This window comes from Brevibacterium sp. UCMA 11752, from assembly GCF_021532235.1.
Lineage (GTDB): Bacteria > Actinomycetota > Actinomycetes > Actinomycetales > Brevibacteriaceae > Brevibacterium > Brevibacterium antiquum.
The window spans coordinates 112,278-169,948 of sequence record NZ_JACBOS010000003.1; the positions used below are offsets into that span (position 1 = coordinate 112,278).

A 57,671-nucleotide genomic window follows, 5' to 3' on the forward strand; every position below is an offset into this window, starting at 1 on the left:
GTGTCCGAGATCAACCTGAGAGCTTCGGGGCCCTTAATGTAGAGGTTATCCATGTGATGTGACTGGTCGAAGAGCACTGCGGTGTCACGCCATGCTTGGACTTCGTTGCGCCAGTTGGTGAACTCGGCGGCGACCACCGGGTAGACGTAGGCTCCGACCTCGACATTGCGCAGGTGTTCGACAATGTCACCTGACGAATCGAGCACGTCTTGCAGAGATTTCTCGCTCATTTTCTTGTTCCTCTCATACCAGTGAAATCGATGAGCCCATTAGGTCTCTTCGTAGAGATGTGGTGCGGTTGATTGTGCGATTTGGTTGTTGGGGTGGATCGTTGTTTCGGAGGCACTGGGGTTCACCCCGGTCCGTGGCGTCGTCGGTGGGATTCGACGGTCTGACCAAGGAGACAAGCGATGGTCATCGGACCGACGCCGCCCGGCACCGGTGTGATCCAGGAAGCCCGTTCTGCGGCTGCATCGAATTCGACGTCACCGGAGTTATCGGCATAGCCGGCGTCTACCACGACTGCATCTTGTTTGATCCAGTCCCCGGCGATGAGTCCGGGCCGTCCAGCAGCCGCGACCACAACGTCTGCACGAGACACCTGCTGTTTGAGATCTGTGGTCTTCGAATGGCAGTAGGTGACGGTGGCGTTCTCCGCCAACAGCAGAAGCCCCATGGGGATTCCGAGAATTCGGCTGCGACCGACGACTACCGCGCGCCGCCCTGCGAGTTCAATCCCATATTCTTCGAGCAGACGCATGATCCCGCCAGGTGTCGCGGACCGGAATCCCTGCTCCTTGAAAGCCATGGCCGCCAGCGAGCCGGAAGTCACTCCGTCCACATCCTTGCCGGGATCGATCGCTTCGAACACCTGCTTCTCATCGACCTGGACGGGTGCAGGATGCTGCACGAGGATTCCGTCGACGGAGTCGTCTTCGGAGAGTTTGCGCACTTCGCGCGTGACCTGCTCGGTGCTCGACTCCGCAGGCAAGGTGATCTGACGCGGCTCGATGCCAACCTTCTTGCACCGGGCGACCTTCATTCGCACGTAGGTGTGCGAAGCCGAGTCATCGCCGACGATGACTGTTGCCAGCACCGGTCGCTTCCCTGTCCGCTCGGACAGCCGACTCACCTCAGCAATGAGATCGTTGGCGATGGTTTTCGCGGTGGCACCTCCATCGAGGATCTGTGCACTCATGTGACACTTTTCCTTTCAATACTTGATAACTGAGTTCTGCATTGCGGCGACCTGACGGAATGTCAGAAGACAATGGTGGCGTTGCCGTCGCGCAACACGCGATCCTGGCAGTGGGCTTCAACCGCGAATGAAAGTACCCGGCGCTCGACATCGGCGCCCCGACGCTGCAGATCGGATGCGGATTCCTTGTGTGTCACAGGGACGACATCCTGTGCGATGATCGGCCCCTCATCGAGATCCTTCGTCACATAGTGCGCGGTCGCGCCGATCAGCTTGACGCCTCGCTCCTTCGCTTTGCGATAGGGAGCTGCACCAATGAAGGCTGGAAGGAAGGAATGGTGGATATTGATGATCGGGACTCCGACGTCAGCAATGAAATCCTCGGTCAGTATCTGCATATAACGGGCAAGCACTACCAGATCGACGTTGTCGCGCAGCAGTCCAAGGTGCCGTTGTGTTGCTTCGTCGCGTTTCTCCTTATCCACCGGGACATAGAAGTAGGGGATGCCGAATGCTCGGACATCTTCGCTGAGATCAGGATGGTTCGAAATCACCATCGAAATGGTCACTGGGAGTTCGCCCCGGCGCTGCCTCCACAGAAGATCGAGCAGGCAGTGGTCAGACTTCGATGCGAAGACAGCCACTCGCTTGAGCTTCTTCGCCTCGATGAGCTTCCATTGCAGGCCGGTTCCTTCCAAGGCCCCACTGAGTGTTGTTCGAAGTCGCTCGACCTCGACGCTCAGGTTCTCGAGGGAGAACACCGTGCGCTGGAAGTAGCGACCTCCGGCGGGATCTGAGGTGTACTGGTCGAACGCGATGATATTCGCACCGAAGTCCGAAAGGACACTGGTGACCTCTGAGACGATGCCCGGACGGTCAGTGCCATGGACGATGAGGCGGGCAATGTTCGCCTCATCGGGAACTTCCGCCAGCGACTTCCTCGGTATCGAGGCGGTTGCCTTCTCAGCTGTAGCTGTGTTTGTTACCACCGCTGGCGCTCCTCACACTAGAGTCGGATGGTGCTGACGGCCTCGTCAGCGGTAATTCGGCCTGCGCGATGAGATCGCGTCGCCAAGCTTCGGCCCGCGCGAGATCATTGAACGTGAAGATGTGCAGCCCGGTGATCGTGGTGTCGTATTTCGCCAGATCCTGAACCAAGCCGCGGACCAGTCTTGTCGGGGTGTAGCCAGACGGACTGAAGAAGCGCCAGAGCAAGTTCTGCTGCTTCTTGAGGAAGTTCGCCGACTGCCCCAGTCCCAGCCCTGCGGAGATTCGCATGAGCTTCTGTCGACGGACTGGACCGGGCATTCCGACAAAGATGGGAAGTCCGACACCTTCAGCTTTCAGTCGCGAGCCCCATGTGAGGAGTGTGTCCGAGCTGAAGCAGATCTGAGTGAGGATCCGGTCAGCGAACGGCGCCTTGTCGTGAACGGCCTTATTGATCTTCTCGACGGGAAGCAGGGCGTGCCCTTCGGGATACCCGCCGATCCCGATGTTCGAGAACAAATGCCCGCGCGCTTTAAGGGCTTTGAGGAGGTCGAATGCATCGTTGAAGACGCCAGCTGGCTGTTCAGCATCACCGGCGACGACGAAGATTCGGCTTACGCCAGCTGTTTCGAGACGTGTGGCGATCTGGTCGAGCTCTTCTGGGCCCGCAACAAGACGAGCCGGAATGTGCGGGGCGACTATATAGCCCTTCTCCGTGAGCTCGATCGTTGCATTCAGCGTGGGGTCGAGTCCTTTCCCGCCTGTCGCTGTGATCGTCAGAGGTACCTCGGTAGGGACGTTCGCGATGACCTTGGACACCGCGCCCTTAAAAGGCATCACTTCATAGCCGATATTGTCCAGAAGCCGGGCCAGCGCCCGCTTCTCCTGTGGGGTTTTGGCGATCAGTTTAGCCATAGCGGTTCGTCTCTCTTTGCTCTTGAATCGTCAGATCCGATTTGTTTTCGCGTCGTGGAGCGGTGTCCAACCAGCGAGGACGAGTAGTCTGCATCGACTGCGGGACCGTTCCGACTGGCGTTCCGCAACGATTGCGAGACCGCGACAACAAGTGTCACGTGATTCGGTTCACAATCCACTCTAGGAAGGATCAGAATTCAGGAAGTATGGAAATCGGCGCAATCGGACCGAGACGTTTGACGTATCTTTTTGTGATGGATCTTGGACAGAGCAAAGGCTCGATCGAACAGGGATGGCATGCCGGGTCAGTTTGCGGGAGCGATGAGCCCGGCATTGACGGCTAGCAGCGCGGCCTGTGTGCGCGAGGTGAGGTTGAGCTTGCCCAGCATGTTCGACACGTGGGTACGGGCAGTGCGCTCGGAGATGAAGAGTTCGGCAGCGATTTCGCGGTTAGACCTGCCTTCTCCGACCAGCATCAGCACAGTTCTCTCACGCTCGGTCAACGATGAGATTCCTTCGGCTGGCGAGCTCATCATCTGTGTGAGCTTCTTCGCCATGGCCGTATCGATGAAGACCTCGTCTCTGGCGGCAGCTCGAATGGCCGTCGACACCTCGACAGGTCCGGCGTCCTTGAGAAGGTACCCGACCGCACCCAACTGCATGGCAGTGTTCAGCCGCTCGGTTTCGTCGTAGCTGGTGAGAACGACGACCTTGATCTCTGGATGAAGCCGGCGAATCTCCTTCAACGCGCTCAGCCCGTCGAGTCGCGGCATGAGCAGATCCATGATGACGACTTCGGGCATACCGCCGAAGACTTTGAGTTCGGCAAGTTGGTCGAGAGCGTCTTGCCCGTCGACGGCCTCCCCCACGGACTCGATATCGTCGAGCACGTTGATATAGGCCGAAATCCCCATCCGAGCGACGGCATGGTCATCGACGATGAGAACTTTAAGCACGTCATGTTTCGCCGCCGATCCCCGTGACGGGCCCAGTTCGCCAGAAGAACCTTCGCCTCTGTATCTCTTGTGAACATTCATGAGGTGTCCTTACACTTATCGGCGATCATTCGTTGTCGAGTTCCTATCCCCGGTGCGGGATTCGGGCGCGAATTGTTGTTCCACCTGAGTTTCCACCGGTGGAAACCTCGAACTCCCCATCCCAGCGCTCCACGCGCTGCCGCATGAAGGTCAATCCGTTGCCGCCGATAAGCTGGTGGTCGTCACTCGAGGGAGTCGATGTCAGGTCTCCATTGTCGTTGATGTGCAAGTCGATCATGCCCTCCTCGTCGAGTTTGATCCCGAGAGCAATGAGATCTGCTGATGAGTGTTTGACGGCGTTATGGACCGCCTCGGCGAAGACGTAGTAGACATCCTCCGCGAGCTCACTGACGATGTCGTCGACCGCCTCGGCGATATCGGTCTCGAATTTCACTCCGGTCTGCCGGTGTGTGGCCGACTCCAGCTTTGACAGAGCTTCGCGCAGTCCGATCCCGGAGACGGCTGAGGGGCGAAGCTGGGTGACAAGGCCGCGCAGGTCCGCCAGCGCAGAACCAGTGATGTCCACGAGGTCGGTCGTGATCTCCTGGATGCGATCTGAGCTCTCGGTCCGGTCATTAGTGGCGAGGACCTTCAGCGTTTGCGCGAGCATACCCATGGAGAAGACCTGTTGGACAACGGAATCGTGCAGGTCGCGAGCCAGCTGCTGACGTTCCTCACGTTGGACGGCATTGCGCTCCTGCTCGAGCAGGGATGCGTAGTCGATGGCCAGTCCGGCTTGTTCGGCCATCGATACGAGGAAGTCGAATCCTTCGCTGTCGATCTCCTTGCCGGGGGAGACGAAAACATTGAGAATACCGATCGTCGTCTGGCGCGCGGTGATCGGCACCGAAGCGAAAGCATCCCATTCCGGTTCGCGGTGATAGTCGTGCAGCGGTTCCCAAGCTGGACTATTCATCACGACCGCATATCGGTGAGGAAGAATGATCGACTTTCCCGTCCTGAAGACATCCAACATGCGCAAATCAGCTCCGCGCCGCCGGCATTCCATCAGCAGAGCGAAGAACGAGTTGTTCCTTGACGCCGGAAACCCTGCGGTGCCGAGCATGTGCAGTTTGTCGCCGGAGTGTTCGTTGGTCAGCACCTGAACTCCTGCTAGACCATCGGCCTGCACAATTTCCTCCGCCAGAGCGTGCAGCGTCGCAGGCAGCGAACGCTTCGACGCCACCTGTGCTGCGGTTCGTGCCACTGCTGCCGCGTGCCGACCCCGCCTACGCAGAGCTTCGATCTCTGCAGGCGCCAGAGGCTCGGTCGTGGTGGCCATCAGCATCGTCCACTTCTGTGCAGCGGTCCGTGCGCAGGCTGAGGGCGAGTTGTGCGCACTGGACCGTGGTGCCGATGACGGCGCATGCTAGTCGTGGTCGACATACTCAACGCCCAACTCTTCCAGCTTGGGTCGCAAATCGTAGATGTCGACCCCGAGGGCACCTTCGCCGAACTGACCGCGCTTCCGTTCTTCGTTGTCTTCTCTGGCCTCGGCCTTCTGCGCAACCACAGCAGCCTCGGCACGAGGAACCACGACGACTCCGTCATCGTCGGCAACAATGGCATCGCCTGGGTTCACTGCGACTCCCGGCAACTGGATGGGCACATTGATCGAACCGGGATTGAGTTTGTTTGTTCCCTGCGCATGAACAGCCCTGGACCAGACGGGAAATCCCATGTCGGTGAGGTCGGCCACGTCACGCACCCCGGCGTTGATGATCAGACCTGCTGTTCCACGTGCTTGCAGCGCCGTGGCGAAAAGATCCCCGAACATTCCATCAATCGACGGTGAGGTTGTTGTGACGACAAGGACGTCTCCGGGGCCGCACTGCTCGACTGCCGCGTGAATCATCAGGTTGTCCCCGGGGTGGCTGAGCACGGTGATCGCCCGGCCAGCAATGCGAGCCCCGGCGAAGATAGGACGCAGCACAGGTTCGACGAGCCCCCGTTTTCCCATCGCCTCATGGACGGTGGACACTCCCAAATGAGAAAAGGCCTCAAGCGCCGAGGCGGGGGGACCTGAGATGGATCGAGAGCGAACGATTCGGTGGGCGCTCATACGAGATCACCTCCGACGACTGGGAACAGGCGGGCATGTGCCTCGGCGTGGGTGATTGAGCTGTTCCCGCTGTTGCGGACGGCCTGGACACCCCGGCGTACGGCCAACTCCGTATAGTACTCGATGAGGTGGCTCTGTGCGCCCATGCACTGCATGGCTTTAAGCTTAACGTCGAAGACCTCGGTGATGTCGAGGAGGAGATCGACAGAGAAGTTGCACATCTCCGGCTGATGGGGTTCGAACATGAGCACCTGCGGAGCACCAAGAGGCTGGTCCTCGGTCTTATGACCCATGGCTTGAGCGACCATTCGGGACCGCAACAGAACTTCATGAGCCATATTGTGGTCGCGGTTGTAGGGATCGTTGGCGACATGGGTGAGAATCGTGTCGGGCCTGTAAAGGCGGAGAAGGTCGACGACATGGTTGACTGCTTCATCATCGACTTTGAGCGGATAGTCGCCGAGGTCGAGGAAGTCGGTGCCTGCGCCGAGGATCTCTGCGGCAGCGGTGGCTTCAGCCCGTCGCTTTTCTCGCACGGTTTCGATGGTCATGCCATCCTGCTTCCACAGCCCTTGGGATTCGCCCCGTTCCCCGAAGCTCAGGCAGATGACGTGGACGTCGTCACCGCGGGCCGTTGATGCGGCGATTGCTCCGCCTGCTCGCCAGACGAAGTCCCCGGAGTGAGCGCTGAAGACTACGATTGATTTCTTGTCTGTCGTCATAACTGGAATACCACTTTCGTTGGATCTGGCTGATTCATCTGCATTGAGGACCTCATCTCATCAGCCCGCCTCCATCGCAGATCATGGACTGCCCGGTGATGAGGGCACCGTCGGGCGAGGACAGAAAGGCCACGAGACCCGCGAAGTGTGAGGGAGCGACAAACTCTTCGATTGCCTGCTTGTGCATGGTCGAGCTGAACGCTTTTTCACCGGAATGCTCTCTGGTTCCCGGCGTTGCCACCTGAGCGGGCATGACAGCATTGACTGTGACCCTGTCCGGTCCGAATTCTTTGGCCAGAACCCGAGTCATCCCCGTGAGAGCACCTTTGGAGGCGATATATGCCAGTTGGCCAGGATTGCCCATGAAGAAGGTGCGAGATGCCACGTTAATCACGCGACCGCGCCACCGACTGGCTTTTAGCTGCGGGTAGCACGACTGCACCATATGCATCGGTCCGACAGCGTTGACGTCGAAGTACCGATGCATTTTCTCAGAGCTGGTGCGTAGTGAGCTCTCCCGTCCGGACAGGATCCCGGCGCTGTTGACCAGGATGTCGATCCCACCGAACTGTTCGGCAATGTCGTCGACTACCGACTCCACCGCGGCCGCATCGGTGATATCGCACTTGAAGAAGTGATCTCGTTTGTACGTTCCGTTGGGGTCTGTGTGTTCTTTGACATCCAGGCATGCCACAGTGCTGCCCTCTGCGATCAGACGATCAGCGATGGCGCTCCCCAATCCGCCGGAGGCTCCGGTGACGATGGACACCGTTCCCTCAAGCCGATTCGGCGGAGAGGGAAGGACCGTCTGCTCTTCGAGTTGAAACATCGTCACTTCTCCTGAGGATGGGTGGCAAGAGGTTCGACGCTGGCATCCATCCACGCGAATTGCGGAAGGGAAGCCAGAGCATCATGCAGTTCGGTTGCATCGGTTGCAGCCCAGAGCCCAACGGTCGCTTTGCGCCCGGGGACGCGCCAGAGCTTCTTCAGGATGCCGGACTGCCGCAGCTCTTGAGCTCGCTCGCGTTCGGCGGACTTGAGTCCGGCGACTTCGTCTGCGCTCATGGTGCCGGGAAGATTGGTCTCGAAGCGAACCAGGAATTCCATAAAGTGTCCTCAGCAGTAGTGATGGGAAGGGGTCTGGAGCTGTGGCTCGTGCGGATCGGGTCTCAGGCAGCGATTTTGTCGAACAGAGCGGCCAATTCTGATGGGGCGGTAATCATCGCTTCGTGCCCGGTTGCAATCTCGTGGACCGTCCACCCCAGCTCTTCGGCTCTCTCGCGGGATTGTTGGAATACCCGCATCCAGTCGACACATTCGATGAACACTCCCTTCACTCGCTTGTGTGCGCCGGTGAGTGGAAGTGCATCGGTATAGGTCTTCCACGGATGAGGAGTCAGTCGAGGCGCTAGCCAGTCGAGGTCCTCTTGGTTGCTGACACCCAGCTTTTCGAGCGGACGGGTGGGAATCAGCCAGCCGAACCCGGGGCCCTCGACGGATTCGCGGTAGTGATGGGCCACCTCAGCGGGCTGCATGTCGACGGCAGCGCGACCATCGCCGATGAAGGCGTCGAGATGCACTCGGACGGAGATGCGATCAGGCACGGCATCCGCGACTCCGGTGATGACCTGACCGGCATAGCTGTGGCCGACCAGAATGACGTCGTTGAGATCGTAGGTTTCGAGATAACTCACGATATCGGCGATATGCGTGTCGAGACCGACGGCGGGACTGATCAGGTGGGCTCGATCGGAGACTCCGGTCAAGGTGGGCGTGTGGACCTCGTGTTCCGTCTGTTGGAGAAGAGGTACGACCCTCTGCCAGCACCAACCGCCGTGCCAGGCTCCCGAAACCAGTACGAATGTGCTCATAGGACTCTGCTTCCGTGTCGTTGTGTGTTTGCTGTCGTTGTGGGGTGAGCGCCGGGTTCCGACGAAACGGCCCGCCGGTTCAGATCGTGTCGGCCGACGCTCGGTGCAGCCCTACCTTGAGCGCAGCCATCGCTATGAAGCTGATCAGCCCCATCGCCAGGAGGTAGAGGGCGATCGGCGTCGAGCTGTGGAATGCGGCGTAGAGGCTGGTGCCGATGAGCGGCATGAACCCGCCTCCGAGGATCGATCCGATCTGATAGGCCACAGACGCTCCGGAATAGCGGACTTCGGCGGGGAAGAGTTCGGCGATAAGGGTGGCCTGAGGCCCGGCCATCAAGGATTGGACTAACAGCAGTACTGCGAAGGCGACGGCAATGGAGAGCCAGTTGCCGGTGTCGATCAGCCAGAAGAAGGGGAAGGCCCAAACCACCAGCAGGCCTGCACCCCAGAGGAACACCGACTTCTGCGTGAACTTGTCCGCGAGAACTGCTCCGAGCGCCACCATGACGAGGTGACAGACCGCACCCCAGAGGATCAGCGCCAACATGACATTCTGGGAGACGCCGTCCGCGCCGAGGTTTTCACGATGGGAGAGCATCCACACCGAATACATGTAGCCAAGGGCCGGGCAAGCGATCGAGATGGCTCCGGCCAACAGTACGGTCCCCGTGTGCTTGCGAAACAGGTCGATCATGGGTGCCTTGGAAACGGTCTTCTTCTGCTTGACATCCTTGAACGCTGGAGAGTCCTCGACCTGAACACGAATCCACATTGCGATGATCACCAACAGCGCGCTGATGAGGAACGGCACCCGCCACCCCCAGCTCTGGAAGGCCTCGGGCGACATGATGTTCGAAACCACGATGAAGACGAGGTTGGCTCCGATGATGCCCAGTGGCAGACCCATCTGCGGGAATGCTCCGTAGAGGGCCCGACGATTGCTCGGCGAGTACTCAACCGCCATGAGCACCGCGCCGCCCCATTCGCCTCCGACGCCGATGCCCTGGAGGAGACGGAGGACGACGAGCAGGATGGGAGCCCAGATTCCGATTGACTCATAGTTCGGCAGCAGGCCGATGAGCACGGTCGCAGATCCCATCAGCAGCATCGACACCAAGAGCATGGCCTTGCGGCCGATTCGGTCGCCGTAGTGGCCCATGATGAGTCCGCCCAGAGGGCGGGCGAGGAAGCCGACTGCGAAAGTTCCGAATGCTGCGAGGGTGCCGAGGATCGGATTGTCGCCAGCAGGGAAGAACTGCGGCCCGAAGATGATCGCGGCTGCTGAACCGTAGATGAAAAAGTCATACCATTCGATGGCGGTTCCCACGAGAGAGGCACCCAGCACCTTGCGCCGTTCCTGCACTGTGGGTACCTGCCCGGTTATCGGTGTCGCGGTCGAGGTGTGCTGAGTCGCCGCATTGACGCTGTCATCATTGACAGCCTCGGAAGCTTGGTGCTCATTCATGTCTTAGTCCTTAGTCACTATGCACAGCCGCAGTGGGCACCGGCACACTCCCCTTAAGGAACCGTTACGTGGTGCCCGCTGCTCTGTTGCCATGGTTGACGGATCGATCACTGCGCAGTTGCAGCGGCCGTATTCTCTTCGGCCGATGTCTCGGCGGCGAACAGCGCCAATGCTGCCGCGGTGTTAGAAGCCGGCACATGGTATGTGTCGTGGACTCGGCGAATGTTATCGCCCAGTGCACCCCTCATGATCAGCCACATGATCATCTCGATGCCTTCCGAACCTGCCTGCTCGACATATTCGGCGCGAGTGATCTGGGAGAGCGATTCGGGGTCGGTTTCGATCTTCTCGAGGAAGTTGCGGTCGAACTCCTGGTTGATCAGCCCCGCCCGCTCGCCGGAGAGCTGGTGGGACATTCCGCCTGTGCCGAAGACGGCAACCTTGATGTCCTGTGGGAACGAGAGAATCGCACGTCCGAGGGCCTCGCCCAGGGCCAAGCAGCGTTCTGCCGTCGGCTGTGGGTACTGCAGGACGTTGACCAGCATCGGCACCACTCTGCAGGGCCAGGCATCTCCGGGATTCGGGGTATAGACCGAGAGGGGAACCGTCAGCCCATGATCGACGTCGAGTTCTTGCAGCACGGTCATGTCGAACCCTTCGTCCACCAGGTTGACCAGGATGTGTTCGGAGAGTTCAGCATCACCAACGATATTCGGTACCTGACGCGGCCCGTAGCCTTCGTCTGCCACATCGTAGTGCTCAGCTGTTCCGATCGAGAACGTCGGAATCATCTCCAAACCGAGAGCGTTGGCGTGGTCGTTGTAGACCACGATCGCCACATCCGGCTTGTGCTCGGCCATCCATTCGCGGGCCGGCTGGTAGCCGTCGAAGAGCGGCTTCCACAGCTCGTCCTCCGTCTTCTCGTTGTCCATCGCGGCACCGATCGAGGGTACGTGGGATGTTGCGAGTCCCCATGTGATCTCAGCCAAAGTTCCGTCCTCCTGCTTTCAGCTCAGCCTTGAACTGTTCTGTGCTCATCCCGGTGAAGACTCCACCGAGGTCCTGCATCGACTTCTTATCGATGGCGGCGAGCTTGATGACGTAGAAGATCGACCCGCCGATTTCGGTCATCTTCTTCCAATCGCGGTCGAGGACCGCCGTTTTCTGTTCGGCACTGAGTTCGTGCTTGTCACAGTAGGCGGCCTCATCGACGCTGAAGAGCTCGCGGTTCTTCGGCTCTTTCAGCGAATACAGCATTTTGTTGAGGGCACGTCCCTGACGACTCATCTGAGTGTCGTAGACGTGGGTCCCTTCAACCTTTGGGGTGTAGGACGACACGATGTCTCCCTTGTCAGTGTTGGCATGTACTGTCATGTCGGTGATACAGCTCACTTCTTGAGCCTAGGGAGCGAGCCCGCGGTGGGCATCGGCTCATCGACCCGCCCGATCCGCGACATTTGTCTCGATTACCTCAGCTACGTCGCTGCACCTCCTGCTGCCCGGGCACCGAGATGGATTCGTCGCTTCGCCAATCTGGCTCCTCGATGTTTCAGAGAAGTTCCTTCGCACGTGCAGCATTGAGCTAGCCGGAAGGAGTTTGGTCCAGGGGCTCCCGGATTCTGATGGATCGAGGCTTCTTATAAACGGCGAATTCAGCACCTATCCAGGCCGGCAAGTCATGCGACGTGACGTTTGAGTCGGCCTGCACCGCCACGATCGTTGAGACCTTCTCTCCGCCGGTGTTGATCGATGCCGAACCCCGTCCGAGAGTCCTCAGTGATATCAGCAATGAGGAGCAGTCGATGGCAACGCCGCACCTGCTTCGCTAGGACATTCAGCAGTTCAATTCCTCAAGCCCTTGATCCCCACAGGCCCGTAGATTTCGCTGCTGGCAGTATCCCCTGCAGAACCCTCTCGTCCGACCCCGGCGCCCTGCTACGCCAAACCGGCATGAGGCGATAGAGCCGACCGAGGGGAAAATCAGTGCTCGGCGATCAGTCCTTGCGGTAGTTTTCGCGGGCGAATGCCGAATACGGAGCAGATTCCACGGTAGCGCGGATGTTCACCTGGCGATGCGCTTCCACCGCCGGTTTCGCGGAGACCGGGTCCTCTCCCCACACAACCGTGACTTTGGTGCCGAGTTCCGCGAATTCGTTGTCGATGCTCGCCAACGAGACGAAAGCCTGTTCATTTGTGATGTACCCAGGGTCATGTGAGATTCCAACTTCCTTGCCGTCAACGAGGACTCGATCTACCTGGTATTGACCGTAGCGAGATTTAGGGAAATCGATGTACTTCGCGGGAACCCCCGGCTCGAATTGAGTCTGGATAGCAGCCGCAACATCGGATGGCTCCCACAGCAGGGTGACCTTCTGTCGTGGCGGCTCCTCGGCAAGGCGCTGAAGTGCGGCCTTGCCGATAAACTCGTGGTCGAATTTCACGCTTCGCCCATATCCCAGGTCGAATGGCGTGAGATAGAAGTCCTCAACCCTGTCCGAGTCAAAACTTCCGGCGAGAGATCCTGCGCGATCGGCGGGCAGCCACTCACGGTATCCCTCGGTTCCTTCGCCGCTGAAGATCGCAGGGAACGGTGAGGGAACCCATGCCGACTCGAGGTTCGAGGACGAGTAAGCTTTCGAACCGACGAGGACCAGGTCGAGACCTTCGCCAGCCTTGACCAGTGCCGATCGAATGCGCTCGCCCTCGCTCCAGGGCCCAAAGAGTTCGAAACCGGGCTGTCCAGCCATGCCATGACGCAGCGAACGGACCCGCAGTCCGTCGATGACGAAGTCGGTCATTCCGAAGAAACGGGTCTGCGGCACCTCACAGCCGGTGGCGCTTTCCATGAGTTCGAGTGCACGCGGTCCTTGCACCTCGTAGCGGTACTGTATTGGGTCGCCCGTGCGTACTGCAGAACTGGCGTCACGCTCGAAGGTGACATCGTAACCGCCGATTTCTCCGTGGTATTGCAGCCAGTCCAGAACCATGTGCCAGCCGACTAAGTCGAACGACTGCTCCTCGAGGTAGAAGAGAATGGCATCGCCGATGAGGTACCCCTCGTGGTTGACCGCGATGAACTGCTTTGCCTTGTTGGGTGTGAACTTTTCAAAACTGTTCACCGCGACGTCGGAGAGCAGCTTCAGGGCATCGGGGCCCTTGATGAATAGGTCGGACATATGATGCGACTGATCGAGTAGTGCAACGGAGTTGCGCCACGACTTCTGCTCAGATCGCCAGTTGGTGAACTCTGGCTGCACCGGGAAGATGGTGGGCTTCGCCTGCGCATTGCGCAACAGTGAAATTGCTCCGCCTGCGCGCTGTATGGCTTCTGCCAGTGATTCCGTCATGGGCACTCCTTTGTGGGCCTTGATTCTTACCGTTATAGACGATACCTATGGTCAGTGATTAGAATTATTAGATTTCCTTATGTGTAGTATTCGATTACGTTCATCGATGGGCATCTGAAATAAAGGCAGGCAATGCTGTGGATCTGAATCTGTTGCGCATCTTCATCGCGGTATATGAAACTCGGAGCCTCACCGAGGCGGCGAATCGATTGTTCATCACTCAACCGGCAGTCAGTCAGGCACTTGGCCGGCTCAGACGCAGTCTGGATGATTCGCTGTTTGAGAGAAGCGGTAGGGGCATGGCTCCGACCCCTCTGGCGCACAGCATCTACCCTGATTTTCACGGTTCCTTGTTAGCCATCGATCGAACCTTGGACACCGTGCATGGATTCGATCCCGCGTCATCGGACCACCACTTCCGCATCGCGATGTCTGAGTTGGGTGAGGTTGGATACTTTCCCGCCCTCTACTCCGCAGTCAGCGACGCCGCTCCGAAGGTCACGGTGGAGGTCGTTCCCATAGATGTGTCACAGCTGTCGGCTTGGCTCTCACGCGGCACCATCGATCTGGCCATTTCTCCGATGCTGCCGAACGGCAGCCTCGATCAAAGACTTCTCAAGATCGAAGACTACGTCGCGCTGCTGAACCAGAACAACGAACTGGCGACCGGTGAACTGACGGTGCAGCAACTCCTAGACTCCGAGCGCGCAGTCGTTACTGGAGACTCGGGGAGCCTGAACCTCCAAACAGGACTCAATCGAATGGGCAGTGGCAGCGGAAAGGTGGTGACCGTCCATCGCTTCTCCTCGATTCCTCCTCTGCTCAGCGCCTGCGAGAAAGTGCTGGCAATAGTGCCCGAATCGATTGCCGAGGGTTGGGCTGCCACTTGGCCACTGACATGGCGACCACTGCCTTTTGATCTTCCACCTACCGAGATCTCTCTGCTTAGGCGCATGACTCTGCAGCATACTTCGGCATTGGATTGGCTCCATCAAAAGGTGCTGCGGACCTTGAGCGGAAAGCAGGGCGAGTTCTCCTCAATTGGTGCATCACCTCCGCCCAAAACTTGATCTGGTTGACCACTGACCGTACGGACCACCGGCCGGTGTCAAGCACCGAGTTCGAGCCACCAAGAACGATTTCCCTCACACCCACCGGTACTCATACTCGGGCCGGCCCGGCGTCCCGTGTCGTGGCTGTTTGACCGCCTGCTTCGTCTTCACCAGATGCTCCAGGTACCGGCGCACCGTCACCCGAGAGAGCTCCAAGGTCGTTGCCACCTCCGTGGCCGACACAGCAGAGTCAGCATCCCGCACGACACCAGAGATCGCTGTCAGAGTCTCCTCGATCAACCCCTTGGGCAAGCGACCTGACGAGACCGAACGCAGGGCGCTGAGCGCATTGTCGACGGAGGCCTGCGTGGCCAAGGAACCGGCGCCGGCACCGTCAAGGTTGAGGCGGAAGTCCCGCTGGTTCTCCAGCTTCTCGCGGAAGATGGTGAAGGTGAACGGTTTGATCAGATACTGCGTCACCCCGCTCGAGATCGCGGACCGGATGACCTGCAGGTGGCGTACCGCAGTGATCGCGATGATGTCGGCACCGTAGCCCTTGGCGTTCATGCGTTTGGCCACGTCGAGCCCGTGCGAATCGGTGAGATTCATGTCCAGCAGCACGATGTCGACCGGCTCCCCACTCACTCCGAAAGCCTCAAACTTCTCGAGCGCATCGTGGCCGGACAGGCAGGTGCCGGCGACGACGAATCCGGGCACCCGGCGCACGAAGTCCGCGTGAGCCTCGGCAGTCATCGGGTCGTCTTCGACGATGAGCACCCGCAGGTCGCGTTCATCGGCCATCATCGCCTCCTCCCCGTTGGTTCCCGGCATCGTTGCTACCCTCGCCGAGGCTATCGGCAGTCAGCGGCAATGTCACCGTGAAGATCGCTCCCCCGTCGGATTCGACCTCGAGATCTCCGCCGAGTCTCGTCACAGCCTGGCGCACCAGCACCAATCCGAACCCGCGCCCACCGGATCCAGCCGAAGCAGCCTTCGCAGAGGTGCCGAGATGGAAGATCGCGTCGATCTCCTCCGTGTCGATGCCCGGCCCCGAGTCCGCAACCGTAATGATGAGCTCACCGTCGGCGGCGACGAAGTCCGCCCACACATGTCGCTCTTCAGAGTCCGCTGCAGCATCGAAGGCGTTGTCGAGGAGGTTGCCGGCCACGGTGACCAGGTCGCGAGCGTCCAGGCTGCTCGGCGGAAGCTCACCGACAGCGGTGACGGTCAGCTCGATCCCGCGCTCGTGAGCCTGGGCGGCCTTGCCGATCATGAGTGCCGTAATGAAGGGCTCGTCAAGGGAATCGACGAACGAATCGGTCAGCCGCTGCGACTCCTGCTGATCCCGAACTGCGAAGTCCAGGGCCTCCCGCGAACGCCCCAGTTCAATCAACGTCGCCACGGTATGCAGACGGTTCGAATGTTCATGAGTCTGGGCCCGCAGCGCCTCGGACAGGGTCCGCATCGTCTCGAGTTCACCGGTGAGTTCCTGAATGTCCGTACGATCGCGCAGAGTTGCCACTGTTCCTCCAGAACTGGAGCTGGAACCGAGCGCACCACGATCGGGCTGGCTCGCCTGCTTCTGGTTGACCACGAGCACCCGGTCACGGGTCAGGTGGATCTCATCGACGGCATCCCGACCCGACGACAACAACGATGACACGGACTGAGGCAGGGCCACCTCGGCGAGGGGGATGGGGGTGCGCTCGTCCGGCTCGGGCAGACCCAGCAGCTCAGCGGCCTCATCGTTGTAGAGGACCAGCTGCCCATCATCGTCGACGAGGATGAGGCCCTCGCGCAGCGAATGCAGCGCGGAGTCGTAGAACGCGAACAGGGACTTGAGCTGCTCGGGCCCGTAGCCGAGGGTGACTCGGCGCAGATAGCGGCTAAGTATCCAGGAGCCCAACCCACCGAGACCGATCGCGGCGAGGCCGACGATGATGATCTGCGGCAGTGCGGCAGCCCGGGCCACCGACAGGGTCTTCAGCGTCACCCCGACCGCGACCATGGCCGTGACCTCGCCGGATGAGTCCGTGACGGGCACGATCGCGCGTACGGACTCCCCCAGCGTGCCCTCATACTCCTCGACCTGGCTCTCACCGGACAGCGCTTGATCGATGCTGCCGATATAGTCCTTGCCCAGCTGCCGGGGGTCCGGGTGCGTGTAGCGGGTGCGGTCGCGGTCCATGATCGTCACGAAGTCGACCTCGGCGGTGTCGATGACGGTCAACGCATAGGGCTGGAGCTGCGCCGAGGCATCGGCATCCTCCACCGAGGAGATGACGAAGGGGTCATGGGCCAGGGTCTCGGCGATGGAGAGCACCCGCTCCGAGGTCGCCTGCCGGGCAGAGCCCAGCGTCGAGACGTAGCTGGTGATGGACAGTGCGACGCAGACGACGGCGATGAGCGCCAGCTGCATGAAGAAGAGCCTGCGCGCCAACGTGCCGCTGCGCCGCCGGTGCCGGGTACGGCCGAGCGTCCCCGATGCCTTCACTGCCCAATTGCCCCTTCGTCGATGACGATGCCGCCCTCGACTATTTCTTGAGCTTCTTCTTTTTCTTGTCTCCGGTGGTGAACATCAGAGCCAGCCCGATTGCGGCCAGCCAGGTGTCCTTGGCCACGGCGGTGCCGGACTCGGAGGGGCGGATGCCGTCGTCTTGGGTCATGGAGTCAATTGCGAAGTAGTTCGCAACGAGCCCGGCGGAGAACGTCGTCAGAGCGGCTCCGGCGATGCGGGTGGGTACGAAGGGCAGCAGCAGTGCGGCACCCACGGCGATCTCACCGTAGGACAAGAACTTCCCGAACTGGGCGGGAGTCATCTCTTCAACGAACGGGACACCATTGGCAGCCATCTGCTGCAGGCCGGCGGCGGATTCCTCATCGAGGCCGAGTTTGCCGATGCCGGAGTTGAGGATGAACGCACCGGGAACGGCGCGCAGAAGTGCTGTATCGAGTCTCATGAGTATTCCCTTCGTTTCGTCATGTCGTACAGCCCCACAATAGTCGACGATGTGATCGCGGCCATGAACACTATGAACGCAACCGAGACAGCCGTCACAGTCTCTGGAATGCTCATGGAGAAATTCTTCGCGGCCCGATGTCGCGAGCACCACCACTCAAGGAGGAGACATGGCAACGTTGCCATCAGACAACACCGTCGCCGAGGCGGATCCCACCCCACCGCAGCGCAAGAAGGACCGTACGCACTGGCTCTACATCATGGTCATCATCGCCGTGTTCGCCGGTGCCGCCATCGGACTCATCGCCCCCGAAGCCGGTAAGGCGCTCGAACCGCTGGGCAAGGCCTTCATCGCACTCATCAAGATGATCATCGCCCCGATCATCTTCTGCACCATCGTCCTCGGCGTCGGCTCCGTGGCCAAGGCGGCCACCGTGGGCAAAGTCGGCGGCATCGCTTTGATCTACTTCCTCATCATGGCCACCTTCGCCCTGGTCATCGGCCTCGTCGTCGGCAACCTCATCCACCCGGGTGAGGGTCTCAAGCTCGAACCCTACGAGGCAGCCGCCGGCGGGGAATCCAACGGGACCGTTGACTTCCTCATGAGCCTCATCCCCGGTGACATCGCGGTCCTGCCGACCTTGGTCCTCGCCCTCCTCGTCGGATTCGCCCTGCAGTCGATGGGCAAGGCCGGCGAACCGGTCCTCAAGGGCATCGGTCACATCCAGGCCGTCGTCTTCAAGCTCATGATGATGATCATGTGGGCCGCTCCCGTCGGTGCCTTCGGTGCCATCGCCGCAGTCGTCGGCAAGACCGGTTGGGCCGCGATCGGTGCGATGGCAACCCTCATGGGTGCCTTCTACCTCACCTGTGCCCTGTTCATCGTCATCGTCCTGGGCTCCATCCTCAAGGTCGTCACCGGCCTCAACATCTTCCTGCTGCTCAAATACCTGGCTCGTGAGTTCCTGCTCATCTTCTCCACCTCCTCGTCCGAGTCGGCTCTGCCGCGTCTGATCGCGAAGATGGAACACGCTGGAGTCTCGAAGCCCGTCGTCGGAATCACCGTGCCCACCGGGTATTCGTTCAACCTCGACGGCACCGCCATCTACCTGACCATGGCCTCGCTGTTCGTCTCCAGCGCCATGGGCATGCCGATGAGCCTGGGCGAGCAGATCTCGCTGCTGGTGTTCATGATCATCGCCTCGAAGGGTGCCGCCGGCGTCTCCGGTGCGGGACTGGCAACTCTGGCCGCGGGCCTGCAGTCACACCGCCCCGAACTCCTCGACGGCATGGGAGTCATCGTCGGTATTGATAAGTTCATGTCCGAGTGCCGTGCCCTGACGAACTTCACCGGCAACGCCGTGGCCACCCTGCTCATCGGCAAGTGGACCCACGAGATCGACATCGACCAGGCTCGTGCGGCTCTCAATGGCTCCAGCCCGTTCGACGAGCAGTCGCTTGAGCCTGATGTTCACGGTTCGGCTCCAGAGGCCACCCCATCGGCCGCGGTTGCCGACGAGCCGGATGAGAAGGGCCGGGTCACCGTCAACGCCTGATCGCCGAAGCAGCAGTCACCACCGATGCGGGTGCCGACACTCCCCAACAGGGAGTATCGGCACCCGCGTTGTTTCGGCACCACCCGAACCGAATCGGTGACATGCTGAAGCCAGGCGACAAGACATCTTCGAACAAAGGAGGGTATGGCTGTGGGTGCCAACTCCCCGGGCATGATCAACAGCACCGCCATCCGCGGCACCCTGGGACTGGCACTGGCCATGGGAATGGGCAGGTTCTTCTACACACCCGTCCTCCCGCTCATGGTCGCCGCCCTGCACTGGAGCTCGGCTCCCGGTGCCTGGATCGCCACACTCAACTACGTGGGATATTTCATCGGTTCCTTGGTCATCGCCCGCGGCTGGGTTGAACCCACCCGCGGCGTCTACCGCTTAAGCCTCATCGTCTCCACCCTGTGCCTGGCCGCCATCCCCCTGACGTCGAATCTGATCTGGCAGGGGTCGGTTCGCACACTGGCCGGAATCGCCTCGGGCCTGATCTTCGTCTGCGTCACCCAACGCATTCCGTTGGTGGCCCGCAGACCGGTCGATTCCGGCCTCGTCTATGCGGGAATCGGCACCGGCATCCTCATCTCCGGAGCCATCGTCCTGACCGCTGGTTCTCTTGTCGATTGGAGAGAGCTCTGGCTCATCTGCGCACTCCTCAGCGCCGTATTCACCGCCATCGCCTGGACCTGGCCGATGCCTGCGCGCGGCGACAACGCGCAGGCCTCCCACCCCGCCGAGGTGGTCGGCGCGAGCGAGCATCCCACCGTCATCCCGACGGCCCCGCACGTCCGCCGGGCCATGACGGTGCTGACCGCGGGCTACTTCTTCCAGGGTTTCGGTTACATCATCATCGGCACCTATCTGGTCGTGCTGGCCAAACCCGTCTTCGGTGAGACAGCTGCCGCATCAACCTGGGTCGTCGCCGGCATCGCAACCGCGGCCTCACCGTTGATCTGGTCGAACGTCGCCGCCCGCATCGGCACCCGCCGCGGACTCGTCGTCTGCTACTGCCTGCAGGTCGGTGGAGCCGTTCTCGCGGTCTTCGGCACCAATCCGGTCCTGCTCCTCATCTCCGCGGCACTCTTCGGTGGGACGTTCGTCGGGGCGGTCATGATGACCATCGGCGAAGGCTCTCAGATGGGCATCACCGCAGCTGCGGCCAAACTCACGACCTGGTACAGCCTCGGTCAGATTGCCGGCCCCGCACTGGTCGCCCTTGCCCTGAGTGGGACCATCATCGGCAGCTTCATCGCCGCCGCGGTTGCCCTGCTTCTGGCCATGACTTTGACTCTGATGGGCTCGCTGGCTGGCAACGGCAAGCGATGACCATCGAGGTGACCGGGCCGTCCCGTACCCACCCAACGACACCTGTTGCATCGTCCCCGCTATGATTGAAACTGCAGACTAAGTACTGATCACACCGAGGGAGACGCACTGCGATGGCGAAGCTGAAGAAGATGGTCTCGGCAGTAGGTTCCGTCAAGGACCTCAGCAGCGCCCGAGCCGAGTTTGACGATGCCTCCCGCATCCTGCCCGACGAGGCGATCTTCCCACCCGATGACATTCGCCCTGCGCAAACTGATGCCCGTACTCTTCTGCTGCGGATCACGCATGCCGCCGAGTCAAAGAAGGTCAATAGCCAGGGTGACACCTTCGCGGCCATCCATATCCCTGCCGCGAATGACTTCGCGGTCGTGATGACACTCAACCCTTCGGCGCAGATCGAATCAGGGTCGACCTTCGCCACGATTGCCGATGAGGGTGGTTGGCCGGTCATCGTCGCCATGGTCGAAGACATCTTGGGTGTGCGCATCGATCACGTGGCCGAACTCGAAGCCTCTGCCCTGGGCGCTGTCATCAATGAGCTAGGCGGCCTGCCGGTCTACAGCCGAACCGCGTTCTCAGCTGGCGATGTGGAGTTCATCGAGGGCACCAACAACCTCAACGCCACGTCAGTCGGCGCATTCGCCACCGCCGACCCGGTCGACGACGCCGGCCAGACACGCACCCGCAATCAGCGCGCCGCACTGCGCGCCCTTATCCAGGCGCTCAAGACAGGCGGACTGGCTAAGGACCCCCATAAGGGGGCGACTGTGCTCGGTCATTTCGCCAGCGGCATCCATCATGATCAGGCCCTGACGACGCTGGAGCTGGCCAAGATCGCCAACAGCCTCCGCCAGCTCGAATCAGATGACATCGCCGTCGTCACTATCCCCACTACTTCGCGCCGAGAGGACGACGGCGATGTCATCATCGACTTCGACGCCGAGGCTATGCCGGCGCTCAAAGACGCGCTGGCTGGCAAGGACCTGCCGGACTTCTTCCGGTACCTGGTGTCGCTGGGGTACTGAGCGGCCTATTCTTTACGCATAATAAATACAGTCACCGAGCTGCCTGCGATGTCGATGTTGAGTTCGTTATCGTCAGCACCAGGACTCGCTGACACGCTCGCGCTTCCAGTCTTTTTCGGCCCGCTATAAGGGATCGTGTCCGGCAACGGATTGGATGGAATCACCTTCGTCGCGCTCTTCGCACCGTTGGACGGCCCGTACACCTGGGACGCCTTATCCACTGAGAACCCCTTCGGCATATTCATCGACACTGGATTGCCTCCAATTTCGGCAGCATCGTTGGCGTTGATAATCGTCGTCACGAGCGTCTTGCCGTTGTCCTTCGACACGGTATAGGCGTTCATGTCCCCACCACCCTTCACCGAGGTCTTGGTAAATGTTCCCCCGATGCTCGGGACGACGAGCCTGAGCCCCAGCATGTTGGGCCGGGGAACGAAGGTATCGGATCGCTGCCCATGATCGGCCGGGTCGCAGACGAGTGACATCGGCGCTCCCCCATTGCAAGCACCGAGCATCGAGTGCATCGCCATCCGTTCCACCCCGAGCTGCGCCGCGTAGAGGGTGTAGTCAGCAGCCCACAGTGCCGAAGCATTGGTCAACGAGGTGTCGTTCGTGCCTGGGCAGCTCGTCGGTCCAGTTTCTTCCAGCCAGAGAGGAAGATCAGCTGCGTCGGCTTTCTCCTTGCCGATCCCCAAGTTCCTCTGCGCCGATCTCTTCGCCAAGGGATCGATGAGATTTTCTGCTTGAGGTCCACGTCCTGGCACCTCCCCAGAATCGCATTCAGGGAGCTGATACCAGTGCTGAGAGATCGCGGTCTTGTGCTTGACGCCAGAATCGGCAAATGCCTCCATCCACGGACCATCGTAGACATCCGGACCGATGATTGGAGCGTCGGGCCGTTTGGCATGGATCGCCTTCGCATATGCCTCGAGCTGCCTGACGTACTTCTCTTTGTTCCACCCTTCGCCTCGGACGTTGCCGTTGGGAACGTCTTTGACGGTGTATCCGTTCGGTTCGTTGCCGATGCCGAGCCCCACAAGGGAGTCGCCAAGGATGTCGATCGCGTGCACCGCCATGTCCGTCCCACGTCCCGGATCGTAGGTGCCCAGGGGAATGCCGATGGTGACCGTAGAACCGGTGGCATCGATAAGCTTTTTCAGCCTCGAGAGGTCATCGGGGGTGACGGTGACCTCTTCGTCGTGCTTCGGCTTCTCCCCTATCGACGTCCAGAAAGTCCTCCGGTCGAGGGCATTGCCGCCGAACCGCAGCGCCGGTGCCCCGAGCGACTTCAGCTGCTCGTCGAGGTTGGAATTCGCCGGATCAAGTCGGGGGTCGGCGAGGTCGGTGGCTTCGAAGGAGACACCGATGTTGTCTGCGGTAAAACCGGGGCTAAGTCGGTCGGCGGTCGCAGTCACAGCGGCGGCCTCGCCGGAGACTGCGTCGGCAAACGACTGCTCGAATTCGGTCGGAGTCGGTCTCGGTTCGGAACTCTGGTCCCCGGAAGACGATGAACCGTCCGAATCGGTCGGCGAGCATCCCGCCAAAACGAGGGCGAGCGCCACGACGCAGCCTTGGATACTCCGCCTGATGTCCATGGCAATTACTCTGCCCTCTTCCCTCGGAATCAACAACTCCCACAGTCGCAATCAAGATGCCGTCTGCCCTACAGGCACGGCCCCTGTCCATATCTCCTCCGCCGAGGCAACCCCGCGATGTCGTGACATCGTAGGGGTGGAGATATCGCCACCTGAAGAGAGGAGTCACCGCACCCGAGAGTTTCGGCAGTTTCTCTCTCCCCCGTTCGGGCGAAACGGCACACAAGCGATCGTGCTTGTGGGACTACGTAGGCGATTGCTATTTCAACGATCACACCAATCGGAGCCAGCCCACCGAACACCACAGCCTCCCCAGCAGAGTGCGGAGGAATCGAAGCAGCTCCGCCATGTCGGCAGCACCCAGGATCACAGGTCATTGGGACATCGCCCCGGACACCCACCTGCGTTCGGCAGATTCCTTCGACGTGGAGACCTACTCTGAGATCCGCTTCGCTTCCTCGGCCATCGACGAGGTGGACGAAAACTCCTAAATCGTCACCGGTGAGCTGACGATCAGTGACATGACGAAGACTGTGCCGGTTCCGCTCGAGCCCATCGGCATCGAGTCCGACCCCGTCGGCAACCTCCGCGCCGGCCTCGAGGGCACCCGCCGCATCGACCGCAAGGACTGGGGCGTGACCTGGAATACGAAGCTCAAATCCGGTGGCGTGCTCGTCAGCGACAAGACTTGGAGCTTGAGCTCTCGCTCATCAAGAATGTCGCCGAGGCGGCCCCCACCGAATCCGCGGAGTCCACCGAAGAAGAGTCCCCACCGAGGAACCCATCCCCGAGGCAGGTCCCGCCCGCGAGGAGTTCCCGCCTGCTCCGTCTGTGAAGCCTTCTGCTGAACAGCGCCCGGAGTCCCAGCAGTCCGAGGCACCGGGGTCAGACCGATCCAGCCAAAGCGACACCTTCGCCGTCACCCACGTGCCGAACGCGGGTCATTGCGCCGCAGTTCTGGTTTTCAACCCGTCGACGCAGATCAAAGCAGGTCAGTCGTTTGGCGACATCGCCGAGGAGGGCGGTTGGCCGAAAATCCTCGCTATGGCCGAGGAATTCCTGGGCATCCGCATTGATCGCATCGCGCAGCTGGAAGCCGATGCACTCGGTCCCGTGATCGACGAGCTCGGGAGCCTCCAGGGCTACAGCCGCGCCGGTTGCAGGGCGGATGGCACTGACTTCGTTGAAGGGACGAACACGCTCAATGGAACAACTTCGGCAATCTTCACCGCTGCCGACCCTGTCGATGATGCGGGCCAGACACGAACCCGCAAGCAGCATGCAGTAATCCGGACATTATTCCAGTCCCTGAAGCACGGCGGACGGGTAGAGGACCCGAACAAGGGCGCAGCCGTGCTCGCACATTTCGGTCCGGGTATTCAACACAATGCGGAGCTGACCACGGTCGAACTCGACAAGATCACCAACGACCTCCGCACCCTGCAGACGGACGACATCGCCGTCGTCACAGTGCTCACGAACTCCCGCCGCCTAGAGGATGGCAAAGTCGTCATCGACTTCGGCCCCGAAGCAATGCCGGACCTCAAGAAGGTCCTTTCCGGTAGCGGGCTTGCAGACTTCTTCCGCCACCTGGTCTCCTTAGGGTACTAGGAGCTCAAGTCGAGCTATCCGCACAATGACAACCCGGAAATAGCTGCGGTGCTGGTCGTCGCGTATCTCAGCCCGAAAGCCCCTCACCCCTCCCAATCGTCAGTGGCAGGACACAAGACAGCAGTGAAGAAACGATAAGCACTAGACCACAATTCGATAGTCACCGTGCGAAGAGAACGAACCCCCAAATAGATTCGATCACCTGGCAGAGGTCCGTACACGGCTCAATAGTTCGTGTCCGAGTCGAGCCCAATATTATGAGCCACAAAAGTCAATCCTTTCACCTCGACCTCATAGCGAATATGACGAGCCCCCAAGCATTGACGGAATTGCTGCGCAGACAGAAGGTGAGGAGGGTGGACATCTCGTCCGACGCTGTCACTACTCTTTAGGCGAATGCGCCAACCGACATACATCGTGAAGAAGCCAACCGGCCCGTAGACGAGGCTACCGCTACTCACAGAACCAAAGAGAAGAGCACCCAAATAATCCGGACCTTAGTAGATTCCGCCCAAGTCATCAGCTCGGCTCCTGGGTCCCTTGTGATCGTGGGCACATCAACGGCTAAGCAAGATAGCCACAATAGGACCAGCGACCTATCCTTGTGGAAGGCCCCACCAGCAGATAAAGGCCCCAATGCAGTGAGAGCTCAAACTCGAACTACAACTCCGTGAAGCGCCAAGACCACTGCCAATGCGCGCCACCTCGTGAACACGCAATTTTCCAGATATATTCGAATCGGGGCGGACATACTGAACGAAATCCAAAGAGGTCAACACATGCAATCGACACTTCCGAGCGTAACCGTAGTGGTCGAATTTGCACGCAGGTTCGTCGATGCAGGGCCAAGTACCACATCGCCCGCTCAGGACAGAGTTGAACAAGAGCTCAACCGGCACAAGTCAGCTGCAGTGCTCCGCGTCAACAAGAAACTAACAAAAAAGCGCATATGGACGCTGCTTGCAACGGTCAAAACCAAGTACATACTCTTCATTCGAGAGGGTCACGACTGGTCGAAAGAACTACTAACGAACCTCATAGACGAGGCCAATCACACCCAACAGGCGCTCATCGAACCCTATACGTTCACAACGTCCCTCCCCAACAATCCCGAATGGGCAGCGCAACAGCTTGCGTACAACTATTCGCGCGACGTTAGCGTGTATGGAAAACTCTTCGAAGTATCAAAACTCCTAGACCTCCCAGCACAGCTTCAGAGCGTTGACAAATCCACAATCTATCTAATCTATCGGCTCTATTGGCGCATAGATCACACCACACCGATCAACGAAGCGTATACAACCAGAAATCCGACACTGAACTCCAATGGCCTCAAACTGCGGAGCACAAACAAAACTCCACTACCGCTGATAGATACCGAATCAATAGATTTGCGCAGCGGAATTCTTCGTCTACTGATTCTCGGACTACGGAGACTTCGCCAGACATCCCAGGCATCGGTAAACATACGCGGACTAGGAGTCGTCGCAAGACACTATCGCCTTCAAAATTTGCTCGGACACGCACAACAACATCATCCAGTCGAAGCTCAATTGCTCTCGTGGCTATCCAGCCCCGAGCATGAGGAATATCTGACAAAGCAACTCACCGAATACGACCTGTACACGCGCTTCTCTGAGTCCCCTCTGAGCCTCGAACACCCATCGGCGCGAATCAATACGATCCGTGCTCATGACACCACTGTCTACGTCTACCGGGAGTATCGGCCAAAATCCTTAAGAACTCGAAGCCCGTCTCCTGAAATCTACGATTTCTATAGTCGGCGAATACGACCCGATTCGACAATCCTGATATTCGATCGCCCAACAGCAGCCGACGATAACGCAGAACACCTATACCGCTACATTAAAAGCGAAATGCCCGAATACCAGAATGTGTTTTTTGCCCTAGACAGCTCCTCCAAAGATTGGAACCGCCTAAAGGCGGAAGACTTTAGGCTTACAAGTTTCTACTCATCCGAGTTCTTCGATATCTTCCTGCAGTCCGATGTAGTTATATCATCACAAATGTACAACCTGAGTCGACGCGGAAAAGATTTCACAAACTCGCGGTTCGTCTATCTTCAACATGGTATACAACTCAATGACATGCACTCATGGCTTACCTCAAATCATTATGATTTAATAATATCAACCGGGAACGAAGAAACAGAGTATCTCAAAGAAGTCTCTCCGGTCGAGACACTAAACAGCGGCATGCCTCGCTTACAGCAAATTACCAGAAATGCTGAACGAACCAACACTATTGTGTATATGCCTACCTGGAATTTCGACAATCACTCATTGTCTCAAGATGACTTTTCTCGAACTCAATCAGTGCAGCGTGTGAACGATGTCCTCGCTGAACCAAGACTTCTTTCTTATTTGGACGAACAGGACGTGGTCCTAAAGGTTAAATTGCACCCTAACCTCGAGAATAGATCCGAGGCGTTCTGCTTCAGCGAAAGAGTGCTAATGTCCAGCGAAAGCTATCAGGACCTAATCGGATTTAGCGATTTCGTCTTCACTGACTACAGTTCAGCAGCCTTGGACGCAGCGTTCGCGAGAGTCCCGATTGCTTTTTATCAACCAAGCTCGAAAGATTTCTACAGAGGCCAGATATATCATCAACGACTAAACTATAGAGAAATCAAATTGGGTCCAGTCTTTCAAAAGCTCCAGTCACTGGTCTCGTATATCGTCAACGAAGCATACCGGTTTGACAGAGATTTCTTTGAGGAAAACACCAAACAATTCTTTGCATCGGTCGATCGCGAATCAATATGCTCGTCGATAATGAAGAAGGTATTGGCCCTGTGAGATTCAAATTGACCAAAGACTCTCGATACCTCATAAGATTCATCCTCGATTTCGGCCCAGCACGAGTGTTCATACAGTCATTTTTGAATACGCGATTAGCAGATCAACTCCGACGAGTAATGGAGAATCGTGGGTATTATGGATTGTTGGCTGTACTTTCCACTGAAAGATCTCCTCGCGGATTCGTTTATGTATCGAGCGACTCTATGATTGACCAATATTGGCACCGAGTTCGGCCCTCAGCTGTTTCAGACGACCAAAGCGCCATTAGAACCGACCGACAACAATTCGATGGAGCGAGCTCTCCGGCCTACCTGAACCAACTAATGTCCACCTCGCTTCACCAAGAACTTCATCACACGCGCGGACTGCAACCGCCTCATGCGTCAAGGTTTCAGTATTCTTCAAGGGCACAGCGCTCCTACGATAATTTGCACAGAGTGCGGTACCGTCGTGGCATCTTCTTCGCTCTGCGTGGAAATGTTGAGTCCCCCGAGAAGATAGTTTTCACTTTTGCCGAGCCTCAGGACGCTACGGCCACGGTACGTTACCCTATTCTACATCTCAGTAATATTGCTGACATTGAGTTGGCCGAAACCTTGATAGTCGCTGTTCAGCCTCGTCTCTCCGAGGCTCGTAAAGAAGGCGATTCAACAGTTTTCGACGACTCGGCCCCTTTGGTCTCATTTGTTAGTGGGGTCCTTGCACGAGCCAAATCTGATGATTCTAGTTTGATTTTTATTTCTGAGACCAGATCAACTACCGACATCGGAATGTTGATTTCCGAGTTTCCGAGGGCAAATACAATCGCTCTCTGTGACAGTGTTGGTGGAATCTTGAGGGAAACTGAAGATCTTTGCTTCGATGTAGCTCCAATTGGTACCTGTCGGAGCAGTTCTTCAGGGCAATCTTCCCAATTGACGAAACCGAGAGACTATATCTTACACGCCGGCATGCTTGGTAAAGCGGACCTTATTTCGTTGGCATCGAGCTACAAAGCCTCGAGAGACACCTCGTTCTTCAGATTCTCCGTCGATCCAGACAGGTTGCGCACATCGGCTGATCCGACGTTACTCGCAATTGTCCGTTACATGTTGGGTCTGCATTGGACCACTGCGGGCGCACCTATATCTGAACTTCGTGTGTACAGCACACATACCGGTTCCGGTGTCCAAATACGTACCAACGTCGAGCAATCTTTTGATTCGGAACGTCAATGGTTTCTGGAGTTCCGGAATTGTGATCACGTCATATTCTCCGAAATATCAAATCATCGTCTGCCCTTTGTCAAATACACGAAAGACACCCAGTACGTGCCCACCACTATATTCGAGCACTTTCGTTTGGTAGGTGCGCTAAGTCTCGGGGGCGAGTCAGGGCCAATACATCATAGGATGCAGCTTCGTTCGCCCTTGCGTTTATTGCAGGGAGGAGATATTTGGGGCTCATCGTAGTTGAGAGCGTAGTTTGGGATAGTTCGAAGCAGGGCCCGTCACTACCCGGATAGACGTCGAGGACTTCCGACCCGAGTTGCACAGTCGGGCGCGATTTTCCGGGTTTGGTTCGCGATTTTGCTGGTGAACGGACTGTCGACTTCCGATTCGGGAAACTAGACGGGTTCGTAGAATGGGTGTATCAGCCTGCGAGTGAGGAAAGTCCCGACCAAGTTCCGGGGCAACCTCGGTCCAGATAGTGACGAAACGCCACGGCAAACTCACCGTCATCGAACACCTAGGCTCCGCTCACACACCGGCCCAACTCGCAGCACTCGAAGAAGCTAACCGGGAAAGGATCAGCGATTCCACTGGGCAACTGGCTCTCGACCTCGACACTGGACGTGATGTCTCGTCAACCTCGCGTCGGCGGGTGAAGGAACCTGAATCACGCCTGCTCATCGACACCATCCACACCGCGTACAACTGGCTCGGATTCGACGTCATCGATGACAAAGTGTTCTTCCAACTTGTCCTCGCAAGGCTCGTCGAACCCACGTCGAAGTCCGACAGCATTCGCGTCCTCGACGAGCTCGGCGCCGATGCTAAGCACCGGAGCACCTTCACCCGACGCCTACATCAGGCCAATGCCGACTCGTATCGGGAGACCATCGCGGCCAAATGACTTGACTACTCAGTCGGCACGGCCGGGATCTCGCTGCTGCTCTATGACGGTTCGGTCGCCGGCGTGTACGCCAGCAGGCTCCATGCGGTGGCTGGAGTGACATCACCAATCGACTGATGGTGCCGGCGATTGTTGTAATGGTCGCGGAAGCGTCGGAGTAGTGCTCGTACTGTCTCCAGGGTTGCTGGGGTGTTCGCGTCGAGGCACCGAATCAGGGGGTGGTGGGAGCGTTCGTTCTTGCCCTACGTTGTCGGTTTGCCCGGAAGCCCACTGATCGGCATCGCGCCTTTCGACGCGAGGAATGTCTCCAAATCCCCGATCCGTCCTTGGCGCAATTTCTTGAACGCAAACGAATTGTCCGACAGAACCAATTTCGGCGCACCGTATTCAGCGATGGCAGTGGCAAGGGTCTCGTGTGCGTCGGCACGGTTCTCATCTCGAGAATGGGGTGCGGTTCCGACGTCGAAGCGGGTAGCGTCATCCAGGAGCTGATAGATCGTGATGATGGTCCCGGTGGTCAGTGTGTATTCGAAGACGTCGAGTTGCCATAGGGCCATGGCTATGGATCTGGCGAAGGGAATGTAGGAGGATTTGGGACGCCTCTTCGGGGAGGCGTGGACGTGGCCGACACCCGCCAGCAGTCGCGCGATCGTTGGAGTAGCGGGGACCTTCCCACCGGGGCAAGTGTCAGCGATGAGGCCTTCGTAATGGATGGTTTTGGGGCCTCTTCGTAATCGAAAGTGTAGGTCAGTGATCTTCAAACAGAGCGAGTCGCTGCCCGGATAGGCGTCGAGGTCTTCCGATGCCGAAAGATCTTACACAATCCGCACGGAAGACCCCGACGTGGCCAAGCCTATTTTCTCTACCCCGGACCTAACGACATTTTGCCGACTCAACGACCTCGACCTCACCCTGCATCGGCCAACACATCACCGCCAACAACGCCATCCTGAAATGCCGGCCGAACACCACCGATAACTGGTGCCACCGGTGTGGCGGCCACGGCGAAATTCGCGACACCAGTCTGCGGCGGCTGGCACATGAACCCTTCGGCCGCTGGCCCACGACACTCCACATTCGAGTGCGTCGCTACAAGTGCATCGAATGCAGCCACGTATGACGCCAGGACACCAGGACCGCGGCACCACCCTGAGCAAAGATCTCCCGGTCCGGACTCGATTGGGCGCTGCGTGCACTCGTCCTTGATCACGACACTCTGTCCGTGATCGCTGACAAGCTCGCTGTGTCCTGGCATACCGCGAATTCCGCGGTTCTGGCCGAAGGGCACCGGCTGCTGATCAATGATCCGAATCGTTTCGACGGTGTGTCTGTCATTGGTGTCGATGAGCACGTGTGGCGCCACACTCGCCAGGGAGACAAATACGTCACCGTCATCATCGACCTCACCCCGATCAGCCAGGCCACAGGCCCAGCACGCCCACTCGACAAGGTCCCTGGACGGTCGAAACAAGTCTTCAAACAATGGTTAGCCGCACGCCCGAAGGACTGGCATGATGGGATCGAAGTCCTCGCGACGGACGGATTCTCCGGATTCAAAACACTTGCCGCCGAGGAAACTCCCGATGCTGTGGAAGTCATGGATCCGTCCCACGCCGTTAAACTTCCTGGTCATGCCCTTGACGACCTTCGTCGTAGCGTCAGGCAGGAGCCAACTCGGCATCGGGGACGCGCGAAGGATTCGTTGTATCGGGCGCGGAAGACTCTGCATACGGTACCAGTTTGATCACGACCAAGCAGCGAGCCAGGATCGTGCGGCTTTTCGCCGACGACAATCTCACTGAAGTCGAACTAACCTGAAGCATCTATCAAGACAGCGTGGCTGCTGACCGGGCCGAAAATCGTAGCGAAGGCAACAGACTCCTTCAGGAAGTCATCGGTACTTTCGCATCGGGTCCGCCACCAGGATAGATAGGGTTGAAACGGTTAAGACGAGTGCTGAATAGACGAACAGCCGACATGCTGGCGTTCCTCACCCGAGCCAGAATATCGAATGGTCCGACCAAAGCCATCAACGGCAGGCTCGAACACCTTCGGGGATCGGCCCTGGGGTTCCGCAACCTCACTCATTGCATCACGAGGTGCCTACTCGTATCCGGCGGATTCAGGACAGTCCTACACTCTTAATTAAGTTGAGCCAGTAACGTCGAAATCCACGGGCCAGGGCCGGAACACTAAACCAGTGCAAGTCAGGACAGATTCTCCGGCTTCAAAACAGCAGCCGTCGAGGAACTGCCCTGTGCTGTGGAAGTCATGGACCCCTTCCACGTCGTCAACCTCACCTGAGTTGCTTCACTTTAGTGCCCCGGCCCGGGCCCGAAACTTTCGACGCTGCTAATTAGCTCGGCAACGTTTGGCGGGACTTCGGGTGGGAACACGAGCTCGTGCCCATCGATCTCACCCACGAACTCACGTAGTGGCCGCAACGTGGTGATGACCTTCTTCAACGACAACCCTGTGGCTTCTTGCATGAACCTCGCGACCGCCAACGCAGTGAACACGACCGTCAAGTGCGCCTCGATCGCATCCCGTGTGCGATGGAAGATCGGACGGGCCCGAAGGTCAGTCTTCGACATCCGAAAAGACTGCTCGACATGCCATAGATCATGATAAGAACCTACGACTTCACGGGCGGTCATGACTTTGGCCTCGATGTTCGTGACGTACCCTTTCCACCCGGCCAGACCCACCGGCTTGTCGTAACTGGACTCGTCGAAGACCTTCGTCGATCCCTTCGTCTTCACGAACCGTGCGGCCTTCGGCTTCGACTCCCCGTCAATGATGCGCATCGCCCGATTGCGCTGCAGATTCAGTGTCTCTCTGTCCCGCACGGCGCGTTTGCGTCGGTATTGCCACACTGCCCGCCACGCCTTCGGATGCTCAACCGGTGACCACACGGGCTCAGCACGAGTCAGCGTCCGGTTCTTATCCAACCCGACTGTGGTCCTTGGGGTCAGCGTATCGACGAGCTGCCCATCATCAGTGTTTGTCCCGTTCCAGGTGAAGAACGTTGCCAGATCGTTCGGTGCCTTCGTCTGCCGCGAACCGACGATGAACCGCAGCCCGGCATCATCGAGTTCTGTGAGGTTCGCGGTTGAGAGCATTCCGGCATCAGCAACGATGACCATATCGCTGACCCCGTGGCGGTCTTGGAAACCCTTGACGATCGGTATCATCGTGAACGTTTCTGCCTTGTTGCCTTCGAAGCACCCGATCTCTAACGGAAATCCGGTCCGATCGACGAGGAGGCCGACCACGATCTGTGGATCGACGCGGCGTTCCTTCGAATACCCGACCTTGCGGAGCCTGTCTTCCTTCTCTGCTTCAAAATATAAGGTTTATGCCGATGTTTTGATTATGCCGATCAATGAGTCGTCGTCCCTGGTCAGATCGTGAACGTCTAGCGGAAACATCGGCATAACAGGCATGGTGAACCTCCACCCAACCAATTGGAGGAACCCTCGATGAAAAGAATCATGCCCCTGACTGCCCGGGGCCCACTGACAGCCACGATCGATGAACTCAGCTCGTGGATGACCAGCCAGGGATATGCCCGCACCATGGTGCCCCAAGTATTGGGGGTCGCTCGCGGCCTCAGCGCCTGGATGGACGACCACAACCTGACAACGACTGATCTGACCCCCAGCGTTCTCAACGATTTTCAAACACACTATGGTCCAACAACGCCAGGACACACGATCGTGACCGTAAGACTTCCGGTGTTGCGCCGCTTCTTCATCGAATCAAGGCTCCTCACCGATGCTGACGCCCCTCGCAAACGGCCCCGACCTCCAGATGGGAAGCAGTCTCCGCCTCTGCACAACGCGACCGAAGGACAACTTGCCGCATGGGCTGATTGGCAACGACGCACACGCAACATCAGCGACGGCTGCATCCGATATCGACGCATGTGGGCGACAGAGCTCGTCGATTCTCTTACACACACGAGCACCGAAATCGATTGGAGTTCTTGCACCCCGACGCTGCTCAACACCTATGTGGGACAACGCTGTACTGGATACGCCCCGGCCTCGCGTACAGCGATCATCGACTCAATCCGTTCTCTCATGCGATGGGCGCTGGCCACAGGACGCATCGACCGCGACCTTGCACCCGCGATCCTTCAAGCCCGAACCTCACGGGCCACCATGCCTCGCGGACTCTCGACTGGTCAGGTCCAAACCCTCCTGACTGCCTGCAACCAACGCACTGTCATCGGGATTCGCGATGCCGCGGTCATTTGCCTCCTATGGCGACTGGGACTACGTGCCGGGGAATGCGCCGGGCTGCAACTGGATGGTCTCAACTGGGCAACAGGATCACTGACCGTCGTGGGTAAGGGACACCGTCGGCTCACTCTGCCGATCCCGCATGATGTCGGCGACAGCCTCATCGCCTGGCTGCGGGTGCGCCCCAGTGACGCGACGGACCGGGCCGTGTTCGTCCGCGCACGAACACCCATCCACGGGTTGACCGGCGCGGGAATCTCCGACATCGTCAAACATCGGGCCGACAACGCTGGACTCGGTCTTGTCCATGCTCACCGGCTGCGCCACACAGCGGCGATGCACGTCATCGCCACCGGCGGCAGCCTGACCGAAGCACAAGAACTGCTCGGGCATCAGAACGCAGCGATCACCAGTGTCTACGCAAGAGTCGATCTCAACTCCCTGCGCGACCTGACCATACCGTTTGGGAGAGTACCGGAATGAATCTCCTCGACGAACTCAACTCCTATCTGGGGCAACGACGCAGCCTGGGATACGAACTCAAGACCACCGAGTACCTGCTCCGCAATTTCTGCAACTGGGTAACCGATCAGACGAAGACTCAGACGTTCACAGTCGACGACGCCGTCGACTGGGCCAGGAACCGTCCGAACACGGCTCCTGTGTGGTGGTCGCAACGGCTGACAGCGATTCGCCCCTTCGCCGCGTGGCTCAATGCCCGCGGCGAAGACATCCCTTTGATCCCGAAAGGATTACTGCCGACTCCGACAACACGACGCATCCCCTACATCTACTCACAAACCGACCTCGATCGTCTCCTGAACTCTTGTCCGACGTTCTATGCCCACCCCAGAGTGGCGGTGACGATGCACACGATCATCGGGTTGCTCGCCGCCACTGGAATGCGGGTGGGTGAAGCCCTTCGCCTCAGGGTTGCCGATCTCGACGTCGACACCCATGTTCTCCTCGTCCACGGCCGTAAGACACCACGAGACCGTTACGTGCTTCTGCACCCAAGCACAACGACGGCCATCACCACGTACCTCTCCTGTGCCGAACGCTTAGCAACCCGTCCGTCTCCGACCGGCCCGATCTTTGTCAACGCTCGCGGCACCGATTTCGTCCTCGAAACCATCGAACAGCACTTCGCCGCCCTCGTCGACGACCTCCAGCTGGTGCCTGCCGACCAGAAACGGCCCCGAATGCACGACCTGCGCCACACATTCGCCACCAAGCACATGATCGCGGCATACACGCATGGACACGACCCCGCCAGAACCCTGAGCCTGCTCTCGACATGGTTGGGCCATTCCAGCCCCGAACACACTTACTGGTATCTCAGTGCCGCTCCCGAACTCCTCGCAGCCGCTGCGCATCGGCTCGAACCCTCCCGTGTGGAAGGACCACAATCATGACCATGCTCTCCCAGCACTTGCAGGCCTACTTCACGACATTCGCTCACAACCAACGTAGCCTCTCACCACACACCATCACCGCCTACCGGGATACGTGGCGGATGCTGCTGACCTTCCTCGCAGCAGAAATCAACACTCGGCCCGATCTTCTCGACTTCGGCCACATCGACGCGGCCAACGTCTCCGCGTTCCTCGATCACCTCGAAAACGACCGGGGCAACACCATCGCGACGAGAAACGCCCGCCTGACCGCCATCCGCGCAGTCCTCACCCGTGCATTGCCCAACCAGCTCGACCACGCTGGCACCCTGGCACAGGTCTTAGCGATTCCACCCAAACGCGGACCACGCTCGGATGTCGAGTTCCTCACCGGTGAAGAATCGACAGCGCTGATCAATGCACCCGACCATAACCGGTGGACGGGCCGACGCGACTACGCCTTGCTCGTCCTCGCGGTCCAAACAGGACTGAGGATCAGCGAACTCATCAGCCTCACTCTCACCAACATCCACTTCGGTGCTGGTGCCGGCGTCACATGCTTAGGGAAAGGCCGACGTCGGCGAGTCACACCAATGACAACCCCAACCGAAACCGTGATGAGAGCCTACATCGACGACCGCAAGAACCGGCCCGGAACTGCGCTGTTCTGCGGGCCACACGGCAACGAGCTCTCCCGCGACGCCATCGAACACAGGCTCCGCATTCACGTCGCGGCAGCAGCCGCGAACTGTCCGAGTCTGGCCAGGAAACACATCACCATGCACACCCTGCGTCACACAGCCGCGATGAGCTTACTCGCCGGAGGAGTCGATATCTCAGTCATCGCCTTGTGGATGGGACACCAGCGAACCCAATCGACAGACGTGTATCTCCACGCCGATATGACGATCAAGCAGACTGCACTTGATCGGACACGACCGCTTGATACACGGCCAGGAGTCTACAAGCCAGAACCTGACATCCTCGCGTGGCTACACGAACTCTGATTATGCCGATGTTTCCGCTAGACGTTCACGATCTGACCAGGGACGACGACTCATTGATCGGCATAATCAAAACATCGGCATAAACCTTATTATGCCGACGTCGGCATAATGGCGTGGTCACGTCATAAAGGATCAGCGAGATCCCGGTCGTCGCGACAGAGTAGTCGAAGCACTTGCCTGCAATGGTCTCTCGATAGGAGTCGGCATTGACTCGTTGCAGACACCGGGTGAAAGTGCTGCGGTGTTTGGCATCAGCACCAAGTTCGTCGAGGACACGGATGCTGTCAGTCTTCGACGTGGGTTCGACGAGCCTTGCGAGGACGAGCTGGAAGAATGCTTCGTCATCGACGACATCGAAGCCGAGTCTGTCGTAGGCGGTGCGGATCGTGTCAATGAGCAGCCGTGATGCTGATCCCTTCACTCGCCGGCGCGACGTTGTCGAGACGTTGCCTCCGGTGTCGAGGTCGAGGGCTAGTTGTCCGGTGGACTCGTTGATCTTTTCCCGGCCGGCTTCTTCGAGTGCTGCGAGTTGGGCTGGGGTGTGAGCGGAGCCGAGGTGTTCGATGACGGTGAGTTTGCCGTGGCGTTTCGTCACGATTTGGACCGCGGTTGCCCCAGATGCGGTCGGGACTTTCCTCAGTCGCAGGCTCATGCCTTCATTCTACGGACCCGATTAGTGTCCCAAATTCCCTACATACAGTCCGGTCACCAGGAGGTATGCCGTCGAATCATTCACAATCGGCCAAAGTGAAGCAAGTCAGGTCAAACTCACCGGGATGCCCAAGATCAACTCAGCGGTAACGCCACGCACGACCGATACATCCCACTGAAACGAATAATCGAACCTGCCCAAGGAAAACTAGTGCTCGTGACTACTAGACTTCGACTCAACTTTTATACACAATTTAGCAGTCCACAAAAACATCAAAAACAAGAAATCCCGAATGCCCAAACACCAAGTTCACCATAAGGGTCCCGAAAAATTGCGAAGATACTAGGAACTCACATCTGAATAATTATCCCACGCGGCCGATTGATAGAGAAACCCCGTCCAACTCCTCAATAAGATTGTAAGCGACGGTAGAAGTGACGTACTCTGCTGTAGCAATCTTCCTATGGCATCGGCCTAACATATTGTCACCGAACTCATCTATTATCTGAATTTCATAGCGCCCAACTTCCATGCTATTCAAATCCAATGCCTCAGCGTTGCGGAAGGAAAACGCTCCGTACGAGTTTGACATGTCCTCGATATGAATTGGAAGTGTATCCAAGATTTCCCGCCGAAGCGCGCCCAGAGGTTCTGAGAATACGACAGAATCGCCAAGCAACAACCGAAACTCATGACGACGAGCCGACCAACTGTGCGCTAAAAGCGTCTGTCTTACGTCGAATCCATAGAGCAGCAACCCACCAGCCTCTAGAGAGAGACGAACTGCAGAAGAACGGACAATGCTCGACTCTCCTGCAGCATCCATTAGCCACTCTTCACTAGGCGGAAAGCCGCGATGGGTGAATACAGAATATAAATAGGAAGCCGGATCGCCTTGTCCACGTAATGAGGCCACAACGCCGGCTAAAAGGGAAATCAGCCTGCGAAGCCCTCCGGGCACATCGGACATTACCAATCGAGACGGGTACCTAACGAGACGAGAAGACCGCCCAGCAAACGGCACATACTCGTCTACGAGAAATACGGACTTTTGTTCTAGCTCCGGGCTACTATGAACAAGGCTAATCGTGCTCTCAGTTTCCGAGTTGCGAATCACCTTTCCGTCGTCAACAGCGGAATTGTCAGTACTCAAACTCTGCCTAAGAAAAATAACGAAAAGTTCTGGAACAAGTTCACGCAACACGTTGGCGAAACGCCAAGACCCATCGTGGACAAAAGCAACCGCGAACCTGCGCTCAATCCCCAGCCGCACCAACAGTGCAGCGATCAAGCCAGCTGTTGCGCACGAATCTTCCGGATAAACAGCCAACACCCACCCTGGAACATTCTCGACAGCCGACAAATCGCGCATCTCTGAAGGACCCAAAATGATCACGGCGCTACCGGGATCTTCACGCGGTGTCCGAATATTTACGCCGTCTAGACAAAACCACTCGGAATCACGCCACCGAAGCGCGTCCAGATCGCAGCGAATAAAATGGCGATCGTGACCGTCACTCTCAAGAACCATAATAGAACTTCGCCTCCAACTCTTTGATGGCTGAACGGTCACCATATTCTCGCAGCAGCTGGCACAAACGATTATCCGCATCCTCCAACCCCTGGCCGCGCAGGCCGAGAAACGATAACGGCGTCCAGGAATTGTGAAGAGATACAATTCCAGAGCACTCTTTCCAATCAACCGAATAGGATCTAAAATTATCAGGAGAGAACCAAAACCTTTCGTAGAGGCCTTGCCGGTCAAGCTGCGGGTACTCCTCCTCTAGTAGCAGTTCAGGAGTCGCCAAACTTTGTCGCACATCAATACGACGTGATAACCCATCGTTCTCTGGGGCCTTGATGAGCGGTTCAAGAATCGAATTCCCCAGATAGGCCCATGATCGGTCATCCTCCCAATTCTGCATCTTGTCGATTGCGCCGTCCAACCACAAAGTAGCCACCGACGAACGTTTCGACGCAGACAACGCCCCAATATGAACACCGTCCGTGCGGGAGTCTCCGTAGTATACGAACGCGTCCAGTTCTTGACGCGTATTCAGAAAAGTAGTGGCCCCATCAGTGATCATAAGTGAATCTACGTCCAGGAACGTCCCGCCGAAATGTGCCAGCCAAGCAGCAGATACGACATCAGACTGCTTCGCAAAGGTAAATCGACGAAGCAGACTCACATCAATTAGGCCATTGAAAATGCTATGTACGTTTGACTGATTGATGACTACGATGTCATCAACTGATACGTATCGTAACCATGTCGAAACGCACCACATAAGATACTCGGGCGGCCTCAAACCTTCCCAGTAGCAACAAACTTTGTGCATTTGTCTCCAAGCATAGAACCGTACGTTTTTTATTAGAGGACGAAGCATGAATCATTCAGGTCAAAGACAAAAGCCAAACCTCCATAGCTTAAACATCCTCAATAGCCTGAACGATGCGTTCGCTGTTGCTGAAGTCGCGTAAATAGAAAACAGACAATGCCCTATCCAAGAAATGGTCTCTCACTTTCCTGTCAGTCAACAACCGCTCAACTGAGCCAACTACCGAACTCACTGAACTGACAACTGGACCAAAACCTGCATCATCGTAATTATAATACCCCTTGCGGTAATTGTGTCCGCCAGAAAACACAGCTTCGCTATCAAACTGAAAATAGACTGAAGGAATATCTATATACGCAGCATCAAAAGCTACTGACGAATAGTCAGTCACAAAGACCGAAGCACGGGCTAGCGTCTCTTGGAAAGAATTTGAGGATAGATCCACCCGAGCCACATGTGGTGGCAAAGATAATTTGGGGAGCAAATTGCTCAAAGATGGGTGAACAACGAACTCGATCGAAAGACCCTTTGATTCTGCTAACAGCCTCAAATCTTCGGATTTGAGCAAATCCAACCATTGCCGACCGTAAAGCGTCTGCCCAAAGACCGCGTTTCTCTCAGCCGATGAATACCCCAACAACTCATCACGAATATGAGCACGCCAGGTAGGCATAATGAGAATAGACTCTCTGCTTGATCTTCTAGAAATCTCTAGTAAGCGATCGTAACGAGAAAACCCTGTCAAAGCAACGTTTCCGGATCTGATCTTATACGGAGACCCGGGCCCGATAAACGACGTGTATTCGTCACGACTAGCCGTAATCAAAAGGTCTATCTGCTTCGGATTGAGCCACCTAGAAAGGTCATCCTTGGTGACTCCATGTTGCAAAAAAACGAACTTCCCTTTTGGAGACCCAAATAACTCACGAGGAGCCGGGTACATCACATCAGCCGTGGCATCAGAAGAAATTCGAAACGATCCGTTCAGAGCGGCAAGATATAGCTCCTCAGAGCCATATTCGAGCATACGGAACCCTTCGGTAGACAGTCTTGGCCAATCCTTAGAAGCCTTTGACAACACGAAGAAGGCATTAATGTCCGGCCGTTCCTTCATTAGATACCTGTACAGGTGCTCGCCATTATCGTCTGCTTTGTCCGGACGGTCCATAACCAACCAGGCATTTGAGTATCTACGTTGTACTTCCGGGAGCTTCGAGTTTTGCACGGTGCGTATAACCCGCCCGCTCTCGGTCTGCTGCCTCGCGGAAGACAACGACCTGCGTGTTGCCTGCACAGTCTTGTCAAAGACAACCCGGGCAGCGGACCTCCTGGTAGTCAGGGATTTGACTCGCACTCGCGATCTAATCTTCTGAGCCTGACTCCTAGTGCGACCGATCTGTGCGGCGGTTACGTTTTGCTTGACTCGACTAGCAGATTCACTTGACGGCGCTGGCCATTTCGGATTGGAGAACTTGCGCGACCTAAGCATCGTACCGTTGGAAAACACCGTTATTTCGCTACCCTCGAGCGTCAAGCTCTCCTCGACAGCAAATGCTTCCCCAAATAGTCTATGGGTAGTGTAGTCATGTTCGACGGGCTCCGTAACGGCGCCATCAGCATAGAACTCGGTGTACGGACGAGTTCCCGAATAGATAAAAGTGATCTTTGCTCGTCCGTATTTATCAGAATTCCAACGATATAGAGCCACCTTGTCTTGAGGTGTCTTACCATATCTCAAACGAATCGATTCGCGGAGGGCCCAGGGGTGGGGGTTGCAGCTGAATTCCTCAATAGTCGAGGAGTCTATACGCCGCATGATTTCTTCTAATAGGTCAAGAAATTCGCGACGAGTTGCCGAGTCAATCCACGCCACCTTCGAAACCATAACTTGATCCTCTTTGAAGTACCAAAGGAGGTCGTAAAGTACCATGTACTGTGCCCATTTAGGTACCTGCCCCCTTCGGCCAACCTTATTTAACAGGTCTAGATAGCCTCGTCGAGGGGTGTTCAAAAACCTATCCGATGTACTCCAGCTTGATTGTACCAGCGAATTCTGAGCGGCTCGTTTTCTATAATAGTAGATCGCTTTCGACACTAGGCCGACCATAGGTCGGTTAAATAGGTCGAGATATCGACCGATTAGATGCGCATCTTCGAATGTCGGACGAATTGCCGTGTCGTAATTCAGATCATTCTCACGCAGGTGGTTCAATTTAAAAAACGCTGTCGCACCCAGCTGAAATGCTTCTGGTTCCTCATCAAGGTCCGCTATTCGTTCACCGAATTTGAACTTCTTCGCCAATGGATGGCTGTCCCGATATTCCCCAGTCTCATCATTAAGTATGTAAACCCTAGTCGAAAGAATTGAACTTAGGTTCTCTTCATCTCTAAGGATGAAACTCTCTACAGAAGAGAAGTATTCAGGGTCCAAGATGTCGTCCGGATCAGCAACCGTGACCCACTCACCTGATACCCGTTCTAACGCAACCGCGCGTGCGGCAGCGGCGCCGCAGTTCTCTTGGTGGATCAGGGAAACATTGTCGCGTCCACTCATCCAAGCCTCAAAGATCGATGCTGAGCTATCGGTTGAGCCGTCATTCACAGCTACAATTTCTATCTTGTCTATAGGATACGTCTGCGCGTCCAACGACCGCAAAAACGCATCGATATATTGTTCAACTTCATAGATGGCAATAATGACGCTGAATGTTGGTCTCATTCTAAATCGATTCCGAGGTAGAGAACGTTGACGACAAGATTGCAGAAGTGGCCGAATCGGCGACCGTGGAAGAGGGCAAACGCAGTATCCGAAGGTCCAATGGAGAGGGAGCAGCGTCATAGAAATGATTGCGGTATATGCGAGCTTCGGTCACGTTGCCCTTATCAATCAGCACAGTACTTTTCGCATATAGCTCTATTACACTTTCCGACTCTTGCAACGAGACGTTTGTAACGATCGCCTCGGCCTCTTCAGCTTGACCCAAGTATAACAGCACCCGCACTAACGCGACGCGGGTCCACGATTTAAGAACCGAACTCAGGTTTAAGCTTTCTGCACGACTCTGCACATAGACTAGTACACGATGGGCGTGCTCTATTCGCCCCAACGACTCGAGAAGAAAAGCTTGTGTGAACCGAAGCCGAAATATCGCTTCATGGTCACGATAACCAGTATGGATCAGGTCGTCACAGGCGCTTCCGATTCTAGTAACCAGCTCCGGGATACTGTATACGTGTGGAGATATTGCAATATCGCGATAGATTGAGACTACTGGCACCAGTCGATACACAAGTGCCAGTCTTTCATCGGCCTGAAACGACCGTTGCAAATTATAAATTTCTATCAACAGATAGTCTAACAAGGACTCACTATCGCCTTGGTCCAGCGAAACCTCTGGGTCGATAGACAACCAGTATCCTGCCCTTTGAGTCATCAACTGCACTGCCTCGGCCAGTGCCCGCAGTGTTCGAAGATTCTGTCTCGGCTGGTCGCTTGCAGTTTCCAAAAGTCTAGCTTCTGAAAGCGCCCGGGCTGTATGCCCTGCCTTGAGCAACGCCAGAACCAATAGCTGACGGAGACCGACAACTATCGGTGAGTGAGGCCCGTAAGAGCTAGATACAACGAAAATACCTTGTTCGATATCCGATATCTCAACCTGGTTCTTCGGTCGAAATAGACGCGCTGAGGTTGAGACTGCGAACTCACTGATTTGCCGAAGAGTTCGAAATGACCCTCCAGTCGCTTCGAGGTTTGGAACATCAGGTGGGAGATCACTCACCAGTGATTTTGCTAACTGGGTCACTTCATTGTGAACCGATATTCCTATGAGGTCATAGAATAACGTCAACATTGGCTGTTCGGATTCATTCGCATCTTGGTCAAATGCTGGATTTTCAGTAATGCTCTGTCCAGAGTCAAAACAGAGTTCGATGATCTGGTCAATGGTTTCTACCCAACGCTCCATTGAATCGACCGCCATTCGCGCTGGGGCCCACGACACCTCGTCACGGGAGCAGACCAATGCCGCATGGACATCGTTCTTATCCAATTCACCCCTAAGGTATCCAATCCACGCTTCTATTGGGGCCGGTGCCGTCGGATTCGCATGACCGAAAGTTGTATCAGCAGCTAACCCCCGCGTAATTCGAAAAAGTTGAATACATATGTCCGCTTCAAAGCGAGACGCGCCACAGCGACTCTCGATTACATCGACGATTTCCACATACTTATTCTCAACAAAATCGTCTAATCGGCCGAGGCGCTCCAGAGCATACGCAGTTCCGATAAATCGAGTTTCAAATTCAGTCACCTCCTTTGAACACAGGATCAAAACCTCCCGAGCCAGGCCGGCCGAGCACAGAGCCTTCAGATCGTCGACTGAGAACGTAGACATGTGCGGAAAACAATAGGAGAACAGTGCTGCGGCAACTTCATCGTAGCCTTTTTGCTCCAATTCTCGTGCAGTGGACCACGCACGAGAAAGCATCTTTGGAGATACCTCAGCAGCATCCTCCGCTCTTAGCGAATGAAGGCGGAGCAGGCGCAACCCATCTGCCCGGTGACCTTCAGCGATCAATGACAATGCTTCGCCTAACACACTATCTCCATACACTATTACTCCCCACACTGCGTCCGACCGATAGATAAGTTGACCCTATTCTTATCCATTTCACGCTCATCTAGAGCATCTAAATCATCGTATTATCGAAAACATCATCTCACGACCAAGTCCTTTTCTAAGTCTTGAATGGAAGCTCGAATAATATGCCTTTTCATAGTGCACCGGACCCGGGCCCCACCGATGGTGGGAATCTGCTTGAAGCCCTGGGGCCATGCTGTCAACCGTCAGAGGATTCATGGTCTGAATGAACTGTTCATCGAGCCTTGACCACAACTGGTTGAGTTGAAGGATATGCTCATATGAGAATTTTTGTCCGTTCGTGTTAATGCCTCTATGCATGTAAACATTACGCGCAGAATTGAGACATACTACAGTGTTCGGAAGATTTTCGTCTAGAAAGAGCCTTAGAGCGGCACACTTGTTTTTAAAGAGACTGAAGAACTCATCTTCTGCGTTCTGTCCATTGACCCGTCGGTGACTGTTGAGATCCTGATACCCGTTTGCATTTGGAAGCTTCCATTCGTTATTCGTGATCCATGAGTTTTCTATTTCCAAGACCCCGAAGCGAGTGTCGGCAAATAGATCTACAAGGAGGATATCGGGTTGGTCAGTTACAAGCTCCCCAAGAAATGATTTCGACAAATCCCTCGTGACCACCTCTTTGTCATGGACATTCAGACCGTCATAGAACTGTTCGGAGACCTCGATGGATTCTGACATTAGAGATATTATAGAGGATTGATAGAATGTGGATTCTATTTGCCACAATGATTTCCAAAATGGTGAAATTTCTCCGTTGAAATTGTCGCGGGTGACACACGAACCAATTATGCTGACTGTGGGCAGTTTATCCTCGTTTTGATACTGTGGATCTTTTACATTAAGTTTTTCGTCAAGATAGCGAGTAAATACATCATCGCCTACTCGTCCGGTTATCGAGAGTACGTAGTTGCCGGGGAGGATGTTCGTTAAATCCAATCCTTCATACTTTGGAGTCGCATAATAGGCCTTGGACTGGTCCCTCCAACTATCGCCAGTCAGCACCTGCGCATTCGGTCGGTTTCCATTCGCCAGCTCTACAGTCACCTGGCCTTGCCTCTTGTCCACCGAAGCCATCGAAAGGTAGTATTGTATGGATCCCCATGCTGGAAAATCTTTACCGTGCGGAACGAAATATCCCTGCAAATAGAGTTTCGATTTCTCTATTTCTAGCTGCGTTGATTCGAAATAGGCATCCGAGATTGATCGGCCCGGAACCGGCAGCCTGTATAGAGTCCATTTCTTTCCATCTGAAACTGACCCGAGAGCCGCGTTTTCTGCTAAAGTCCAATTCATGTGTTCAGGCGCTTGAAGGTTCTGCAGGCTGTATACGCCTTCTGCTCGTTCGATGCTCAAGCCAACCGTGTATTTCCCTGGTGGAAGGCTTGAGAGATTGATTCCGGCCTCTCCTAGCGTTGTGACCGCACCGTGAGAATAGTCAATTCGGCCAGCTGGATCGAGCGCGTGTGTGAGACTCGGATTCTTGATCGTAGCAAGTGGGTACCAGTAGTCGTCACCTTCTGCATCTTCGTTCGTTAATATGAGGCGATTCTTCGTCAAACCGTACCTATCGCTGGAGTGCCCCAGCACTACAGCATATCCGTTGCAGTGCAGCACCCCGTTTTTCATCAAACGAACTTCATTGATTTCGCATTTTAGTTGCTTAGTCTCGTTCTCTCGTTTGGAGCTATATCGGTCCGTGGATGTGTCGGTGGCATCTGAATTGCTCTGGCCTGAATCACCGCCAGCTCCCACTGTTGCGGAGGTATTGCTACTTGGCATGATTTTTTCCTCGGTGGTTGCTCAATCAGCTTCTATTCGTCGTTACAGTGGTCGGTCCAGGGTCTGCCTAATTCGTTTGTTTCAGAATTGTTTTTCATAGTACTCTTTTCGAGGCTTCCTCCCTCTGTGCGGTATGGATAATTCGTTGGTGCGTTTTCTGCAAGCCAGATCGTACTATCCTTCTGGAATGCGTGGTGCGTGCTTAGTCGCCTACGTTGTCCCGACGAGTCTCTCGCGTGGTCAATCTATTCGTAGATCCTATTTATTTCATCCGCGATAGATCTGTAATCGGCGGTCCTGTAGTGGTACGGCTCGGGCCCCCACTTATGGAGCGGATCTATTCGCAATTGCTTTGACTCCCTTCGCACCGTGCGGACAGTCAATTTGCGTGCGTATTCGAAGTATCGGCTGTAGACCTTGTTAGCTGCAATTGCACTGTCTGCATACGATTCTGCGTCCGTTGGCGGCACGTTACGCAGGCGTGTCCATACCTGGCCTGGGCTGCTCCCCTGGGTGATTGCTCTGACAACGTCTCTCTTTCCTCGGTGTAGTCGTCTTAGCCTACGAGATAGCAGTGAAAGGTGACGCACTTTTTTGCTGGGGTGGCGAGAACCTTGGATTGCCGCGGCCCAATCAATTTCAAGCAATACAGTCTTGTCGGCGAGTCCAACCAATGCAAGACCGTCGAGGAGTGTCTTGTAGCCCAATTTCCAAGCGTCGAAATGTTCCTGGGTGCCGAATTCGATTTTGCGAGCGCCATTCTGACGGGCATCGCGCGTCGCTCCACAGGACTCTGCCTCTATCGAGTTGGTCATAGTAGTGCCATCAGGAAAAAGCCAGAAGCCTCGTCGTTCGTCTACGAGATCAATTAGCACCAGATCAATGTTCGTTGAGTGTTGAACGATTCTTTGTAGGCCGGCACCGTCAAGGTCGTTCTTGACCATACGCGCCTGAAATTCGGAATTCAGGCCATCGAGATTGATTCCGTTGTGGCCGTGGGGAAGTTTGAGTGTCACCGCTGAGTGTCTAGCAACGTACACCACGACCTCAGAATTGGAAAGAAACTCAGATGTGTCACGGCTGACGCATGAGCCGAAAATCGCAATTTTTCTCATCGCCCAGCATCCCGGTGTTCAGAGGCAGCGTTCTTCGTCTGACGCGCATGCTCGCGCTGTTGGTATCGTTCATCTGCTATCTTTTGAGCCCGGGAAGCCAACCGACGACCGGTGAAGTCATCGGCGGAGGCAACTGAAGAGGCCCGATCATCAGGGTTCGCTGCGCGCAGGACCACCCGTTTTTCACTCGAACGCAGACGCAGAGGCGGTGGCCCGTCGTGGATAGGAGGTGCACTGACAGCCTGCGAAGCTGGCTTCGGCAATGCCGGGAACTTCGCCTTGGGAGGTTCGTCCGCGAGGTTCTCGGGCCACACCTGAGATCCGGCTGCTGCGAGCATAGGCGTGGGTGTCTCCTCGACCTCGTCACGTTCGTCTCTGCGTTGGACATGCCGGGACGAGACTGCTGTCTTCTTCACAGATCGGGCGGCATGACGTGGAATCGGGTCCCGGATGAGTTCCGGCTCGAGAATGTTGATCTCTTCTTTGACGGCGTTGCTGACGACATCGTGAAGAAGCTTGTCGGCGATGTCTTCCTTGCCCTTGGCGACGTTCCACGCCCACCAACGGTATTTCTCCGCCACCGCCTCAGCGGGGCCGTTCATGAGGATCTCGCCTCGGTGCATCCAGACGGCACGCGTGCACAGCTCCTGAATCACCTTTGCCGCGTGATTGACGAGCAGAACAGTACCTGCCTCCGCGAGGAGTTCGTCCATGGCACGTTCGCTGCGTTCAGCGAAAGTGGCGTCACCGGTGGAAAGTGCTTCGTCGATGAGCAGGATCTTCGGTCGTGCGGCCAAGGCGATCGCGAAGCGAAGCCGGGACCCCATCCCCGAAGAGTAGGTACCCATCGGACGGTGGATTGCCGACCCAAGTGCGGAGAGTTCGACAACGCGGCCGAAAGCCTCTTCTGCTTCGTCTGGAGACAGCCCCATGGCCAGACATCCCAGCCGGACGTTCTCGCTGCCGGACAACGACGGCTGCAACGCGGCGCTGACGCCTAGAAGAAGCGGTTGATAGCGGACCAGAATACGGCCGCGGTCGGGCTGTTCGACACCGGCGATATTGCGCAGGAACGTCGATTTCCCGGAACCGTTCGCGCCGACGATACCGATCATTTCGCCCTCGGTCGCCACAAGATTCACGCCTCTCAGTGCGCGTACGGTGGTCTGGCTACCCCGCCCCAGTGCCGCATCTGCAAGGCGTCGCAGGCCTTTTGCACGCCGTCCGGGATCGTTGGTGTTCACCGTATAGCGAACTTGGATATTCTCCGCAATGATATTGGGCGATTGCAGGTCAGAGTCGACCATAGGACTCCTCCCCTCGCCAGAAGTATAAGAATCCGACAACGACTATTCCGAACGCCCATACGATTGCCGATGTCCACATCCACCATGGGGAATCGACTCCATAGAGGAGAGAATTGCGAGTCAGCTCCAGGTATGAATACATCGGATTAACCCGCATAACGGTCAGCAGCTGGGGGAGGTGGGAGAGCTTGTCGTCGATGACGAAGAAGACGCCCGAACCATAGAGCCAGAATCGACTGACAATTGACATGAGATTGACGATATCGGGGATCTTGTGACCGATGCGGGCTAGCATACAGGCAATGCCTACGTTGAAGATCGTCTGCAGGGCGATGACGGGTATGACCAGGACGACTCTCCACGTCATGACCTCAGCTGGAGGAATCACCACGAGGAGAACAATCATGACGAAAACGCTCGGGATGAAGTCAAAGAAGTTCCGCACCACGGTTGAAATCGGCAGAGCAGCACGCGGGAACTGGAAACCTTTGATCATCGCGGATCCAGACCGGATCGCGCCGGTGCCTCCGGTCACCGACCTGCTGGTGTACTGGAAGAAGAATACCCCGATGACTAGGTATCCGATGAAGTTATCGACGCTCTTCTGCGTCCCCAGGATGAAGCCGAAGATGAACCAGAAAGCCAACACCGAGAGCAGGGGATTGATGAACAGCCATCCATAGCCCAGCAGGTTCTGTCGAGTGGAGCCACTCACCTTCGCGCGAGATTCGGCGACGATGAAATGCCGGCGGTCCCACAGCGCTGCAAGGTAGCTGCGCAGGCTTGTCCGCTTGCCGACTGGGACGAGGCCCTCGCTGGATATGGAGGGGATTGAGCTCAGTCCGAGCGGGTTCGTGGGGTCGCTCGCATTGGTCGTGTCACTCACTTCGCTTCAGCCCCTGTGAGCTGCGAATAGACCTGTCCATATCGACGACCGATGTCCTTCCACCTCCGTGTCTCAAGAACATGTTCACGTCCATTCTGTCCCAAACTCTTCCTCGCACTATGATCGCAGGCCAACTGAGAAAGCACGTCTGCCAGCTCCTGGGGACTCTCCGGATTGACACAACGGCCTGCATTGCCCGGGACCAGTTCCCTCAGCGCGGGCAGATCGGAGATGACCACCGGGCGGGCCAGACCCATTGCTTCGATCGGTTTGATCGGGGTCACGAGCCCGCACACCGGCACGTTCTTACGGGGGACGACGATAGCGTCGAGCGCCAACTGACGCTCGATGGCCTCGGTCTGAGACACCCGTCCGGTGAAGACCGCGTGCTCGCCCAGAGCTTTTGCACGTTCTCGCAACTCCGGCAGTGCGACACCGTCTCCAGCAATGAGGAGCCGCAGATCAACGCCTTGGGCTCGCGCAATGATGACAGCGTCGACCAGGACATCGAGGCCTTCATAGCCGACGATCGAGGCAGCGGTGCCTACCCAGATTCCCTCTTCAGCCATTCCGAGGCTACTCCTGACCTCAGCGGGGGTGCGGGTGACATCAGCGTTAACGACGGCGTCGGAGACCGAGTTCGGGATGAGTGTGATCTTGTCTGCCGGAACTCCGCCCGCAATGAGGTGGTCACGCATTGTCTCGCCGAGCGTGATGACGGCGTTGGCGGCCGTAGCAACCTCGATCTCTTTAGCCCGCATGAGTTCGAAGCGCTGGCTGGAACGACGAGCCTCTCGCTCTGCGAGGGTGGATCCACCTGCTGCCCAAGTCTCTTCGAGGACACCCCTGACTTCATAGACCCAGGGCAGGTCGATGCTTCGAGCCGCCGCACCCGTAGCGAGTCCATTGACATAGTGCGTGGTCGTGTGGAGAACCTGGGTGCCGCGTTCCTGTGCCTGGCGGGCAAGCCACTCAGCCTGATCACGCAGACGGAGAGAGGGTGTGGGCAACGGACGCAGCGGCACCTGCCGCAGGTAGTCGATACCGTCGACGGATTCGACCGGGCCTGAGCCCACCCGCCCAATCGTCACCGGATAGGAGGGACGGGTCGCTGCGGCCACCCGGTGTCCGGCTTCTTGAAGCGTGGTGAGGATGGCGTGCGAACGATATGCGTATCCGGAACGGGTGTGGGGCAGAGAATTCGTCAGCACGTGCAGGGCCGCGGGCTGGTCGGCCTCCCCCTTCGTGGAATTCGTTGAATCCGGCTTCACGGCTCGGACACGTCTGGCCGTGATGTGGTTCGTCACTGTGGGCCACCAGCCCGGCTGCAGGCAGAGACGCTCATCGACGAGCCGCGTGCGGCGGGCGCCCTCGGGCAGGACGTCGATCGCCTCGTCCAGCTGACCCTTGGTCCAGCGGATGCGTGAACTCAGAGCGGCAGCGCCAGACATCGAATCGGCAATGCCTTCGGCCTCGTCAAGGAGTCCGAGGTTGAGCGCGATCTCTCCCAACAGCCTGGACGGCGTCAGGGATTTCGACACGAGGCGCTTCGCCTTCGTCTCCTGCCCAAGCAACCAGGCCGAGGCAGCTTGTCCTGCATCACCGGGTACGAAGCCGAGGGTACGACCGATGAGGCGCGAAGCCGGCCCCGGCAGTCGCCGGGCCAGCTGCATACCGAAGAACACACGATCATCGTTGATGTGGGACGTCGTCGTCGAAGCCACATTGGCAAGCTGTCGGATAAGGAAGATCAGATTCATGAGACCGCCTGTGTGAGGATGCGCTCGTAGCTGTGGCCCATAGCCGCAGCGGAGGCGTGCCGGATCACCCATTCGCGCGGTTCCTGCCCAGCAGGAGGATTGGTGCCGACTTCTGCACCGGCTTCGACGCGCTCCCGCATCCGAGTCATGGCCGCGGACACTGAAGTGACATCCCCGGGAATCGCCACGTCACCGGCGGCGGTGCTGGTGATGATATCGGCAGCCTCGCCGGCGACGACGCCGAGGATCGGGATCCTTCGAGCCATCAGCGAATAGAGTTTCGAGGGCACCGTGCATTCGTAGGACTCGAGTGGGCCGAGACTCACGAGGCCGGCATCGGCCCAGTCCCAGTGGGCGGCAAGTTCCGCTCCCGCGTGTTGAGAATGGAACTCGACTTGAACCCGGCATTCAGCTGCCACGGACTTGAGTTCGGCTGTATCAGCACCGTCGCCGACGATGCGCAGGCGCACGCCCTCGGTGCGGGCCAGAGCACGGATCGAGGTGCCTAGGTCTTGGGAGCGGCCGACGGTACCCACGTAGAGCAGATTAAGTCCGGTACGTGCGGCAGAAGGGGTACGGTTCACGAAGTCGGCTGCGTTCACGGTCTCCTCAGCCGGCGGGATCAGGGGAATCGCGCCCGTGGCGGTCAGCCCGGAGGAACCTTCGAGTTCTGCAGGTGAGACCCCGCTGCGCACCACCTCGGCGGTCACGCCCCGCTGCTCCAGGCGGTGTTTGAAGCCGTCTGTCGTGACGACGACGACCGCAGCGCGACGTTGGGCGCGGGTCAGAAGATCCGGCAGGAGCCGGTGCTCGAGAGAGCCGGTGAGTGCACCCGGCAGGTACTTCCCGAGGGCACCGGTGACCAGGTTCATCTCAGAGATGAGATCCGGCCAGGCGTCGCGAACCTCGGCGACGTGCGGCACATGCAGAAGGCGCGACAGGGTGTCTCCGGCGAGCAGGAACGGTAGGGCCGGGGTCGTCGAGACGACGACATCGGGCTTCATCCTGCCGCGCAGCCGGTCGATGACGGCGGACATGGCACCGGTGGCCGACACGGTCTGGTCGAGCATCTGTCGGGCCATGGAGGAACCGCTGTGCAGATAGGGAACTCGTAGGATCCTCTCACCGTTGATCCCAGTGTCCCAAGTGCCACCGAGCCGCACGTCGACGCGGCGACGCCCTAGACCGACCCGGGACCCGAAGAACCCATCTCGATCAGGATATGGGTAGTGCGGGTGCGGAGCGACAGTGATGACCTGATGACCGGCGGCGCGGAGGTGGTCGACGAGAATCCGCCACCGCCGCTGAGGGGCACCGACCTCAGGGTAGTAATAGTGACTGAGAAGCAGAATCTTCATGCATTGACCGCCTTTGCTGTCTCACGTCTATTCAGCCACATCGGCAATAGTGCGTAGAGGGCCAAAAGGCCTGCCCAGAACACATGAGACGGATAGGTTGCCGCAGTGTTTCCTGCGATCAGTGTTGGTACGGCCAGAATACAGGCGAGGATGCTCAGTGAAGCGTGGAAGAGCGAGACACTTCCGTGCGACCAGCCGGCCTGTTGGATCCGTTGATAGATGTGCTGGCGGTGAGGGAGGAGGATGTTTTCGCCCTTGAACAGGCGCAGCACGAGGGTGAGTCCGACGTCGAAGAGGATGAAGATTATAGGTGCGATGATGACGACGATCGGCACACCGATCACGAACATCCACACCGCGATGGCGAAGACTGCTGCACCGATGCCGTAGCTTCCCGTGTCACCCAAAAAGGCCTTTGCGCGACCGAGGTTGAACGGCAGGAATCCGGCCGCGGCTCCGGCCAGCGCCAGGGAGAGCAGCGCGAGGTCATTCTCATCGATGTAGTACCCGACGAAGGCGAACCAGGCGCCGGTGACGATCGACCAGGTCGTGACGTAGCCGTTGAGTCCGTCGACGAAGTTCACCGCGTTGACCAGCGTGACGCCGATGACGGCGAAGACGAGGACGTGAGCGATGCCCTGCGTTGAGAACAGAGCGATGCAGGCGCTGAAGACTACAGCGAGGATGACCTGCCCGAGCAGACGGCCGACCGGCTGCAGCGAATCGAGGTCGTCGCTCATTCCGATGGCGGAATAGCACCAGGTCAGCACGAGGAATCCGACGGGCAGCATGAGACTGCCGAGGCCGAATACACCATGTTCGGTGACGTTCCAGACCATCGCCATCACTGTCGCCACCGTGATCCCACACCCGATGGCGACTCCCCCGCCGCGCACGGTCGCCTTGGTATGGGACGAGCGGTGGGACGGCACATCGACGACGCCCGCCCGTCGCAGCAGCGGAAAGGCGATGAGAGCGCTGACCGTCGTGACGACCGCGGCAACGACGAAGATCACCAGCGACTGCAGATCCATCAGCTGGTGGTCCCGACATCTTCAGCTATATCACCTGAGCCAGTGATCTCCGGACTCTTGCGCTCCAGAGACTGACCGAGGACGCGGGTGAGGTCTTCTTCGAGCTGTGTTCGCCTGGTGTAGACACCGGCATCTCGAGAGGCTTCGACGAGTCTTCTCAGCGCGTCAAGGTCGATCGGAGTGATCGGCACCTGGGTGATGAGCGGATGAGTCGGCCGGACGTCTTCTTCGCCGGGGGACAGGAGTGCCTCGGTCAGCTTCTCACCCGGACGCAGCCCGGTGTAGACGATGCGAGCATCGGAGCGCCCGCTGAGCGCGATGACACGATGGGCAAGATCGTTGATCTTGATCGGTTCACCCATATCGAGGACGAGCGTCTCACCGGGGCGGCCTATGGCCGCAGCCTGCAGGACTAGTTCGCAGGCCTCGTCGGCCGTCATGAAGTAGCGGGTGACTTCCGGGTCTGTGACCGTGACCGGGTCCCCGGCCGCGACCTGGGCGACGAAAGTCTCAAGCACCGATCCGCGGGAACCGAGCACATTGCCGAAGCGCACGGACATGTATTTCCGACCCGAGGCTGCAGCCACCGAAGCAACTGCGCGTTCGATCGAGAACTTTGTGCGCCCGAGCACTGAGGTTGCTCCCGCTGCCTTGTCCGTGGAGATGTGGACGAAGGATTCGACGTCGTTTGCCACTGCTGCGTCGAGCAGGTCGAGGCTGGCTCCGACGTTGGTGCGCACCGCCTGTTCAGGGAATCGTTCGAGGAACGTCAGGTGCTTGAGCGCCGCTGCGTGGAAGATGATGTCAGGTTTCGCCTCGGCGACGAGAGCATCAATGAAAGCCGGGTCCCGAAGGTCGCCAAGCACGAGATCTTCGCTGGTCAGCAGGGCCGAGCCTTCGAGTCCGAGCTGGGTGGCGTGCAGACCGGACTCGTCGCGGTCGGTCATGACGAGTCGTGCCGGGTCGAATCGGGCGACCTGTTTGCACAGCTGGGAGCCGATCGATCCGCCGGCACCAGTGACAAGGACGACGCGGTCAGTGATCGCAGACGAGATGTCCTCGACATTTGTCGTGATCGGCTGGCGACCGATGAGGTCTTCCAGACTGACGTCACGGAAATTGCGATGCCGCAGGTCGGCCACATCGGTTGAATCCGGTTCCGGTCGGCTGTAATCGGATACAGCGAATCGCGGCATGATCTTGATCTCGACTGGCCTGGATTCGAGATTCGAAGCTATGGCTTGGAGTTCCTCAGGAGGCAGGTCGGTGATGGCGATGAGCACAACACTGGCCCCGGTTCGGTCAACCTGATCCGCAATGCTTGAGATGGGTCCGAGCACGCGGATGCCGTTGTAGCGCAGATGTCGTTTGCTCGGATCATCGTCAAGCATCCCGACAGCCGCGTATTCGCCGTGGGAGTCCTGGGCGATCATGTCGAGGGCCAGGGTTCCCTGGCTGCCAGCCCCGACGACGAGGGCCGACCGAGAGGACCCGGAGGACGTCAAGGTCCGATGGCGCAGATTGCGGCGAACCCAGTTCTCCAAGCTCTTGACCACGAGCATCATGGCTCCGGCCGCGATCGGCACGCTGGTGGGAATCAGCAGCCGATCGGCGAAGACGAATTCGGCTACCCACATAATCCCCACGCCCAGGGCCACGGTTCCGGCGATCGCCGCGAACTGGTCGGTCGAGCCACGGCGGTAGCGTCCACGATAGACAGCCAGCGGGCCGCAGATGAGGAAGACGAGCAAGGCGATGGCCGCGCAGACGAACATGCCGAGGAAATTCACGCGGTCGAAGTAGAAGTCGTAGCGGACAAGAGTCATCGCGACGACAAGGAAGGCGAACACAATTCCATCGGTGGCGGAGAGGATGAATGCGAAGAGGCCCTTGGCCAAAGGGGTGCGTGAGTGTATGGGTCCGGAGTTGCTTCCCACAGTTCTCATTTCACTCGACTCACGCGCTCTGATCCGGTGGGCAAATCTGTGAAACAGACCTTGCCACAGTGGCCGAAGCCAGCGCTTTCCAACTCCCCGATTGTACTATTGAATATGACAGAATTGACACAAAGGTAGTGTGGCCAACATTAAGATTCGGTTGCGGATCCTGGTCCATTGCTAGCCGGCATGGCTGAACGGAGCGCGAGTCTCCGACGAGAGGAACACAACTTGGCCACAACGCCGATTCACACCCTGAGAACTGCGCTGTGGCATTGGCGGAAGGGCGGGTTGTCCCAGGTGACGGCGTGGAGACGCCGCCGCTCGATCGCTCAGGGGGCGGCAGAGGCCTCACCGCAGATTGCCACAGGATCACTGTCCGAGGAGGTCCTGTCCGAGCTGTTTCCCCCCATGCCGGTCCCCGATCGCATCCCCGTGTTCGCGCACACTCGCGTCGGAGTCATCCTCGACGAGTTCTCGGCTCAGAGCTTCGGCTTCGAGTGGTCGACCATGGAACTCACTCGCACCGACTGGTCTCACCAACTCGATGGCCTCGACTTCGTCTTCGTCGAATCGGCCTGGAACGGCAATGGCGGCGACTGGAAGTTCAAACTCAACGGCCCTTCCGGCCCAGGATCCGACGTCGTCGAACTGCTCACAGAATGCCGACGCCGAGGTCTGCCGACCGTGTTCTGGAACAAGGAGGATCCGCCGCATTTCGAGGATTTCCTTCCGCTAGCAAAGCTTGTCGACGTCGTGTTCACCAGCGATGTCCGACTCGTCCCTGACTACCAAGCACGGTTGGGCCATGACCGGGTGGCCGCTCTTCCGTTCGCAGCTCAGCCGGCAATCCACAACCCGGCCAGACCTGCCCGAAACTTCGCGGCCCGCGACATTGCCTTCGCCGGCATGTATTTCGCGCACAAATACCCTGAGCGTCGTGAGCAGATGGATCTGCTCTTGGGTGCGGCCGAGGCTGTGTCGGGTCGAATGGAGCACGGGCTGGAGATCTTCTCCCGATTCCTCGGCGACGATGAGCGCTACCAGTTCCCGGGAGCTCTGGCCGATCGGGTGGTGGGCGGTCTCCCCTATCGAAACCTGCTCACCGCCTACAAACATTTCAAAGTGTTCCTCAATGTGAATTCGGTCATCGACTCTCCCAGTATGTGCGCCCGTCGCATCTTCGAGATCTCTGCCGCCGGGACCCCTGTCGTGACCACGCCAAGTGCGGCGACCAGAGCGTTCTTCCCCACCGAGGAGGTGCCCCAGCCGGAGACCTCAGAAGAAGCGGAATGGACGCTTCGAGCCTATGTCCGCAGCCCCGAACTTCGGGATCGCACCGTGCACCTTGCGCAGCGGCGAATTTGGGCTGAGCACACCTACTCTCACCGTGCGATGACGGTCATGAACGCTCTCGAGCTGCCCTATGAGCCGCCCTTCACACGTTCGGTATCAGCGGTCGTCTCTACGAACAGGCCGAATCACCTCACCGAGGTGCTGACCACACATGCTTCTCAGATCCACGGAGACAAGGAATTGGTGCTCGTCGCTCACGGATTCGAAGTGAACACGGATCTTCGTTCCAGAGCGAGGGATGCAGGCATCGAGAATCTGCAGATCGTCGAAGTCGACGCCCAACAGCCGTTGGGCGTCTGCCTCAACCGTGGGGTGGAGGCTGCATCGGGCGAGGTCATCGCGAAGATGGATGACGACGACATATACGGGGCGCACTATCTGTCGGATCAGCTTGCTGCCATGCGCTATTCGAACGCGGACCTCGTCGGCAAACAGGCACACTACCTCCACATCCGCGGCAGCGACATCGTCATCTGCCGGTTCCCCGAACGTGAGCATCGCTTCACAGACCTCGTCATGGGACCGACGCTGATGACGCGGAGATCGACGCTGACGGCGCACCCTTTCGCCGAACGCACTCTGGGCGAGGATACAGACCTGCAGAAGCGGCTCGTTGCAGACGGTGCGCGGATCTACTCCGCCGATCGGTTCAACTTCGTTCAGGTCAGAGGCTCACATGCCCATACCTGGAGCGTTGAGGACAACCTGTTGCTGGCCAATGGAGACGTCCATTCGTTCGGGTATGCGAAGGGCCACTACTGCTTCTGATGATGGTCCCGACCCACCCTGTCGCCACCAGCACATCCAAGTAGGTGAACAACTGGCGAAGTCGGATCGAACCTTCGGCGACAGGGTGCGAATCCGGCGAAATGAGCGTGAGGACGCACCTAAGCTGAACGAGTTCCCATCGGGTGCTGGGCATTCTGCCTCGCCCCGGCGGGTATGAATCACCGAGGACAGGGTCGCCGACAACCGCCGGTGGTCTCACCAGTTATCCCGTCGGCATATGTGCCCAGGAGGCTGTTCGGTGAACTCTAAAGATCGTTTGGCCTATCGGGGATTGGTCGCCGCGGGGATCGTTCTGCCCGTGCTGGCCTTCCTCTGCGCTGCGATCGGAATCTGGCTGCTTGTCGCACTCTTCGGCAGCACCTGGATGATTGCCGCG

General features: G+C 57.7%; 44 protein-coding genes and 6 pseudogenes (2 of these 50 cut by a window edge). 16 read left to right on the forward strand and 34 right to left on the reverse strand.

The window, feature by feature from the left end; genetic code table 11:
- From ligM to HU144_RS00675, 15 genes are all read right to left on the reverse strand, one after another.
- Positions 1 to 230: the start of a vanillate/3-O-methylgallate O-demethylase gene (ligM, locus tag HU144_RS00605; RefSeq protein WP_235349662.1), read on the reverse strand. 1,180 nt of this gene lie to the left of the window's left edge; only the first 230 of its 1,410 coding nucleotides appear in the window; its start codon is at positions 228 to 230; its stop codon lies off the left edge, out of view.
- 122 nt (positions 231 to 352) lie between these two features.
- The gene (locus tag HU144_RS00610) at positions 353 to 1,198 is read right to left on the reverse strand and encodes a bifunctional 5,10-methylenetetrahydrofolate dehydrogenase/5,10-methenyltetrahydrofolate cyclohydrolase (protein WP_235349663.1); all 846 of its coding nucleotides are present in this window, start codon (positions 1,196 to 1,198) and stop codon (positions 353 to 355) included.
- A gap of 62 nt (positions 1,199 to 1,260) precedes the next feature.
- Complete coding sequence (purU, locus tag HU144_RS00615; RefSeq protein ID WP_235352630.1) at positions 1,261 to 2,130, reverse strand: formyltetrahydrofolate deformylase; 870 nt, start codon at positions 2,128 to 2,130, stop codon at positions 1,261 to 1,263.
- A 31-nt stretch (positions 2,131 to 2,161) separates the two neighbouring features.
- The gene (locus tag HU144_RS00620) at positions 2,162 to 3,100 is read right to left on the reverse strand and encodes a methylenetetrahydrofolate reductase (RefSeq protein ID WP_235349664.1); all 939 of its coding nucleotides are present in this window, start codon (positions 3,098 to 3,100) and stop codon (positions 2,162 to 2,164) included.
- A gap of 305 nt (positions 3,101 to 3,405) precedes the next feature.
- Positions 3,406 to 4,137 (reverse strand): response regulator transcription factor, encoded by a 732-nt coding sequence (locus HU144_RS00625; RefSeq protein WP_235349665.1) that lies wholly within the window; start codon positions 4,135 to 4,137, stop codon positions 3,406 to 3,408.
- Between the two features lie 43 nt (positions 4,138 to 4,180).
- Positions 4,181 to 5,419: a GAF domain-containing sensor histidine kinase gene (locus HU144_RS00630; protein WP_235349666.1), complete on the reverse strand. Its 1,239-nt coding sequence runs from the start codon at positions 5,417 to 5,419 to the stop codon at positions 4,181 to 4,183.
- A gap of 87 nt (positions 5,420 to 5,506) precedes the next feature.
- Complete coding sequence (locus HU144_RS00635) at positions 5,507 to 6,118, reverse strand: 4-carboxy-4-hydroxy-2-oxoadipate aldolase/oxaloacetate decarboxylase (RefSeq protein WP_442862636.1); 612 nt, start codon at positions 6,116 to 6,118, stop codon at positions 5,507 to 5,509.
- Between the two features lie 77 nt (positions 6,119 to 6,195).
- Complete coding sequence (locus HU144_RS00640; RefSeq protein WP_235349668.1) at positions 6,196 to 6,921, reverse strand: PIG-L deacetylase family protein; 726 nt, start codon at positions 6,919 to 6,921, stop codon at positions 6,196 to 6,198.
- A gap of 52 nt (positions 6,922 to 6,973) precedes the next feature.
- The gene (locus HU144_RS00645; RefSeq protein WP_235349669.1) at positions 6,974 to 7,750 is read right to left on the reverse strand and encodes an SDR family NAD(P)-dependent oxidoreductase; all 777 of its coding nucleotides are present in this window, start codon (positions 7,748 to 7,750) and stop codon (positions 6,974 to 6,976) included.
- 2 nt (positions 7,751 to 7,752) lie between these two features.
- Positions 7,753 to 8,028 (reverse strand): muconolactone Delta-isomerase, encoded by a 276-nt coding sequence (locus HU144_RS00650; protein ID WP_235349670.1) that lies wholly within the window; start codon positions 8,026 to 8,028, stop codon positions 7,753 to 7,755.
- A 62-nt stretch (positions 8,029 to 8,090) separates the two neighbouring features.
- Positions 8,091 to 8,792: an alpha/beta fold hydrolase gene (locus HU144_RS00655; protein WP_235349671.1), complete on the reverse strand. Its 702-nt coding sequence runs from the start codon at positions 8,790 to 8,792 to the stop codon at positions 8,091 to 8,093.
- Between the two features lie 79 nt (positions 8,793 to 8,871).
- Positions 8,872 to 10,257, reverse strand: coding sequence for an MFS transporter (locus tag HU144_RS00660; RefSeq protein ID WP_235349672.1), 1,386 nt, complete (start codon positions 10,255 to 10,257; stop codon positions 8,872 to 8,874).
- Positions 10,258 to 10,364: 107 nt separating this feature from the next.
- Entirely contained in the window at positions 10,365 to 11,246 is an 882-nt protein-coding gene (locus tag HU144_RS00665; RefSeq protein ID WP_235349673.1) for a class III extradiol dioxygenase subunit beta, read from the reverse strand.
- A complete protein-coding gene (locus HU144_RS00670; protein WP_235349675.1) occupies positions 11,239 to 11,631 on the reverse strand; it encodes a protocatechuate 3,4-dioxygenase in 393 nt (130 codons plus the stop codon). Before HU144_RS00670 ends, HU144_RS00665 begins: the two co-directional genes overlap by 8 nt.
- Before the next feature lie 620 nt (positions 11,632 to 12,251).
- Positions 12,252 to 13,604 (reverse strand): aminomethyl transferase family protein, encoded by a 1,353-nt coding sequence (locus HU144_RS00675; protein ID WP_235349676.1) that lies wholly within the window; start codon positions 13,602 to 13,604, stop codon positions 12,252 to 12,254.
- 137 nt (positions 13,605 to 13,741) lie between these two features.
- Here HU144_RS00675 and HU144_RS00680 point away from each other — a divergent pair, with 137 nt between their 5' ends.
- Positions 13,742 to 14,674 (forward strand): LysR family transcriptional regulator, encoded by a 933-nt coding sequence (locus tag HU144_RS00680; protein WP_235349677.1) that lies wholly within the window; start codon positions 13,742 to 13,744, stop codon positions 14,672 to 14,674.
- A 75-nt stretch (positions 14,675 to 14,749) separates the two neighbouring features.
- On the opposite strand, the gene HU144_RS00685 is transcribed toward HU144_RS00680, so the two are convergent.
- The 3 genes from HU144_RS00685 to HU144_RS00695 are packed head-to-tail and all read right to left on the reverse strand — an operon-like array spanning position 14,750 to position 17,616.
- Positions 14,750 to 15,460 (reverse strand): response regulator, encoded by a 711-nt coding sequence (locus HU144_RS00685; protein ID WP_235352631.1) that lies wholly within the window; start codon positions 15,458 to 15,460, stop codon positions 14,750 to 14,752.
- Entirely contained in the window at positions 15,447 to 17,150 is a 1,704-nt protein-coding gene (locus HU144_RS00690; protein ID WP_235349678.1) for an ATP-binding protein, read from the reverse strand. The genes HU144_RS00685 and HU144_RS00690 overlap by 14 nt, the downstream gene beginning before the upstream one ends.
- Before the next feature lie 40 nt (positions 17,151 to 17,190).
- Positions 17,191 to 17,616 carry a hypothetical protein gene (locus HU144_RS00695; protein ID WP_235349679.1) on the reverse strand — a complete coding sequence of 142 codons (426 nt, stop codon included), beginning with the start codon at positions 17,614 to 17,616 and terminating at the stop codon, positions 17,191 to 17,193.
- A gap of 169 nt (positions 17,617 to 17,785) precedes the next feature.
- Here HU144_RS00695 and HU144_RS00700 point away from each other — a divergent pair, with 169 nt between their 5' ends.
- The 3 genes from HU144_RS00700 (at position 17,786) to HU144_RS00710 (ending at position 21,528) form a co-directional block, all read left to right on the forward strand.
- A complete protein-coding gene (locus HU144_RS00700) occupies positions 17,786 to 19,171 on the forward strand; it encodes a cation:dicarboxylate symporter family transporter (protein ID WP_235349680.1) in 1,386 nt (461 codons plus the stop codon).
- Between the two features lie 144 nt (positions 19,172 to 19,315).
- Positions 19,316 to 20,503: a YbfB/YjiJ family MFS transporter gene (locus tag HU144_RS00705; RefSeq protein WP_235349681.1), complete on the forward strand. Its 1,188-nt coding sequence runs from the start codon at positions 19,316 to 19,318 to the stop codon at positions 20,501 to 20,503.
- A gap of 113 nt (positions 20,504 to 20,616) precedes the next feature.
- Positions 20,617 to 21,528: an LCP family protein gene (locus tag HU144_RS00710; RefSeq protein ID WP_235349682.1), complete on the forward strand. Its 912-nt coding sequence runs from the start codon at positions 20,617 to 20,619 to the stop codon at positions 21,526 to 21,528.
- Positions 21,529 to 21,533: 5 nt separating this feature from the next.
- On the opposite strand, the gene HU144_RS00715 is transcribed toward HU144_RS00710, so the two are convergent.
- Positions 21,534 to 23,123, reverse strand: coding sequence for a hypothetical protein (locus HU144_RS00715; protein WP_235349683.1), 1,590 nt, complete (start codon positions 23,121 to 23,123; stop codon positions 21,534 to 21,536).
- 347 nt (positions 23,124 to 23,470) lie between these two features.
- On the opposite strand from HU144_RS00715, the gene HU144_RS00720 reads away from it, so the two are divergent.
- From HU144_RS00720 to HU144_RS00740, 5 genes and pseudogenes are all read left to right on the forward strand, one after another.
- Complete coding sequence (locus tag HU144_RS00720) at positions 23,471 to 23,614, forward strand: YceI family protein (RefSeq protein ID WP_235349684.1); 144 nt, start codon at positions 23,471 to 23,473, stop codon at positions 23,612 to 23,614.
- A 30-nt stretch (positions 23,615 to 23,644) separates the two neighbouring features.
- On the forward strand, positions 23,645 to 23,971 hold the full coding sequence (locus tag HU144_RS00725) for a YceI family protein (RefSeq protein ID WP_235349685.1): 327 nt from the start codon (positions 23,645 to 23,647) through the stop codon (positions 23,969 to 23,971).
- 79 nt (positions 23,972 to 24,050) lie between these two features.
- Positions 24,051 to 24,734 carry an LCP family glycopolymer transferase gene (locus HU144_RS00730; RefSeq protein WP_235349686.1) on the forward strand — a complete coding sequence of 228 codons (684 nt, stop codon included), beginning with the start codon at positions 24,051 to 24,053 and terminating at the stop codon, positions 24,732 to 24,734.
- Positions 24,735 to 25,513: 779 nt separating this feature from the next.
- A complete protein-coding gene (locus HU144_RS00735; RefSeq protein WP_235349687.1) occupies positions 25,514 to 27,553 on the forward strand; it encodes a CDP-glycerol glycerophosphotransferase family protein in 2,040 nt (679 codons plus the stop codon).
- Between the two features lie 1,634 nt (positions 27,554 to 29,187).
- A pseudogene (locus HU144_RS00740) lies at positions 29,188 to 29,668 on the forward strand (IS1634 family transposase); the annotation flags it as partial.
- Between the two features lie 50 nt (positions 29,669 to 29,718).
- On the opposite strand, the pseudogene HU144_RS00745 reads toward HU144_RS00740, so the two are convergent.
- A pseudogene (locus tag HU144_RS00745) lies at positions 29,719 to 30,396 on the reverse strand (integrase core domain-containing protein); the annotation flags it as partial.
- Positions 30,397 to 30,514: 118 nt separating this feature from the next.
- Here HU144_RS00745 and HU144_RS00750 point away from each other — a divergent pair.
- Positions 30,515 to 31,816: pseudogene (locus tag HU144_RS00750) on the forward strand (ISL3 family transposase).
- A 60-nt stretch (positions 31,817 to 31,876) separates the two neighbouring features.
- Positions 31,877 to 31,969, forward strand: a pseudogene (locus HU144_RS00755) (hypothetical protein); the annotation flags it as partial.
- A 17-nt stretch (positions 31,970 to 31,986) separates the two neighbouring features.
- Here HU144_RS00755 and HU144_RS00760 read toward each other — a convergent pair.
- Positions 31,987 to 33,027 (reverse strand): annotated as a pseudogene (locus HU144_RS00760) (IS1634 family transposase); the annotation flags it as partial.
- 126 nt (positions 33,028 to 33,153) lie between these two features.
- Between HU144_RS00760 and HU144_RS00765 the strand changes: the two are divergent.
- The 3 genes from HU144_RS00765 to HU144_RS00775 are packed head-to-tail and all read left to right on the forward strand — an operon-like array spanning position 33,154 to position 36,319.
- Positions 33,154 to 34,401 (forward strand): tyrosine-type recombinase/integrase, encoded by a 1,248-nt coding sequence (locus HU144_RS00765; protein WP_235349689.1) that lies wholly within the window; start codon positions 33,154 to 33,156, stop codon positions 34,399 to 34,401.
- The gene (locus HU144_RS00770) at positions 34,398 to 35,333 is read left to right on the forward strand and encodes a tyrosine-type recombinase/integrase (protein ID WP_235349690.1); all 936 of its coding nucleotides are present in this window, start codon (positions 34,398 to 34,400) and stop codon (positions 35,331 to 35,333) included. The genes HU144_RS00765 and HU144_RS00770 overlap by 4 nt, the downstream gene beginning before the upstream one ends.
- Positions 35,330 to 36,319, forward strand: coding sequence for a tyrosine-type recombinase/integrase (locus HU144_RS00775; RefSeq protein ID WP_235349691.1), 990 nt, complete (start codon positions 35,330 to 35,332; stop codon positions 36,317 to 36,319). Before HU144_RS00770 ends, HU144_RS00775 begins: the two co-directional genes overlap by 4 nt.
- Before the next feature lie 112 nt (positions 36,320 to 36,431).
- Here the strand turns inward: HU144_RS00775 and HU144_RS00780 are convergent.
- The 13 genes and pseudogenes from HU144_RS00780 to HU144_RS00840 all read right to left on the reverse strand — a co-directional run.
- Positions 36,432 to 36,971: pseudogene (locus HU144_RS00780) on the reverse strand (IS1634 family transposase); the annotation flags it as partial.
- A 364-nt stretch (positions 36,972 to 37,335) separates the two neighbouring features.
- Complete coding sequence (locus HU144_RS00785) at positions 37,336 to 38,502, reverse strand: hypothetical protein (protein WP_235349693.1); 1,167 nt, start codon at positions 38,500 to 38,502, stop codon at positions 37,336 to 37,338.
- Entirely contained in the window at positions 38,492 to 39,160 is a 669-nt protein-coding gene (locus HU144_RS00790) for a hypothetical protein (protein WP_235349694.1), read from the reverse strand. Before HU144_RS00790 ends, HU144_RS00785 begins: the two co-directional genes overlap by 11 nt.
- Before the next feature lie 238 nt (positions 39,161 to 39,398).
- A complete protein-coding gene (locus HU144_RS00795) occupies positions 39,399 to 42,029 on the reverse strand; it encodes a bifunctional glycosyltransferase/CDP-glycerol:glycerophosphate glycerophosphotransferase (RefSeq protein WP_235349695.1) in 2,631 nt (876 codons plus the stop codon).
- A gap of 1 nt (position 42,030) precedes the next feature.
- Entirely contained in the window at positions 42,031 to 43,908 is a 1,878-nt protein-coding gene (locus HU144_RS00800; RefSeq protein WP_235349696.1) for a hypothetical protein, read from the reverse strand.
- Between the two features lie 96 nt (positions 43,909 to 44,004).
- Positions 44,005 to 45,753 carry a DUF6270 domain-containing protein gene (locus HU144_RS00805; RefSeq protein ID WP_235349697.1) on the reverse strand — a complete coding sequence of 583 codons (1,749 nt, stop codon included), beginning with the start codon at positions 45,751 to 45,753 and terminating at the stop codon, positions 44,005 to 44,007.
- 245 nt (positions 45,754 to 45,998) lie between these two features.
- Complete coding sequence (locus HU144_RS00810) at positions 45,999 to 46,868, reverse strand: DUF6270 domain-containing protein (protein WP_235349698.1); 870 nt, start codon at positions 46,866 to 46,868, stop codon at positions 45,999 to 46,001.
- Positions 46,865 to 48,175 (reverse strand): ABC transporter ATP-binding protein, encoded by a 1,311-nt coding sequence (locus tag HU144_RS00815; protein WP_235349699.1) that lies wholly within the window; start codon positions 48,173 to 48,175, stop codon positions 46,865 to 46,867. The genes HU144_RS00810 and HU144_RS00815 overlap by 4 nt, the downstream gene beginning before the upstream one ends.
- A complete protein-coding gene (locus tag HU144_RS00820) occupies positions 48,162 to 49,061 on the reverse strand; it encodes an ABC transporter permease (RefSeq protein WP_235349700.1) in 900 nt (299 codons plus the stop codon). The genes HU144_RS00815 and HU144_RS00820 overlap by 14 nt, the downstream gene beginning before the upstream one ends.
- Positions 49,058 to 50,821, reverse strand: coding sequence for a glycosyltransferase family 4 protein (locus HU144_RS00825; protein WP_235349701.1), 1,764 nt, complete (start codon positions 50,819 to 50,821; stop codon positions 49,058 to 49,060). Before HU144_RS00825 ends, HU144_RS00820 begins: the two co-directional genes overlap by 4 nt.
- Complete coding sequence (locus HU144_RS00830) at positions 50,818 to 52,179, reverse strand: glycosyltransferase family 4 protein (RefSeq protein ID WP_235349702.1); 1,362 nt, start codon at positions 52,177 to 52,179, stop codon at positions 50,818 to 50,820. Before HU144_RS00830 ends, HU144_RS00825 begins: the two co-directional genes overlap by 4 nt.
- Complete coding sequence (locus tag HU144_RS00835) at positions 52,176 to 53,213, reverse strand: MraY family glycosyltransferase (protein ID WP_235349703.1); 1,038 nt, start codon at positions 53,211 to 53,213, stop codon at positions 52,176 to 52,178. Before HU144_RS00835 ends, HU144_RS00830 begins: the two co-directional genes overlap by 4 nt.
- Positions 53,213 to 55,150, reverse strand: coding sequence for a polysaccharide biosynthesis protein (locus tag HU144_RS00840; RefSeq protein ID WP_235349704.1), 1,938 nt, complete (start codon positions 55,148 to 55,150; stop codon positions 53,213 to 53,215). Before HU144_RS00840 ends, HU144_RS00835 begins: the two co-directional genes overlap by 1 nt.
- Before the next feature lie 231 nt (positions 55,151 to 55,381).
- Between HU144_RS00840 and HU144_RS00845 the strand changes: the two genes are divergently transcribed.
- A complete protein-coding gene (locus HU144_RS00845; RefSeq protein WP_235349705.1) occupies positions 55,382 to 57,274 on the forward strand; it encodes a glycosyltransferase family protein in 1,893 nt (630 codons plus the stop codon).
- Between the two features lie 259 nt (positions 57,275 to 57,533).
- Positions 57,534 to 57,671: the start of a hypothetical protein gene (locus tag HU144_RS00850; protein ID WP_235349706.1), read on the forward strand. The gene runs 306 nt beyond the window's last position; only the first 138 of its 444 coding nucleotides appear in the window; it begins with the start codon at positions 57,534 to 57,536; its stop codon lies beyond the right edge, outside the window.

Coding starts and splice junctions, on each gene's coding strand:
- HU144_RS00830 (WP_235349702.1), bottom strand. CDS start 52,179: ATGAAGATTCTGCTTCTCAGTCACTATTACTACCCTGAGGTCGGTGCC.
- HU144_RS00700 (WP_235349680.1), top strand. CDS start 17,786: ATGGCAACGTTGCCATCAGACAACACCGTCGCCGAGGCGGATCCCACC.
- HU144_RS00655 (WP_235349671.1), bottom strand. CDS start 8,792: ATGAGCACATTCGTACTGGTTTCGGGAGCCTGGCACGGCGGTTGGTGC.
- HU144_RS00695 (WP_235349679.1), bottom strand. CDS start 17,616: ATGAGACTCGATACAGCACTTCTGCGCGCCGTTCCCGGTGCGTTCATC.
- HU144_RS00805 (WP_235349697.1), bottom strand. CDS start 45,753: ATGCCAAGTAGCAATACCTCCGCAACAGTGGGAGCTGGCGGTGATTCA.
- HU144_RS00815 (WP_235349699.1), bottom strand. CDS start 48,175: ATGGTCGACTCTGACCTGCAATCGCCCAATATCATTGCGGAGAATATC.
- HU144_RS00725 (WP_235349685.1), top strand. CDS start 23,645: ATGACGAAGACTGTGCCGGTTCCGCTCGAGCCCATCGGCATCGAGTCC.
- HU144_RS00630 (WP_235349666.1), bottom strand. CDS start 5,419: ATGGCCACCACGACCGAGCCTCTGGCGCCTGCAGAGATCGAAGCTCTG.
- HU144_RS00835 (WP_235349703.1), bottom strand. CDS start 53,213: ATGGATCTGCAGTCGCTGGTGATCTTCGTCGTTGCCGCGGTCGTCACG.
- HU144_RS00765 (WP_235349689.1), top strand. CDS start 33,154: ATGAAAAGAATCATGCCCCTGACTGCCCGGGGCCCACTGACAGCCACG.
- HU144_RS00720 (WP_235349684.1), top strand. CDS start 23,471: ATGTCGGCAGCACCCAGGATCACAGGTCATTGGGACATCGCCCCGGAC.
- HU144_RS00610 (WP_235349663.1), bottom strand. CDS start 1,198: ATGAGTGCACAGATCCTCGATGGAGGTGCCACCGCGAAAACCATCGCC.
- HU144_RS00795 (WP_235349695.1), bottom strand. CDS start 42,029: ATGAGACCAACATTCAGCGTCATTATTGCCATCTATGAAGTTGAACAA.
- HU144_RS00670 (WP_235349675.1), bottom strand. CDS start 11,631: ATGACAGTACATGCCAACACTGACAAGGGAGACATCGTGTCGTCCTAC.
- HU144_RS00785 (WP_235349693.1), bottom strand. CDS start 38,502: ATGGTTCTTGAGAGTGACGGTCACGATCGCCATTTTATTCGCTGCGAT.
- HU144_RS00625 (WP_235349665.1), bottom strand. CDS start 4,137: ATGAATGTTCACAAGAGATACAGAGGCGAAGGTTCTTCTGGCGAACTG.
- HU144_RS00710 (WP_235349682.1), top strand. CDS start 20,617: ATGGCGAAGCTGAAGAAGATGGTCTCGGCAGTAGGTTCCGTCAAGGAC.
- HU144_RS00770 (WP_235349690.1), top strand. CDS start 34,398: ATGAATCTCCTCGACGAACTCAACTCCTATCTGGGGCAACGACGCAGC.
- HU144_RS00705 (WP_235349681.1), top strand. CDS start 19,316: ATGGCTGTGGGTGCCAACTCCCCGGGCATGATCAACAGCACCGCCATC.
- HU144_RS00650 (WP_235349670.1), bottom strand. CDS start 8,028: ATGGAATTCCTGGTTCGCTTCGAGACCAATCTTCCCGGCACCATGAGC.
- HU144_RS00735 (WP_235349687.1), top strand. CDS start 25,514: ATGCAATCGACACTTCCGAGCGTAACCGTAGTGGTCGAATTTGCACGC.
- HU144_RS00715 (WP_235349683.1), bottom strand. CDS start 23,123: ATGGACATCAGGCGGAGTATCCAAGGCTGCGTCGTGGCGCTCGCCCTC.
- HU144_RS00660 (WP_235349672.1), bottom strand. CDS start 10,257: ATGAATGAGCACCAAGCTTCCGAGGCTGTCAATGATGACAGCGTCAAT.
- HU144_RS00775 (WP_235349691.1), top strand. CDS start 35,330: ATGACCATGCTCTCCCAGCACTTGCAGGCCTACTTCACGACATTCGCT.
- HU144_RS00645 (WP_235349669.1), bottom strand. CDS start 7,750: ATGTTTCAACTCGAAGAGCAGACGGTCCTTCCCTCTCCGCCGAATCGG.
- HU144_RS00810 (WP_235349698.1), bottom strand. CDS start 46,868: ATGAGAAAAATTGCGATTTTCGGCTCATGCGTCAGCCGTGACACATCT.
- HU144_RS00640 (WP_235349668.1), bottom strand. CDS start 6,921: ATGACGACAGACAAGAAATCAATCGTAGTCTTCAGCGCTCACTCCGGG.
- HU144_RS00825 (WP_235349701.1), bottom strand. CDS start 50,821: ATGAATCTGATCTTCCTTATCCGACAGCTTGCCAATGTGGCTTCGACG.
- HU144_RS00685 (WP_235352631.1), bottom strand. CDS start 15,460: ATGATGGCCGATGAACGCGACCTGCGGGTGCTCATCGTCGAAGACGAC.
- HU144_RS00620 (WP_235349664.1), bottom strand. CDS start 3,100: ATGGCTAAACTGATCGCCAAAACCCCACAGGAGAAGCGGGCGCTGGCC.
- HU144_RS00675 (WP_235349676.1), bottom strand. CDS start 13,604: ATGACGGAATCACTGGCAGAAGCCATACAGCGCGCAGGCGGAGCAATT.